The organism is Psychroserpens ponticola, assembly GCF_023556315.2.
In the GTDB taxonomy this organism is placed as follows: domain Bacteria; phylum Bacteroidota; class Bacteroidia; order Flavobacteriales; family Flavobacteriaceae; genus Psychroserpens; species Psychroserpens ponticola.
In genome coordinates this window covers 2910484-2968154 of record NZ_CP116221.1, presented here as the reverse complement: position 1 = coordinate 2968154, position 57671 = coordinate 2910484, and the positions used below count along the sequence as shown (strand labels likewise).

General features: G+C 32.4%; 45 protein-coding genes and 2 tRNA genes (2 of these 47 only partly in view). 25 read left to right on the top strand and 22 right to left on the bottom strand.

Annotated features, from left to right (window positions below; all coding sequences use genetic code 11):
* The 4 genes from MUN68_RS13185 to MUN68_RS13170 all read left to right on the top strand — a co-directional run.
* Positions 1-373, top strand: partial view of an energy transducer TonB gene (locus tag MUN68_RS13185; protein WP_249996024.1) — the 3' portion only. The gene continues 482 nt to the left of window position 1, outside the view; 373 of the gene's 855 nt are visible here — the last part of the coding sequence; its start codon lies beyond the left edge, outside the window; its stop codon occupies positions 371-373.
* Complete coding sequence (locus MUN68_RS13180) at positions 373-1593, top strand: bifunctional folylpolyglutamate synthase/dihydrofolate synthase (protein WP_249996023.1); 1221 nt, start codon at positions 373-375, stop codon at positions 1591-1593. The genes MUN68_RS13185 and MUN68_RS13180 overlap by 1 nt, the downstream gene beginning before the upstream one ends.
* Positions 1594-1655: 62 nt before the next feature.
* Positions 1656-1730, top strand: a tRNA-Val gene (locus MUN68_RS13175).
* Positions 1731-1782: 52 nt separating this feature from the next.
* A tRNA-Val gene (locus MUN68_RS13170) sits at positions 1783-1857 on the top strand.
* Positions 1858-1875: 18 nt separating this feature from the next.
* Here MUN68_RS13170 and MUN68_RS13165 read toward each other — a convergent pair.
* Both MUN68_RS13165 and gldJ read right to left on the bottom strand, forming a co-directional pair.
* Positions 1876-3141, bottom strand: a complete 1266-nt coding sequence (locus MUN68_RS13165; protein WP_249996022.1) for a UDP-N-acetylmuramoyl-tripeptide--D-alanyl-D-alanine ligase — start codon at positions 3139-3141, stop codon at positions 1876-1878.
* Between the two features lie 69 nt (positions 3142-3210).
* The gene (gldJ, locus tag MUN68_RS13160; protein WP_249996021.1) at positions 3211-4896 is read right to left on the bottom strand and encodes a gliding motility lipoprotein GldJ; all 1686 of its coding nucleotides are present in this window, start codon (positions 4894-4896) and stop codon (positions 3211-3213) included.
* 251 nt (positions 4897-5147) lie between these two features.
* Here gldJ and porU point away from each other — a divergent pair, with 251 nt between their 5' ends.
* The 11 genes from porU (at position 5148) to MUN68_RS13105 (ending at position 22767) form a co-directional block, all read left to right on the top strand.
* Entirely contained in the window at positions 5148-9002 is a 3855-nt protein-coding gene (gene porU / locus MUN68_RS13155; RefSeq protein ID WP_249996020.1) for a type IX secretion system sortase PorU, read from the top strand.
* Positions 9003-9067: 65 nt separating this feature from the next.
* Positions 9068-10309, top strand: coding sequence for a type IX secretion system outer membrane channel protein PorV (gene porV / locus MUN68_RS13150; RefSeq protein WP_249996019.1), 1242 nt, complete (start codon positions 9068-9070; stop codon positions 10307-10309).
* Positions 10310-10383: 74 nt separating this feature from the next.
* Positions 10384-10866 carry a cytidine deaminase gene (cdd, locus tag MUN68_RS13145; protein ID WP_249996018.1) on the top strand — a complete coding sequence of 161 codons (483 nt, stop codon included), beginning with the start codon at positions 10384-10386 and terminating at the stop codon, positions 10864-10866.
* Between the two features lie 89 nt (positions 10867-10955).
* Positions 10956-11954: a pyruvate dehydrogenase (acetyl-transferring) E1 component subunit alpha gene (gene pdhA, locus MUN68_RS13140; protein ID WP_249996016.1), complete on the top strand. Its 999-nt coding sequence runs from the start codon at positions 10956-10958 to the stop codon at positions 11952-11954.
* Between the two features lie 3 nt (positions 11955-11957).
* Positions 11958-13592, top strand: a complete 1635-nt coding sequence (locus MUN68_RS13135; RefSeq protein ID WP_249996015.1) for a pyruvate dehydrogenase complex dihydrolipoamide acetyltransferase — start codon at positions 11958-11960, stop codon at positions 13590-13592.
* Between the two features lie 110 nt (positions 13593-13702).
* Positions 13703-14680 (top strand): M28 family peptidase, encoded by a 978-nt coding sequence (locus MUN68_RS13130; protein WP_249996014.1) that lies wholly within the window; start codon positions 13703-13705, stop codon positions 14678-14680.
* Positions 14667-15356: an SDR family NAD(P)-dependent oxidoreductase gene (locus MUN68_RS13125; RefSeq protein ID WP_249996013.1), complete on the top strand. Its 690-nt coding sequence runs from the start codon at positions 14667-14669 to the stop codon at positions 15354-15356. The genes MUN68_RS13130 and MUN68_RS13125 overlap by 14 nt, the downstream gene beginning before the upstream one ends.
* 74 nt (positions 15357-15430) lie before the next feature.
* A complete protein-coding gene (locus MUN68_RS13120; protein ID WP_249996012.1) occupies positions 15431-19462 on the top strand; it encodes an FG-GAP-like repeat-containing protein in 4032 nt (1343 codons plus the stop codon).
* A 66-nt stretch (positions 19463-19528) separates the two neighbouring features.
* Complete coding sequence (locus MUN68_RS13115) at positions 19529-20128, top strand: SprT-like domain-containing protein (RefSeq protein ID WP_249996010.1); 600 nt, start codon at positions 19529-19531, stop codon at positions 20126-20128.
* 81 nt (positions 20129-20209) lie between these two features.
* Positions 20210-21289, top strand: coding sequence for a mannose-1-phosphate guanylyltransferase (locus MUN68_RS13110; RefSeq protein WP_249996009.1), 1080 nt, complete (start codon positions 20210-20212; stop codon positions 21287-21289).
* Positions 21290-21291: 2 nt separating this feature from the next.
* Positions 21292-22767: a DUF389 domain-containing protein gene (locus MUN68_RS13105; protein ID WP_249996008.1), complete on the top strand. Its 1476-nt coding sequence runs from the start codon at positions 21292-21294 to the stop codon at positions 22765-22767.
* 1 nt (position 22768) lies between these two features.
* Here MUN68_RS13105 and MUN68_RS13100 read toward each other — a convergent pair whose 3' ends face one another.
* Together MUN68_RS13100 and MUN68_RS13095 are read right to left on the bottom strand one after the other, a co-directional pair.
* Positions 22769-23536, bottom strand: coding sequence for an ABC transporter ATP-binding protein (locus MUN68_RS13100; protein WP_249996007.1), 768 nt, complete (start codon positions 23534-23536; stop codon positions 22769-22771).
* Positions 23536-24273, bottom strand: coding sequence for an MlaE family ABC transporter permease (locus MUN68_RS13095; RefSeq protein ID WP_249996006.1), 738 nt, complete (start codon positions 24271-24273; stop codon positions 23536-23538). The genes MUN68_RS13100 and MUN68_RS13095 overlap by 1 nt, the downstream gene beginning before the upstream one ends.
* Positions 24274-24378: 105 nt before the next feature.
* Here MUN68_RS13095 and pafA point away from each other — a divergent pair, with 105 nt between their 5' ends.
* Together pafA and MUN68_RS13085 are read left to right on the top strand one after the other, a co-directional pair.
* Positions 24379-26004 (top strand): alkaline phosphatase PafA, encoded by a 1626-nt coding sequence (gene pafA / locus MUN68_RS13090; protein ID WP_249996005.1) that lies wholly within the window; start codon positions 24379-24381, stop codon positions 26002-26004.
* A 2-nt stretch (positions 26005-26006) separates the two neighbouring features.
* Positions 26007-26816: a DNA/RNA non-specific endonuclease gene (locus tag MUN68_RS13085; protein WP_249996004.1), complete on the top strand. Its 810-nt coding sequence runs from the start codon at positions 26007-26009 to the stop codon at positions 26814-26816.
* A 47-nt stretch (positions 26817-26863) separates the two neighbouring features.
* Here the strand turns inward: MUN68_RS13085 and MUN68_RS13080 are convergent, their stop codons facing one another.
* From MUN68_RS13080 to gcvP, 5 genes are all read right to left on the bottom strand, one after another.
* Positions 26864-27712, bottom strand: coding sequence for a glycosyltransferase (locus MUN68_RS13080; protein WP_249996003.1), 849 nt, complete (start codon positions 27710-27712; stop codon positions 26864-26866).
* A gap of 63 nt (positions 27713-27775) precedes the next feature.
* On the bottom strand, positions 27776-28306 hold the full coding sequence (locus MUN68_RS13075) for a class I SAM-dependent methyltransferase (RefSeq protein WP_249996002.1): 531 nt from the start codon (positions 28304-28306) through the stop codon (positions 27776-27778).
* Entirely contained in the window at positions 28306-29094 is a 789-nt protein-coding gene (gene proC / locus MUN68_RS13070) for a pyrroline-5-carboxylate reductase (protein WP_249996001.1), read from the bottom strand. The genes MUN68_RS13075 and proC overlap by 1 nt, the downstream gene beginning before the upstream one ends.
* Before the next feature lies 1 nt (position 29095).
* Positions 29096-30154 carry a 3-oxoacyl-ACP synthase III family protein gene (locus tag MUN68_RS13065; protein ID WP_249996000.1) on the bottom strand — a complete coding sequence of 353 codons (1059 nt, stop codon included), beginning with the start codon at positions 30152-30154 and terminating at the stop codon, positions 29096-29098.
* Positions 30155-30261: 107 nt separating this feature from the next.
* Positions 30262-33111, bottom strand: a complete 2850-nt coding sequence (gene gcvP / locus MUN68_RS13060) for an aminomethyl-transferring glycine dehydrogenase (protein WP_249995999.1) — start codon at positions 33109-33111, stop codon at positions 30262-30264.
* A 122-nt stretch (positions 33112-33233) separates the two neighbouring features.
* Here gcvP and MUN68_RS13055 point away from each other — a divergent pair, with 122 nt between their 5' ends.
* The gene (locus MUN68_RS13055) at positions 33234-34067 is read left to right on the top strand and encodes a UbiA prenyltransferase family protein (RefSeq protein ID WP_249995998.1); all 834 of its coding nucleotides are present in this window, start codon (positions 33234-33236) and stop codon (positions 34065-34067) included.
* Here the strand turns inward: MUN68_RS13055 and MUN68_RS13050 are convergent.
* From MUN68_RS13050 to MUN68_RS13000, 11 genes are all read right to left on the bottom strand, one after another.
* A complete protein-coding gene (locus MUN68_RS13050) occupies positions 34050-34301 on the bottom strand; it encodes a glycine dehydrogenase (protein WP_249995997.1) in 252 nt (83 codons plus the stop codon). The two genes, MUN68_RS13055 and MUN68_RS13050, sit on opposite strands and share 18 nt — an antisense overlap.
* Before the next feature lie 2 nt (positions 34302-34303).
* Positions 34304-34855: a sigma-70 family RNA polymerase sigma factor gene (locus MUN68_RS13045; protein ID WP_249995996.1), complete on the bottom strand. Its 552-nt coding sequence runs from the start codon at positions 34853-34855 to the stop codon at positions 34304-34306.
* Positions 34856-34911: 56 nt separating this feature from the next.
* On the bottom strand, positions 34912-35610 hold the full coding sequence (locus tag MUN68_RS13040; protein ID WP_249995995.1) for a YqjF family protein: 699 nt from the start codon (positions 35608-35610) through the stop codon (positions 34912-34914).
* Between the two features lie 2 nt (positions 35611-35612).
* Positions 35613-36515: a TIGR01777 family oxidoreductase gene (locus tag MUN68_RS13035; RefSeq protein WP_249995994.1), complete on the bottom strand. Its 903-nt coding sequence runs from the start codon at positions 36513-36515 to the stop codon at positions 35613-35615.
* 9 nt (positions 36516-36524) lie between these two features.
* Complete coding sequence (locus MUN68_RS13030; RefSeq protein ID WP_249995993.1) at positions 36525-36938, bottom strand: hypothetical protein; 414 nt, start codon at positions 36936-36938, stop codon at positions 36525-36527.
* 3 nt (positions 36939-36941) lie between these two features.
* The gene (locus MUN68_RS13025) at positions 36942-37295 is read right to left on the bottom strand and encodes a hypothetical protein (RefSeq protein WP_249995992.1); all 354 of its coding nucleotides are present in this window, start codon (positions 37293-37295) and stop codon (positions 36942-36944) included.
* Positions 37292-37630 carry a hypothetical protein gene (locus MUN68_RS13020; RefSeq protein ID WP_249995991.1) on the bottom strand — a complete coding sequence of 113 codons (339 nt, stop codon included), beginning with the start codon at positions 37628-37630 and terminating at the stop codon, positions 37292-37294. The genes MUN68_RS13025 and MUN68_RS13020 overlap by 4 nt, the downstream gene beginning before the upstream one ends.
* A 52-nt stretch (positions 37631-37682) precedes the next feature.
* The gene (locus tag MUN68_RS13015; protein ID WP_249995990.1) at positions 37683-38186 is read right to left on the bottom strand and encodes a GbsR/MarR family transcriptional regulator; all 504 of its coding nucleotides are present in this window, start codon (positions 38184-38186) and stop codon (positions 37683-37685) included.
* A gap of 103 nt (positions 38187-38289) precedes the next feature.
* Positions 38290-40317 (bottom strand): M3 family metallopeptidase, encoded by a 2028-nt coding sequence (locus MUN68_RS13010; protein WP_249995989.1) that lies wholly within the window; start codon positions 40315-40317, stop codon positions 38290-38292.
* 217 nt (positions 40318-40534) lie between these two features.
* Complete coding sequence (purE, locus tag MUN68_RS13005) at positions 40535-41017, bottom strand: 5-(carboxyamino)imidazole ribonucleotide mutase (RefSeq protein WP_249995988.1); 483 nt, start codon at positions 41015-41017, stop codon at positions 40535-40537.
* Between the two features lie 37 nt (positions 41018-41054).
* Positions 41055-42212 carry a 5-(carboxyamino)imidazole ribonucleotide synthase gene (locus MUN68_RS13000; protein ID WP_249995987.1) on the bottom strand — a complete coding sequence of 386 codons (1158 nt, stop codon included), beginning with the start codon at positions 42210-42212 and terminating at the stop codon, positions 41055-41057.
* A 213-nt stretch (positions 42213-42425) separates the two neighbouring features.
* Between MUN68_RS13000 and MUN68_RS12995 the strand changes: the two genes are divergently transcribed.
* From MUN68_RS12995 to MUN68_RS12975, 5 genes are all read left to right on the top strand, one after another.
* The gene (locus MUN68_RS12995) at positions 42426-43535 is read left to right on the top strand and encodes an adenylate kinase (protein ID WP_249995986.1); all 1110 of its coding nucleotides are present in this window, start codon (positions 42426-42428) and stop codon (positions 43533-43535) included.
* Positions 43536-43578: 43 nt separating this feature from the next.
* Positions 43579-44577, top strand: a complete 999-nt coding sequence (obgE, locus tag MUN68_RS12990) for a GTPase ObgE (RefSeq protein WP_249995985.1) — start codon at positions 43579-43581, stop codon at positions 44575-44577.
* Between the two features lie 147 nt (positions 44578-44724).
* A complete protein-coding gene (locus MUN68_RS12985; RefSeq protein WP_249995984.1) occupies positions 44725-46974 on the top strand; it encodes a T9SS type A sorting domain-containing protein in 2250 nt (749 codons plus the stop codon).
* Between the two features lie 66 nt (positions 46975-47040).
* Positions 47041-47751, top strand: coding sequence for an ion transporter (locus tag MUN68_RS12980; protein ID WP_249995983.1), 711 nt, complete (start codon positions 47041-47043; stop codon positions 47749-47751).
* A gap of 26 nt (positions 47752-47777) precedes the next feature.
* Positions 47778-48302 carry a DUF4136 domain-containing protein gene (locus tag MUN68_RS12975; RefSeq protein ID WP_249995982.1) on the top strand — a complete coding sequence of 175 codons (525 nt, stop codon included), beginning with the start codon at positions 47778-47780 and terminating at the stop codon, positions 48300-48302.
* A gap of 57 nt (positions 48303-48359) precedes the next feature.
* Here the strand turns inward: MUN68_RS12975 and MUN68_RS12970 are convergent, their stop codons facing one another.
* Together MUN68_RS12970 and MUN68_RS12965 are read right to left on the bottom strand one after the other, a co-directional pair.
* Positions 48360-49937, bottom strand: a complete 1578-nt coding sequence (locus MUN68_RS12970) for a hypothetical protein (protein WP_249995981.1) — start codon at positions 49935-49937, stop codon at positions 48360-48362.
* Positions 49938-49999: 62 nt separating this feature from the next.
* The gene (locus MUN68_RS12965; protein ID WP_249995980.1) at positions 50000-56116 is read right to left on the bottom strand and encodes an alpha-2-macroglobulin family protein; all 6117 of its coding nucleotides are present in this window, start codon (positions 56114-56116) and stop codon (positions 50000-50002) included.
* A gap of 119 nt (positions 56117-56235) precedes the next feature.
* Between MUN68_RS12965 and MUN68_RS12960 the strand changes: the two genes are divergently transcribed.
* Positions 56236-57261: a tetratricopeptide repeat protein gene (locus tag MUN68_RS12960; protein ID WP_249995979.1), complete on the top strand. Its 1026-nt coding sequence runs from the start codon at positions 56236-56238 to the stop codon at positions 57259-57261.
* Between the two features lie 54 nt (positions 57262-57315).
* Positions 57316-57671, top strand: partial view of a GSCFA domain-containing protein gene (locus MUN68_RS12955; RefSeq protein WP_249995978.1) — the start only. The gene runs 595 nt beyond the window's last position; 356 of the gene's 951 nt are visible here — the first part of the coding sequence; its start codon is at positions 57316-57318; its stop codon lies off the right edge, out of view.

Genomic DNA, 57671 nt, shown 5'->3' with positions numbered 1-57671 from the left:
AGATGGAGAAGGTCCTGGTGACGGACCAGGAGATAAAGGGGATTTAGATGGAAGTCCGTATGCGCCTTACAAAGGAACTCCAGGTTCTGGAAATGGAGGCGTAGGTTATGGATTAAACGGAAGAGGTACACCAGATTATGACATGTTTGATGGTTGTGAAAATGAATATGGATTAATAGTTGTCGATATTGTTGTTAACAGAAACGGTCAAGTTATTGAAGCTACACCTGGAGCAAAAGGGAGTAATAATGCTACAACTTGTTTAAAAACGCAAGCTAAAAAAATAGCGAAGTCTTATAAATGGCCTGCAGATTCTAAGGCACCTGCCCGACAATATGGTAAAGTTAGCGTGAACTTTACACCTACAAATTGATGAACTATCAAACGACTGTCAATTGGATGTTCAAGCAGTTACCTATGTATCAAAATCAAGGGGAATCTGCTTATAAAGTTGATTTATCAAATACACTTCTTTTAGCAAAACACTTAAATCATCCTGAGCAGCATTTTAAAAGTATTCACGTTGCTGGAACTAATGGAAAAGGATCAACTAGTCACATGCTGGCTTCAGTACTTCAAGAAGCAGGATATAAGGTTGGATTATATACGTCTCCACATTTAAAAGATTTTAGAGAACGAATTAAAATCAATGGTAAAGAAGTTAGTAAACAGTTTGTTATTGGATTTATAAAACGAAACCTCTCTTTTTTAAAAGCGAATCACTTGTCATTTTTTGAGATGACAGTAGGAATGGCTTTTGAATATTTCAATAAACAAAATGTTGATGTTGCTATTATTGAAGTAGGATTAGGTGGTCGTTTAGATTCAACCAATATCATTACTCCAGAAATTTCAGTCATTACTAATATTGGTCTTGATCATCTTCAATTCTTAGGAAATACTTATCAAGAAATAGCTATAGAAAAAGCAGGTATAATTAAGCATAAAATTCCTGTTGTTATTGGTGAGACGCAAAAAGAAACTAAAGATGTATTTATTACGGTCGCGAAAACCAATGTTTCCGAAATCTATTTTGCCGATCAACTTATAGAAGAAAATTTTGAAAGTGATTTAAAAGGGAACTATCAAACACACAATATAAAAACAGTTATTCAAACTATTACTGTCTTAAATCGCCAAAAGAAGTTTCTTATCTCTAATAACTCCCTAATTGACGGACTTAAAAATGTTGTAAAGAATACAGGTTTAAAAGGCCGTTGGCAAATATTACAAGAATTACCCAAAATTATTTGTGATACAGCTCACAATAAAGAAGGTTTATCTTTTGTGGTAAAACAATTGGAAGATGAAGCTTTTAAAGCCCTTCATATCGTTTTTGGGGTTGTTAATGATAAAGACTTAGACTTGATTTTGCCATTGTTGCCTAAATATGCGGCATATTATTTTTGTAAGCCGAATATTCCTAGAGGAATGGATGAAAATCTTTTAAAGGATAAGTTTCTCAAAAATGGTTGTGTTGGTGAAAGTTATAGCGCAGTAAATGAAGCACTTAATTCTGCTTTGCTAAAGGCAAAAACAGAAGATTTAATTTATGTAGGTGGTAGTACATTTGTTGTTGCTGAAATAATTTAATTTTTTTTATAAAAAGCTTTTGCTAATTAAAAATCTAGACTATATTTGCAGTCCAATAAATAGGGCGCGTAGCTCAGTTGGTTCAGAGCACTTGGTTTACACCCAAGGGGTCAGGGGTTCGAATCCCTTCGCGCCCACACTATTAAAAAGTTCGCATTTAATGCGAACTTTTTTGTTTTTATAATTATTGGGTCATTAACTCAGTTGGTTCAGAGTGTTACCTTGACAGGGTAGAAGTCACTGGTTCGAATCCAGTATGACCCACTTTTATTTAGATATTAGTTATATATAATCTAAAACTCTTTCTAAAGCCATTCCTCTGGAGCCTTTTATAAGTAAGTATTTGTTTTTTAAAGGCGAGTTGATTAATTCATTTTTTAAGTTTTCAAAAGATTTAAAAGTTGAAACATTTTTAACTATGTTCTTTGTTTTGAAAAAGTTTTCTCCTACCAAATAAATGTGTTCAATATTAAACGTTTTAGAATAGTCTGAAATAGATTGATGCTCAAATTCAGCATCTTCTCCTAATTCAAACATATCACCTAGTATGGCTACTTTTCCCGATTCGTTTAAACTTCCGAAATTATCTAATGCAGCAATCATACTTGTTGGGTTGGCATTATATGCATCAAGAATAATTTTATTAGAATTTTTTTCAATAATCTGAGAACGATTATTAGTAGGTTTATAGTTTTCTATCGCTTTACAGATAGAGCTGTCATCAACTTTAAAATGTAATCCAATTGCAATGGCAACAGCGATATTATTATAATTATAAGCTCCAGTTAAATGTGTTTTAATTTCAATTTTATTAAACAATAAATTAATAAAAGGCTGTGCACTTGCCATTATTGTATTTGAGCCAAACAATATGGTCTTTTTATAATCTCCAATTTGTTCTATTTGCTTTGCGTCACTCTTATTAATAAAAACAACTTTATGATGAGACATAAGGTGATCGTATAATTCAGACTTTCCTTTGATAACACCTTCAATACTGCCAAAACCTTCTAAATGTGCTTTTCCAAAATTGGTAATGAAACCAAAATCAGGTAGCGTTATATTTGATAAAAATTCGATTTCTTTTTGGTGATTGGCTCCCATTTCAACAATGCCAATTTCGGTGTCTTTTGTAAACTTAAGTATGGTTAGTGGTACTCCAATATGATTATTGAGGTTTCCTTTTGTAGCACTTGTTTTATAAGTTGTAGATAAGACAGCATTAATCAATTCTTTTGTAGTTGTTTTGCCATTACTACCCGTTAATGCTATAATTGGAGTGCCAAGTGTCTTTCTGTGATGAGTAGCTAAACTTTGTAATGTTTCTAATACATTCTTAACTAAAATGCACTTATCATGTGTAGCATATTTTGCTTCATCAATAATAGCAAATTGTGCGCCTTTATTAAGAGCTTCTAAAGCAAATTTATTTCCGTTAAAGTTATCTCCTTTTAGGGCAAAAAACATACAGTCAGAATCGATTTTCCGAGTATCTGTAGATATAGTGCTACACTTTAAAAAAGAGTGGTAGAGTTTTTCGATTGTCATGAAATAAATTTAAATAAAAAAGTCCTAACGTTTTTAGTTAGGACTTCTTTATTTTATTGAAAATAATTTTTAGTTTCTTTTCTTACCTCCTTGAGATTTAGAACCTACTCTAGACATAGCACATCTAAATCCGATATAATCTGTAGCCATATCTTGTGGGAAGTATCTACGTTGTGCTGGATCAATCCAATATGCTCTATCTCTCCAAGAACCACCTTTGTAAACTCTTACTTCATCATTAATCATAGAAGTTCTTTGGTTTGAAGTATCATATTCTTTTAAGATTTTACCTGTAGAATCTCTTTGAATATTATGTTTAGGTGAGTTATACATTTTTCTAGTTAAACTAGCTTCAGAGTTTTCACCTTCTTCTTCGTCAAAATCTGTAGCATAACTTCTTGATGACCTATTATCACCATCTCTAAAGTTTCTATTATCACTTCTGTCAAAGTTTGTTCTTAAATAAGTTTCATCTTCATCAACGGCAACTTGTAAAATTTCTCCTGGTAAGTTTCTTGCTACTATTTGACCATTACTTAATGTATCATATACAATGTCGTCTGGAGTTACAACTTTTACAGTTCCATCTTCATTAATTGCATTTTTAGTATATACGTTACCTCTATAGTAGTTAAAATCACTAAACTCATCATCAACAATTGGGCGATAAACATCAGCTACCCATTCGGCAACATTACCAGCCATATCATATAAACCATAATCGTTTGGCTCGTAACTCATAACTTGTGCTGTAATATCAGCACCATCATCAGACCAACCTGCAATTCCACCGTAATCCCCTTTTCCTTGCTTAAAGTTAGCTAACTGATCACCTTTAGTTTTTCTTTTCCCAGAACGTGTATATTGTCCATCCCAAGGATATTTTTTACGACCTCTATAAACATTAAAGCTTCTTAATTCACTCATACCTAAAGCAGCATATTCCCATTCCGCTTCAGTCGGTAGTCTATAATCTGGAGAAATAATACCAGATTCTCTTCTTGCATATTGGTTAATTGTATCTCCTGCAGCCGTTGTTTGTACTCTTTTTCTTGACTTTTCAGGATTTATAATACTATCACTTCCGCCATAAGTTAGTGTTGGAGCATTTATATATGTATCTGTACTAAAATTGCTATCGGCAGAAGACGATAAATGTGAATCTCTTTCTAAGTAACCAGCATTTTGAAGATCCATTTCTGCAACTCTATCTGTTCTCCAGCTTGCAAATTCAACAGCTTGAATCCAACTTACACCTACAACCGGATATTCTCCATAACCAGGATGACGTAAATAGTTTTCAGTCATCATTTCGGCATAACCTAATCGGTTTCTCCATACTAATGTATCTGGTAAAGCACCTTTGTAGATTAATCTGTAGTTTTCTTCTTCTGGTGGATATGTTCTTTTTATCCAATCAAGGTATTCAGTATACATTTTGTTTGTAACTTCACTTTCATCCATATAAAATGACTGTATGTGTTGTTGATTAGGAGTATTATTCCAATCATGCATCACATCATCTTGAACTTTACCCATTGTAAATGTACCACCTTCAACGAAAACTAAACCAGGACTTGTTTCTTGTTCTTGGAATTTGTCATTATATTGAAAACCACCATTTTTGTCGTTAATTTTCCATCCTGTGGCTCTTGAACTATTCTTGTCTGAAGAGTTTCTGCTACAACCAACAATTGTTAAAGATATCATTAGGGCTAATAGTATCCTTAGGTTTAAGACGTTTTTCATATCCATACTTTTAAGTAAGCTAATTAAATTTTAGAGACGCAATATAGCAATTAAAGGTAAAATAACAACATTTTTTGACAAATAGATTGAAAAAAAGTTGCATTTCATCCTGTTTTTTATGCAATATAACGGACTTTTACTCAGTTAATCGATGTATTTTGACTTTAATAACGGTTGGTTAAATCAAATATTGTTGTAATTTTGAATAAAAAAGTGAATGGCTATAATAACATAGCCTTATAGTCGTTATTTGTACTATGAAAAAACTGTTACTCTTATTTTTTATTGTGTACAATGTTTTTGCCTTTGCACAACAAAAACAATTTTCAATCCAATGGGATGGTACTAGAATATTAGAAACACCAACTTTTCAAGTTGAGTTGCCTGCTTTTAACAAAGAAAATTTTAGTTACAGTGATTCCGAAGGATTATTTTATGTGTCGCAATGGGAAATAAATACATTGTTGAATGAAAAATCTCTTACGCTTTCTAATGTATCTTATGTTACAATGTCAAGCAATGATTTAAAAGCGTTATCTAAAGACTTAATACCTAATGCTCCAAAAGTTAAGCTATCAAATTCTGTTGATCGAAATAAAATTTCTGCTTTTCTAAAAATTAGTCCAATTATTAATGATAATGGGGTTTTTAAAAAAATTACATCGTTTACTATTAATTACTCTTCAGGTTCATCTGCTGTAAATAGAAATGCAGCAAATACTCAGGAGATTGTTAATTCTGTTTTGAGTACAGGGAAATGGAGGCGTTTTTATGTTGACAAATCAGGAATATTTAAACTTTCTAAAAGTTTTTTAGAAGATATAGGTGTTAATACAAGTGCAGATCCGAGATCAATAAAGATATTTGGTAATGGTGGAGCAATTGTTCCGATGCCAAATAATGAATTTTATCCTAATGACCTTGCAGAAAATGCTATACAGTTTGTTGGCGAAGAGGATGGTGTGTTTAATGATGGAGATTATATTTTATTTTATGCCGAAGGACCTACTGGTAATGTAGAAGAAAGTGATATCAATACCAATATTAATCCTTACACTAATAAGACCAACTATTACGTTAATTTTGGAGGTGATTTTGGAAAACGTATTGAAACCACAATTCAGCCTAATGAAAACCCTGATTTTACCGTGAATACATTTCAGGATTATAAATTTCATGAAGTTGATGAATATAATGTCGTTAAATTAGGAAGACGCTGGTTTGGTGATCGTTTTGATATTGAAAATGAAAAAACATTTACATTTAATTTCCCGAATTTAGTGACCACAGAACCCGCTAAACTAAAAGTTTATGGAGCAACTGTGTCTGAAGTGCCTACAACAATGTCTGTTAAGGTGAATTCTGCAGATGTTGCAAATTTAAATTTTAATGGAGTTTCAGATGGTGTTCTTGGAACTGGAGCTTCTTATGAAGGTAATTTACTTCTTAATTCTTCAGAAGTTGCTGTCAATTTGCAATATAATAATAATGGAAACCCGTCATCGTTAGGGTATTTAGATTATGTGTCAGTTGAAGCTACTCGAGACTTAAGTTTTACAGGAGGTCAAATGCATTTTAAAAATAATATTGTTCAAAATACGAGTGGAGTTGTTGAGTATTTGATGTCTAATACTTCTAATGTTAAAGAAGTTTGGGACATTACAGATAAATATAATGTAACTAGTATATCTAACCCAGATCAAGTTTCTAACTTTAGTTTTAAAGCTGTTTCTGGAACACTTAGACATTATATAGCATTCAATAATCAAAATTTTTTTGAGCCTTTAAGGGATGCGAATACATTTGTAAGCAATCAAAATATAAAAGGGACTATTTTTCTAAATAACCAAGGGGAATTCCAAGACATTGATTATATCATCGTTACTCCAAATAATATGTTGTCTCAAGCTGAACGACTTGCAGAAATTAATAGGCAACAGTATGATTTAAATGTTAAAGTTGTTACTTTAAAACAGATCTACACTGAATTTAGTTCAGGGAACCAAGACATAGGAGGTATAAGAAATATGATCAAATATGTGTATCATAATGCAAGTGTTCCAGATAAAAGGTTGAAATATTTGTGTCTTTTTGGTGATGCCTCTTTTGATTATAAAAACAGAATAACTAATAATACCAATATAGTACCTTCTTGGTTTTCATATAATAGTTTCAGTCTTACAAGTTCTTTTGTGTCTGATGATTTTTATGTGATGATGGACGATAATGAAGGAACGATGGAAGCTTCAAATAAAGCTGATATTGCTGTAGGTAGAATTTTGGCAAATTCGCCTCAACAAGCAAAACAATTGGTTGATAAAATTCAAGAGTATTATTCTGTTGACTCTTATGGAAGTTGGAGGAATAATGTTTTAGTGATTTCAGATGATGTCGATATTGGTAGTTTTGAAGGCGAACTTCAGCAAACAACCGATGATATAGCAAATATAATTACACAAGAAAAACCGTTTTTAAATGCAATAAAGATTCACTCTGATGCATTTCTTCAAGAGTCTTCTTCTGCTGGTGAACGCTATCCTCAGGTGAATAAAGAAATAAGAGATGCTATTGAAGTTGGAGCGCTTGTGGTTAATTATTTTGGGCATGGAGGTGAAGATGGCTTGGCAGCAGAGCGTATTTTTGATAAAATTGATTCCCAAGAGGTTTCCAATGCTTGTAAGTATAACCTATTTATAACAGTTACTTGTGAGTACACTAAGTTTGATGATCCTTTAAGACATACAGCAGGAGAGTTTACATATTGGAATACAAAAGGAGGAGCTATAGGTTTAGTTACAACGACTAGACAAATTTTTGTAAGTTTAGGTCAGGCTTTTAATGTGATTATGGAACCTTATCTTTTTGCTTTTGGATCAAATGATTACCCATCTGTAGCAGAAGCATTACGCCAATCTAAAAACGATCCTAGTATAAGTAGTAACCCACAAAAACCATTAGTTTGGTATATTGGTGATCCAGCTATGAAATTATCTTTCGCTAAACCAGATGTTAGGCTAACAAAAATTAATGATGTGCCCATTGGTGGAGATACAGATGTACTTCAAGCTTTAGGTAAAGTGAAGTTGTCTGGTGAAGTTGTTAACGAATCGGGCAATTTACTGTCTGATTATAATGGCATATTAACAGCTACTATTTTCGATAAAGAAATTGAAAGACAAACATTAAATAATGACAATCAAACTAATAATGGTCAACCTGTAGTTATGGATTTTAAAACCTTAGGAGAGGTTATCTTTAAAGGTCAGGCTACTGTTGCTAATGGAGAATTTGAATTTGAGTTTGTCGTGCCTAAAGATATAGGTATCCCTGTTGGTCCTGGGAAAGTGAGTTTCTACACAATGAGAACGCTTCCTCTTGAAAATAGAGCAGGATCTAGTTTTGATATTCAAGTTGGAGGAATTAATGAAAATGCAGCTGAAGATAACATTGGTCCAGTTATTAATCTTTATATGAATGATGAAAATTTTGTTTCTGGTGGTATTACCAATGAACAACCTTCACTCGTAGCAAAACTACAAGATGAAAATGGAATTAATACAGCTAGTGGAATAGGTCATGATATTGTAGCAATTCTTGATGGTGATGAAACAAATCCTTTTGTTTTAAATGATTATTATCAAGCTGATATTGATGATTATCAAAATGGAAAAGTGAGTTACCCTTTTAGAGATTTATCACCAGGCTTACATACATTGTCACTTAAAGCTTGGGATGTTTATAATAATTCATCTACTGCTGAAATAGAATTTATTGTATTTGATAAAGATCAAGAATTGATTATTGATAATGTATTGAATTACCCAAATCCGTTTATTGATTATACTGAATTTTGGTTCAATCACAATAGTTCTGATGTTTTAGACGTTTCAGTACAAATATTTACTGTTTCCGGTAAGTTGGTAAGAACATTAAACGGACAAACTAATGGAGGAAGTAAAGTGACAAGTTCTATATCAAAAGACATTGTTTGGGATGGTAGAGATGACTTTGGTGATAAAATAGGTAAAGGAGTCTATATTTATAAACTAAAAGTAAGATCTAATCGTTTAAATAAACAAGTTGAAAAAATTGAAAAACTTGTAATACTATAATAAAGATTTATATTTGCCTAATTGCTAGGCAACTTGAAATTGCCGAAAAAGATAACAAATTACAGATGAAAAAATACATTTTAGCCCTTATTACAGTTTCATTATTTAATATTACTAATGCACAAGAAACTGTTGTCATCCCTAATAGTACAGATTCTAGAGTAATCACTACAGGAGTTCCGTTCTTGTTAATTGCTTCAGATGCTCGTGCAGCAGGAATGGGAGATATTGGTGTTGCTACATCAGCAGATGCAAATTCTCAACAATGGAACCCAGCAAAATACTCATTCTCTTTAGCGAAATCTGGTATTGGAGTTAATTATACACCTTATTTAAGTCGATTAGTTAATGATATTTTTCTAGGAAATTTTACCTATTTTAATAGGCTGAATGAACGTAGCGCATTTGCGGTTAGTTTTAAATATTTTAGTCTTGGAGAAATTGAAATTGTACAAGATGAGTTTTCTGAAGCCTTAATAGAACAACCAAATGAGCTTACATTTGATGCGTCATATTCTTTGCGTTTAGCCGATCAATTTTCAATGGCTGTTGCCTTACGTTATTTACGTTCAGATTTAAGAATTCAAGCTGTAGATGCAAATGCTGCTGCTGCAAGTTCTATTGGTGTAGATATTGCAGGTTACTACCAAAGTGAAGAAGAAGCATATGATAGTTTTAACGGACGATGGAGAGCTGGTTTTGCCATACAAAATTTAGGGCCAAAAATTAAGTATGATGATGGTGGTCGAGAAAACTTCTTGCCAACAACATTACGATTAGGTGGTGGTTTTGATTTTATATTTGATGACTATAACAAACTAGCAGTTACAGCTGAAGTTACAAAACTATTAGTGCCAACGCCTCCAATCTTAGGAAGAGAGTTTGAATATACCGACAATAATGGTAATGGTAAATATGATGCAGATGTAGATGATTTAGGGAATGTTGTTGATGATAGAGTTATTGTAGAAGGTAAAGATAATAATGTAGGTTTTGGCAAAGGAATATTCCAATCTTTTGGTGATGCACCAGGAGGTTTTAGTGAAGAATTAAAAGAGTTTACCTATTCTTTAGGAGCAGAATATACATACCAAGATTCATTTGCGTTTAGATTAGGTTACTTTAATGAAAGTGAAGAAAAAGGTGCACGTAAGTTTTTTGCTTTAGGAGCAGGATTTAAATACACCACAATAAATATAGATTTATCATACTTATTCTCTGCCTCAAAAATACAAAGCCCATTAGAAAATACATTGCGTTTTTCTCTTGTGTTTAACTTTGGAGATAATGAATATGATGAATACTAGTATACAGTATTAATTTCTAATAAAAGGACTATTGTTTTAATGAGCAATAGTTTTTTTGGCTAATACAACATCAAATGAAGGATATAAAAATTGAGTCTACTTTAACCGTTTATGATAACTTTAATGAGTTACCTTCTGATATTGCTTCCCTAATGGAAAAAGCTATAGAAGCACGTAAAAATGCTTATGCACCATATTCAAATTTTAGCGTAGGTGCAGCAATTTTATTAGATAACAATCAAATTGTAACCGGAAATAATCAAGAAAATGCATCGTATCCTTCAGGCTTGTGTGCAGAACGTACAGCAATTTATTATGCAGGTTCTCAATATCCTGATGCAAAGATTGTGAAAATGGCTTTAACTGCAGGTTCAAGAATCAGCCAAACAATTACGCCAATTCCTCCTTGTGGTGCATGTAGGCAGGCAATTGCTGAGTATGAAGTAAAGCAAAAAACGCCAATTGAAATCTATTTTATGGGTGAAACTGGCAAGGTTGTGAAGTCTAATTCTCTTGCAAATTTATTACCTCTAGGATTCGATAGAAGCTTTCTATAACGATTTCGTAATAATTTAACGATTTTCGGTTTTTTCCTTATTAACTAAAGTGTTACTTTTGTTATTCGTATTAATAATTAACGTAACTAATGCAAAAAATCACAAAAGAAGTTTACCTTAAATGGTATGAGGATATGTTATTCTGGAGAAAGTTTGAAGACAAGCTTGCCGCAGTCTATATTCAACAGAAAGTGAGAGGGTTTCTTCACTTATATAATGGTCAAGAAGCTGTCTTAGCTGGAGCATTACACGCAATGGATCTTACTAAAGATAAAATGATTACTGCATATAGAAATCATGTTCAGCCTATTGGTATGGGTGTTGATCCTAAACGCGTCATGGCTGAATTGTACGGAAAAGCAACAGGAACTTCTCAAGGTCTTGGTGGTTCGATGCATATCTTTTCTAAAGAACATCGTTTTTATGGTGGTCATGGTATTGTTGGAGGTCAAATTCCTTTAGGTGCTGGACTTGCATTTGGAGATAAATATCATGGAGTTGATGGTGTTACTTTATGTTGTTTTGGTGATGGAGCTGCTCGTCAAGGGTCACTTCATGAAACCTTTAACTTAGCAATGCTTTGGAAATTGCCTGTAGTATTTGTTTGTGAAAATAATGGTTATGCGATGGGAACATCTGTTGAGCGCACAGCAAACCATACTGAAATATGGAAACTTGGTTTAGGTTATGAAATGCCTTGTGGACCAGTTGATGGTATGAATCCTATTAAAGTCGCTGAAGCTTTTGATGAAGCTATTTCAAGAGCTAGACGTGGTGATGGACCAACATTCTTAGAATTAAAGACATATAGATATAGAGGGCATTCAATGTCTGATGCACAACACTATAGAACTAAAGATGAAGTAGCAGAATACAAGAAAATTGATCCTATTACTCAAGTGAAAGATATTATCTTAGAAAAGAAATATGCTACAGAAGATGATATTAAAACCATTGATAAACGAGTCAAAGCATTAGTTTTAGAATGTGAGAAATTTGCTGAAGAATCACCTTATCCAGAAAAGAGTGTGATGTATGACGCAGTATACGAACAAGAAGATTATCCATTCATACAACACAAAATATAAGCTATGGCTGAAGTAATTAATATGCCGCGTTTGAGCGATACAATGGAAGAAGGAACTGTTGCTGCTTGGTTAAAAAAAGTAGGAGACAAAATTGAAGAAGGGGATATTTTAGCTGAAATCGAAACCGATAAAGCAACGATGGAATTTGAATCTTTCAACGAAGGAACTTTACTTCATATTGGTATTCAAGAAGGAGAAACTGCTAAAGTAGATACCCTTCTAGCAATTATAGGTGAAGAAGGCGAAGATATTTCTGAATATTTAAATGAAAATACAAGTGTCACGTCGAGCACAGTCGAGATGTCTTCTGATTCTGAAAATAAAGAAGATGGTGTCGTTCAGAGTAATAACGAAGAACCTCAAGAACTACCTGAAGGAGTCATAGTAGTGACCATGCCTCGTTTAAGTGATACCATGGAAGAAGGAACAGTTGCTACTTGGTCGAAAAAAGTAGGAGATACTGTTGATGAAGGTGATATTCTTGCTGAAATTGAAACAGATAAAGCTACTATGGAGTTTGAATCATTCCAATCTGGTACTTTATTATATGTTGGTTTACAAGAAGGTGATTCAGCAAAAGTTGATTCATTATTAGCAATTATTGGCCCTAAAGGAACAGATGTTTCTAGTATTGCTAAAAACTTCAAAACAGCAGATACGACTTCAGAAACAAAAAAAGTAGACGCACCAAAAAAGGAAGAAACTTCAAAACCTGAAGCTAAAAAAGCAGCAGCTGTCACTTCGAGCGCAGTCGAGAAGTCTCAATCTTCAACTACAAAGTCTAACGGAAGAGTATTCGTATCTCCATTAGCTAAAAAAATAGCTGAGGAAAAAGGGATTAACTTGTCTCAAGTTAATGGTTCTGGTGAAAACGGAAGAATTGTTAAACGTGATATTGAAAACTTTACACCTGCCGCTCAATCGGCTTCAGTTGGTAAATTTGTGCCTACTGGTCAAGAGGATTTTGATGAGGTGTCAAACTCTAATATGCGAAAAGCAATTGCTAAAAACTTAGCAAAATCTAAATTTACTGCACCTCATTATTATTTGAATGTGGAGTTTGATATGGAAAATGCTATGGCATTCAGAGTACAATATAACTCAATTCCAGATACTAAAATTTCATATAATGATATGATTGTTAAAGCATGCGCTTTAGCTTTAAAAGAACATCCTCAAGTCAACTCTCAATGGTTTGATGACAGAATGCAATTGAATAATCATGTTCATATTGGAGTTGCTGTAGCTGTAACTGACGGATTATTAGTACCTGTGGTTAAATTTGCAAATGAGCAAAGTTTGACACAAATTGGTGCTGCAGTTAAAGAATTTGCTGGAAAAGCTAGAAATAAAAAACTTGGACTTGACGAAATGGAAGGTAGTACCTTTACTATTTCTAATCTAGGAATGTTTGGGATTGATAGTTTTACATCTATTATCAATCAGCCAAATTCTGCTATACTTTCCGTAGGAAATATTGTTGAAAAACCTGTAGTAAAGAATGGGCAGATAGTTGTTGGTAACACAATGAAATTATGTTTGGCTTGTGATCACAGAACTGTAGATGGCGTAACTGGAGCTCAATTCCTTCAAACTTTGAAAGGTTATATCGAAAACCCAGTAACGATGTTAGTATAAGAAAAACTAATTTGTCATTCCGCACTTGATGCGAAATCTATTATAATATAAACCTGATTTGATTTTTTCAAGTCAGGTTTTTTTATCTTTAGTCCCAAATAAAATTTTTTATGAAAAAACTAGCTCCATTGTGCTTTTTACTCCTTATTCTCGGTTGTAAAATCGAAAAAAAATCAGAAACTATTACAATTACTAGTTCTGAAATTAAAGAAATGGTTAGTTTTTTAGCATCAGACGATTTAAAAGGACGTCATGTAGGTAGTGAAGGTGTTGATAAAGCAGCGAGCTATATTGAGTCTCAGTTTAAGTCTTTTGGTACCAAACCATATTTTAAAACCTATAGAGATCATTTTAAAATTGACAGTTTAGATGCGTTTAATGTTGTTGGTTTTATTGAAGGTACAGATGAAAAATTAAAAGATGAAATTATTATCTTAGGAGCACATTACGATCATATTGGTTTTGGAAGTGACGCTAGGAAGAAAAGTAGAAAAGGTAACATTACTGAAACTGATTCTATTGCAAATGGAGCTAACGATAACGCAGCAGGAACAAGTGCAGTTATAGCTATGGCAAAATATTTTGCAGAAAAAAAGACTAATAAACGTAGTATTATGTTTGCTTTATTTTCTGCAGAAGAATTAGGTTTATTAGGCTCGAAGCATCTGGCTAAACGTTTAAAAGATGAAAATTTAAACCTTTATACTATGGTGAATTTTGAAATGATAGGTGTCCCATTTAAAGATCGAGATTATCAAGCGTTTCTGTCTGGTTATGATTTATCTAATATGGCTGATAAAATAAATGAATATGTAGGTAGTAAGCTTATCGGTTCTTCAGAGGTAGCAAAAAAATACAATTTGTTTAAACAGTCTGATAATTATGCATTCTACAAGGAGTTTAACTTACCATGTCAAACCATATCGTCTTGCGATTTATCTAATTATGATTACTACCATCATGCAGATGATGAGAGTAATGAATTGGATTATGAATTTATGGCTAACCTTATAAATAACACAATTATAGCCATTGAACAAATGAGTAATACTGAAACCAAAGAAATTGTAATGTATGAGTCAGAGTAAAAATATAATCATCACAGGAACGAGTCGAGGTATCGGATTTGAATTGGTGCATTTGTTTGCCAATCAAGGTCATAACGTATTAGCATTATCTAGAAATGCTCAACCTGTTAGTAATCTTCACTTTGACAATATCACTTCTTTTTCATTTGATTTGTGTGAAGAAGAGGATTATAAAAAAGTCGAACAGTTTATTCAAAATGAATGGAAACATGTTGATGTTTTAATCAATAATGCAGGACTTCTACTTAATAAACCTTTCTCTGAAACTACATTTAAAGATTTTACTAAAGTGTATGAAACTAACGTCTTTGGAGTTTCTGAAATGACTCGAGTAGTAATTCCATTTATGAAAAATAACAGTCATGTTGTGACTGTCAGCTCAATGGGAGGAATTCAAGGAAGTATGAAATTTCCAGGTTTAGCAGCCTATAGCTCAAGTAAAGGAGCTGTGATTACACTTTCAGAATTATTAGCTGAAGAATACAAAGATACTGGTCCGCAATTTAATGTACTAGCATTAGGAGCTGTGCAAACTGAAATGCTCAAAGAAGCTTTTCCAGACTATCAAGCTCCAACGACTGCAAAAGAAATGGCAGAATATATTCATGAGTTTTCTCTAAAAGGAAACAAATATTATAATGGCAAAGTATTACAAGTTTCTAATTCAACACCTTAATAAAATATTCAAATATCAAATATTATTTATCTTGAAGAGTTATTGATATTTTTACAAAAAATGTATATCAAAAAATGAAACCATATTTTACTTGCCTTTTATATAGTCTAATAACCGTATTTGTTATTTACAATAATCCACTTTCAGGGCAAACTTTTGAGCGTGCAGAAATGATTTCTGGGTTAGGGATTTTAGAAGAAAACAATGGTGTTGCAGTTGCAGACTATGATGGTGATTTTGATTTAGATATTTTTGTGGTAGCCAAAGCTATAGATGAAGATGGTATAGAAAAAAGCCATAGTAGACTTTTTAGAAATAATAATAATGGCACATTTACAGATGTTACTCAAGATTCTGGTTTAGTGAATTTATTAACTTCAGAGGACGAAACTATAGAGACATTTGCGTTGGATGGTTTTAAATATGGAGCTTTTTTTGGGGATTATGATAATGACGGTTATCCTGATCTTTTTTTTACACATATATATAATGTTCAGCTTTTTCACAATGAAGGTGATGGGACTTTTATAGAGGTGACAGAAAATGCAGGAATCCAGAGTTTTAATGACTGTAGAAATACTGGCGCTTCATGGTTTGATTATAATAATGATGGCTTATTAGATATTTTTATAAATGATTGGCGTAGGTGTTCAAGCAATAAATTGTATAAGAATTTAGGAAATGGCACTTTTCAAGATGTTTCTGTTGAGGCTGGTCTAAATGATGATTTTCCAGTTGCAAGTTATACTTCAATTCCTTTTGATTTTAATAGTGATGGATTGATGGATTTGTATGTGACAAATGACTTTGATAAAGCAAACGACTTAAATATTAATCAAGCAGGAACGAGTTTTTATGAAGATGCACAAAATTATGGATTAGATAACATTATCAATGATATGGGAATTGCAATTAGTGATTTTAATAATGATGGTGATTTCGATTTTTTTATTACAGGAATAGATAAAAATGCGTTATTAGAAAACGATGGTAATAATCATTTTACCGAAACGTCTTTAGTGAATAATATACCAGAAACAGGTTGGGCTTGGGGAACACGATTTGCAGATTTTGACCTTGATGGAGATGAAGATTTAATAATTGTAAATGGTTATGATTTTGAAGATCGTTCAACCGAGAACAATGTTTATTATAAAAACTTAGCAAGTGAAGGTCAAATAGGTTTTGATGATTATTCAGATGTTGTAGGATTTAATGATTTAACAGTTAGTGTCGAAGCTATTGATTTTGATTTTGATAATGATGGTGATTTAGATGTTTTTGTGTCTAACTCAGATCAAAACTCGTTTCTTTATGAAAACAAACTACTAAATTTTTATGAGCCAATAACACTAAACTGGTTCAAAGTGTTGCTTCAGGGAACAGTATCTAATCGAAATGCTATTGGGACAACTTTAACAATCACTACAGACCTTGGTCAGTTTAAACGTTATTATACAGGTGTTGGGTTCTTGTCACAGAGTTTACAACCCGTTCATTTTGGTTTGGGTAATGAAAATGTAATTACTGAATTAGAAATTAAATGGCCTAATGGTTTAATTGAAACCTATCAAAACCTAGATGCAAACACTACAGTTAGAGTAGTAGAAGGTCAAGGGATTATGGTTTTAGATATAGAGCCAAGTCAGAAGATATTTGGATGTACAGATCCTGAGTCGTGTACTTATAATCCTGATGCAGTCATAGATAATGGGAGTTGTACCTATTTACAGTCCAATCAAATTTCTGGAAACACATCATCTGGTTTTTTAGTAGCCGAAACGTACACGTATCCTATTGCTTCTGGGTCAACTGCTATTTGGGAAATCACTGGAGGTGAAATTATTGAAGGTCAAGGAACAAATACAGTTATAGTAAAATGGGGCTTAAATGAAACGGGAAGCCTAAGTGTTAGAGAAACAGATGGAACGTGTTTTAGTCTCGAGGATCATATTGAAGTATCTTTAAATATAAATGAAATTCCAGAAGATGTTTCTATCGCTAGAGTATGGAATGAAGTTTTATTAGAAGCCATAAGAAATGATTTTGCAAGACCAACAGTTCATGCTAGAAATTTATTTCATTCTAGTGTTGCGATGTACGATGCTTGGGCCATTTATGATGAAGTAGCGAGACCATATCTCATAGGTAACTCCTTAAATGATTTTAGTAGTACACTCGAAGATTTCATTCCAATAGAGAGTATCGAAACTTCAAGAAAAAAGGCAATTAGTTATGCAATGTACCGATTACTGAGTTATCGTTTTCAAAATTCTCCTAATGCAGACGAATCACAGCGTTTGTTTGATTTGATAATGGATCAATTGGGTTATGAAACAGAAACAGCGTCTTCAACAGTTTACCAATTTGGTAATGCAGCAGCACTTGGGAATTACATTGCAGAAACTATTATGGCATATGGTAACATAGATGGCTCAAGAGAGTTTACGCAATTTGATAATGCATATTATGAGCCAGTAAATTCTGCATTGGCACCAGTTGTTCCTACACAAGTAGAAATGCAAAATCCTAACCGTTGGCAACCTTTAAGTTTAGATACTTATATTGACCAAAGTGGGAACCTAATCACTGGATCTACGATAGATTTTTTAAGTCCAGAATGGGGAAATGTATTGTCTTTTGCAATGACTGAAGATGAAAGTGTAACTTATGAGAGAGATGGAGATACTTACAAAGTATATAATGATCCAAATATGCCACCATATTTAAGTTTAACTGAAAATAATACATCAAGTGATGCTTATAAGTTAGGTTTTTCAATGGTATCAATTTGGGGCTCACATCTTGATTCTAGTGATGGAGTACTTTGGGATATTTCTCCAGGTGCTATTGGGAATACTAATATTGATGATTTTCCAACGGAGTATGAAGACTATCCTAATTTCTATAATATTATTGATGGAGGAGATATTGGTACAGGCCATTCTCAAAACCCTATTACAGGACAGCCTTACGAATCTAATATAGTGCCAAGAGGAGATTATGCAAGAGTACTAGCAGAATTTTGGGCAGATGGTCCAGATTCTGAAACGCCTCCAGGACATTGGTTTACGATTTTAAATTATGTAAATGAACATCCACTATTAGAAAAAAGATTTCAAGGTGAAGGAGCTGTTTTAGATGATTTAGAATGGGACGTTAAATCGTATTTTATTTTGGGAGGAACAATGCATGATGCTGCTATTTCTGCATGGAGTATAAAAGGTTGGTACGATTATGTGAGACCCATTTCTGCGATACGATTTATGGCGCTTTTAGGTCAAAGTACAGATGAAAACTTAGATAATTATAACATTGCTGGAATTCCTTTATTAGATGGTTATGTCGAAGTTGTTGAAATTGGAGATCCGTTAGTAGGAAGTGATAATCAACATTTAAATAAGATAAAACTATATACATGGAAAGGTCCAGATTTTATTGATAATGAACAGACAGATGAAGCAGGTGTAGGATGGGTTTTAGCCGAAAATTGGTGGCCATATCAACGGCCAACTTTTGTGACTCCTCCTTTTGCAGGTTTCGTTTCTGGTCATTCTACGTATTCTCGAGCTGCGGCAGAAGTGCTTACTAAATTTACTGGTAGCGAATTTTTTCCTGGTGGAATTGGAGAATTTGTAGCAAAGCAAAACGAATTTTTAGTCTTTGAAGAAGGACCTTCAGTTGATGTTACTTTGCAATGGGCAACTTATAGAGATGCTTCAGATCAAACAAGTTTGTCTAGAATTTGGGGAGGAATTCATCCTCCAGCCGATGATCTTCCAGGAAGAATCATAGGTAAAAAAGTAGGCCTTGATGCATTTGATTTCGCTGTGCCTTACTTTAAGGGGGAAATCGAAAGTGTTCAGGATGAAAGTCAAATTGTATTTCCAAATCCAGTTTTAAACTTTGAGGTTTTTATTACTAAAACAAATGCATTCGATTCGTTTAGTTTGTTTGATATAAGAGGTCGACAAATTGCTATTATTGATGTGGATTTCAACGAATTCAGTAGAAGAACAAAACTTCAGTTTCCGCAAGATACATCTGAAGGTTTATATATTCTATACATTAATGGAAACTCTACAATGTTGCTTTTAGAAAACTAATATAGTTTCATCTTTTTTAAGAAATCATTCTGTTTTATTTTGAAATAATTCATTTATTTTTATTGCATGCAAGACGCGCTTCAAACTTATATTCCTATTAAAGCTGTTTCTCAAGTTTTAGAATTACTAAAGCATGATAATCTTGTTGTAAAGATTAAAAAAGAACGAAAAACTAGACATGGTGATTATAAACGCTTACCTAACGGAAGACATCAAATAACGGTTAATTCTAATTTGAATATCTATAGGTTTCTAATTACATTAATTCATGAAATTGCACATTTTGAAGCTTATAAAAATTTTGGAAGAACTATAAAACCTCATGGAATTGAATGGAAAAGAACATTTCAACATTTAATGTTACCATTTTTAAATCCAGAAATATTTCCAATAGAAATTTTACCATTATTAGCAAAGCATTTCAAAAATCCAAAAGCATCTAGCGATACAGATGTAAAACTCGCATATGCATTAAAGCAATTTGACGAGCCAAACGATAAAACCTTTATATTTGAATTACCTTTACATAGCAGGTTTAAATTATATAATGGTCGTATATTTAAAAAAGGAGATATACGTCGAACTAGATACGAATGTATAGAGATTAATACAGGTCGATTATATTTATTTAATGCTAATGCTGAGGTAGAATTATTAATTGATTAACAGATGTCACCTTGAGCGCAGTCGAAAGGTCTTTTCTCTGAAGAGATTCTTCACTTTAATCAGGATGCAAGAGATTAAAATATGAACAAAAATTATTACGCCATATTAATGGCAGGAGGAGTAGGATCAAGATTTTGGCCAGTAAGTACACAAGATTTTCCAAAGCAATTTCATGACATGTTAGGAACAGGTGATACGCTTATTCAGAAAACCTTTAATCGTCTTGCTAATATAATTCCAAAAGAAAATATCTTCATTTTAACTAATGAACGTTATAATGATTTAGTGTTTGAACAATTACCAGACGTTACAAAGCGACAAGTGGTTTTAGAACCAGCAATGCGAAATACAGCGCCTTGTATCTTATATGCAGCGTTAAAAATTCAAAAAGAAAATGAAGATGCTGTTATGATTGTTTCACCAAGTGACCATTGGATAGAAGACGAAACAGCGTTTACAAACAATGTACAACAGGCTTTCGATTTCTGTTCTGAGAATGATGCTTTAATGACCTTAGGAATACAACCAACGTTTCCAAATACAGGTTATGGTTATATCGAATACGACTCTTCTACTAATAATGATATCAAGTCTGTAAATCAATTTCGTGAAAAGCCAGATTATGACACTGCAAAACAGTTTATCGCTCAAGGTAATTTTTTATGGAATGCTGGCATTTTTATGTGGAGTGTCTCAAGTGTCGTTAATGCTTACAAGAAAAACCAACCTAATTTATATCAGCTTTTTGAAAAAGGAATAGAGGTTTATAATACAGATTTTGAAGATGATTTTATTAGAGATAACTATGGTAAATCTGAAAATATTTCAGTGGATTATGCCATTATGGAATCGTCTAAAAATGTATATGTACTTCCAGCTACTTTTGATTGGAATGACTTAGGTACTTGGGGAAGTCTGTATGATAAATTAGATAAAGATGAAAATAATAATGCTGTGGTTAATGCTAAAACATTAACTGAAGATGCTTCAGGAAATATGATTCGTACCAAAGGAGATAAAATTGTTGTAGTTGATGGTTTGCAAAATTATATTATTGTAGATAAAGACGAAGTTTTGCTTATCTTTCCAAAGACAAAAGAGCAAGATATTAAAAAAGTACTGCAAAATGTTAAGTCAACATTTGGAGAGCAATATGGATAATTATGAGCGAAGAAAGTAAATTCGATTTCTCAGAAGAAGAAACTAAAAAGGATGCTGCAGTTGAACAAAGTAAGGAAGCTGTAAAACAAGATGCTAAAGGCTTATGGGTCAGTATTAAAACGTTTTTAAATGAGCTTTTAGACTTTAGAGACGATACAGATCGTGATGCGACTATTACAGCAATAAAAGGCGATGTCTCGTTTAAAGGAGCAACAGCTTGGATTTTAGTTTGCTCAATAATGGTAGCATCTGTTGGTTTAAATGCCAATTCTACAGCAGTTGTTATTGGAGCCATGTTAATTTCGCCTTTAATGGGACCAATTCTTGGTATTGGAATGGCAATTGCAATTAATGATATTGACACCTTAAAACGTTCACTTATCAATTTAGCGATAATGATTGTTTTAAGTCTATTGACTGCTTTTTTGTTTTTTAAATTTTTTCCGCTCGGAAACCAAGAAACGTCTGAACTTTTAGGTAGAGTAAAGCCAGATATACGAGATGTTTTAATTGCATTTTTTGGAGGTCTAGCCCTAATTATAGCACGTACAAAAAAGGGAACTATCGCGTCAGTGATTTTTGGTGTAGCAATTGCAACAGCTTTAATGCCTCCTTTGTGTACAGCAGGTTTTAGTTTAGCAGATGGCAATTGGTCCTATTTCTTGGGTGCTATGAATCTGTTTACGATTAATACTATATTTATTGCTTTAGCAACGTTTTTAGTGTTAAAAGTATTAAGGTTTCCAATGCTTAAATATGCTAATTCAGCTAAACGAAGAAGAACAGCCAATTTTGCTGCATTAGTAGCTGTACTCGTTATGGTTTATCCAACAATAACGTTTGTAAAGGTTTTAAAAGATAGTGGTTTAGAGAATGATTTTGATAGTTTTATTACAGACGAAGTGAAGTCTAATCGTGAGCTTTGGTTTCAAAGTGGAACACCTAATTGGGAAGAGAAAACCATTGCATTATATTTTAATGGAGAAGTGCCAGATGCAACCATTGCAGATTTAAATAATGAAATAAAAAAGTATGACAAGATTAAAGACTTTAAATTAGATATTAAAGGAAATAAGAATAGAGGCTTTGATAAAGTTGTTGATGCTTATGATAGAGCAATAAGAGATTTAGATCAAAAAGATTTAATCATTTCTGGGCTTCAAAAACAAGTGGAACAATTAGAATTGAATATTACCAATTTAAATAAGCAAATAGAGTCTAAAGATGCGACTAGTAATTCAGTTTCATTTACTAATTTATCACGCGATGCAAAAGTGAGATTTAATGAATTAGAATTTTTCGGATATTCAAAAATGCTAGAATCAAAAGATTTTATAAATATTGATACTGTTACAATCGCAAATGTAAGGTGGAAAGTTTCTCTTAATGATAGTGTTGTATTAGTAAGAGAGAGGAATTTACAAGAATGGTTACAAGGTGTTTTAAAAGAGGATACTATTGTAATAAGAAGAAACTGATTTATTCATTTTCTTCAAGATACATTTTTCGTACTTTTTTGAATAGTTCAGACGAATAAACAAAATCAGTTACAACTTCGTTGTCTGTTTTAAAAATAGTGTCTTTTGAGCCTTCCCATGCTTTAAATCCATCTTTTAAGAAGACGATTTTTTCTCCAATTTCCATAACCGAATTCATATCATGAGAATTGATTACTGTGGTGATATCGTATTCATCTGTAATCTCTTGAATAAGATTATCAATAACAATTGCGGTTTTTGGATCTAATCCAGAATTAGGTTCATCACAAAACAAATACTTAGGTTTGTTTACAATGGCTCTTGCAATAGCAACGCGTTTTTGCATTCCTCCAGAAGCCTCACTTGGCATTTTGTGGTGTGCATCAGGAAGGTTAACTCTATTTAGAACAAAATTAACACGATCTTCCATTTCACTTTTACTTTGTTTAGTGAACATTCGTAATGGAAACATCACATTTTCAGCAATCGTCATAGAATCAAAAAGCGCACTGCCTTGAAATACCATTCCCATTTTGGCTCTTAAATTTCTTCTTTCATCATGACTAAGCTCAGAATATATTTTTCCATCATAAGAAATGGTTCCAGTTTCTGGTATAAACAAGCCTAACAAGCATTTTAGAAACACTGTTTTTCCAGAGCCACTTTGTCCAATGACTAAACTGGTTTTTCCTTTTTCAAAAGTGGTACTAATGCCCTTTAAGATGTGAGCATCTCCAAATGATTTTTCTACATTTTTGACTTCTATCATTAGCTTAAAAGCATTTGGGTTAATATATAGTTTAATAAAATAATCATGACACTTGTCCAAACAAAAGATGTGGTACTGGCTTTACCAACTTCTAATGCACCACCTTTCATATAAAATCCGTAAAATGAAGGAATTGTAGCCAAAAGAAATGCAAAAGCAATTGTTTTTATAAACGCATAAATAATATGAAATGGAATAAATTCAAATTGTACACCAGTAATATAATCATCAATACTACTAAATCCGCCATAAACACAAGCAGCCATTCCTCCAATAATTCCTAAAAACATAGCAATAGAAATAACAAAAGGATAGAGCATCAAAGCAATAAACTTTGGAAAGACCAAATAATTCAAGGCGTTAATTCCCATAACTTCTAGTGCATCAATTTGTTCCGTAACACGCATTGTGCCAATACTAGATGTAATGAATGAGCCTACTTTTCCAGCCATTATAATTGATATGAATGTTGGTGCAAATTCTAATATTACAGATTGTCGAGTAGCAAAACCAACTAAATATTTTGGAATTAATGGATTACTAATATTTAAAGCCGTTTGAATGGTTACAACACCACCAACAAAAAATGAAATGAAGGCCACAATACCTAAAGAACCAATGATTAAATCATCAATATCTTTTAAAATAAGTGTTCGCATTACAGACCATTTGGTAGGTTTACGAAACATCTCTGCGATCATTAAAAAATAGGCACCAATATTATGAAGGTATTGCATAGTTAAATTTGATTATGCTAAAGTAAAAAAACTAATCTTATTTAACCTTAATTTTAAAGTGCGATGTTTTAAAATCTGTATTTTTGAAATTAGAAACACACATTTATGTTAAAGTATATTGTATTATTTGTTAGTCTTTTTTTTATGACAACGCCATCTCAGTCTCAAAATGATAATCCAAAATTGGTCGTAGGAATTGTGGTAGATCAAATGCGATATGATTATCTCACAAGATTTTATAATAAATATGGTGAAGGCGGATTTAAACGTATGATGAATGAAGGGTTTAATTGTAAAAACAATCATTTCAACTATGTGCCAACTTATACAGGACCAGGACATGCTTCTGTATTTACAGGTACAACACCTAAGTATCATGGTATAATAAGCAATAATTGGTATGATAAAGTGATGAAAAAAGTTGTCTATTGTGCTGATGATGATTCTGTTGAGTCTGTAGGAACCTCAAGTGATGCAGGTAAAATGTCACCACAAAGAATGTTGACAACAACATTTACAGATGAAAATAGATTGTTTTCACAAATGCGAGGTAAGACTATTGGTGTTGCAATGAAAGATCGAGGAGCAATTTTACCAGCTGGTCATACTGCAAATGCTGCTTATTGGTTTCATGGACGTGATGAAGGTGTTTGGATTTCAAGTACTTTTTATATGAATGAATTACCAAAATGGGTGTCGGATTTTAATGCTTCGGAAACAGCAGAATCATATTTGAAAGTTTGGGATACCTATTATGATATTTCAACTTATACAGAAAGTGGTGAAGATGATAATGATTTTGAACGTGGATTTAAAGGAAAAGAAAAACCAACATTTCCCTATGACTTGAAAGCTCTGCAAAAAGATAATCGTGGATTTGATATTTTAAAAGCAACAGCCTATGGAAATAGTTTAACCACAGATTTTGCTATTGCTGCAATTCAAGGAGAGGAGTTAGGTAAAGATAATACAACAGATGTTTTAACGCTTAGTTATTCATGCACAGATTATGTTGGTCACAACTTTGGAGTTAGTTCTAAAGAAGTTCAAGATACTTATATTAGATTAGACAAAGATTTGGAGCGATTGTTTCTCTATTTAGATAAAAATGTAGGAAAAGGAGAGTATACTGTGTTTTTAACTTCAGATCATGGAGCCGTTGAAGTTCCTTCATATCTTAAAAGAGCTAAAATTCCAGCTGGATACATTCATAATGATGATAGAAAAGCACAATTCAATACGTTTTTAGTCGATACTTTTGGAACAAAAGATATCGTAGAAAATATAAGTAATAACCAAGTGTTTTTAAATCGAAATAAAATAAAAGAATTGGGTTTAGACCTTTCAGAAGTACAACAAAAAATAGCGAATGAGCAGATAAACTACAACCAAATTGCTAAAACGTATACTGCAAATGCTATGTCTTCTACTAATTTTACCATTGGCATTGAATCTTTATTGCAAAACGGATTTAATCAAAAGCGCTCAGGAGATGTGCTTTTAGTAAATGATGCTTCTTTTATTTCTTACAGTAAAACAGGGTCAACTCATGGAAGTGGTTTAAATTACGATACTCACGTACCTTTGTTGTTCTTCGGAAAAGGAATTAATCACGGACAAACATACCAAAAAACAGTAATTCCAGACATTGCGCCAACTATGTCTGCGCTTTTAGGAATTAGCTTTCCAAATGCTAGTATTGGTAATCCTTTGGAATATATAATAGATTAATTTTGAAGAAGCGTACCTTATATTCAATACTAGCTGTTTTGCTTATTCTTGGCATTTATAGTTATGAACATTTTTTAGCTGAAGAAGAATCTGCTGAAATAGTAGAAGGAGGCAAAACAATAAAAGACGATACTAACGAATATTTCTTGCCATCAAGTACAACGGGTCAAATCGTACATCATGAAAATTATTCTTTGTCTTACAACGAATCACATGAACAAGCCGAATGGGTTGCCTACGAATTAAAAAAAACGCATTTATCAAGTACCAATTTTAAGCGTCCATATTTTGAAATTGATAAAGCCGTAAAAACTGGAGCTGCACATTGGCAGAATTATAAAAAGTCAGGTTATGATCGAGGACATTTGTGTCCTGCAGGAGATAGACGATTTAGTAAAGATGCTCACGATGAAACGTTTTTAACAAGTAATATTAGTCCGCAAGAACATCAATTTAATGCTGGAATTTGGAATACACTTGAACAGAAAGTAAGGTATTGGGCAGGAAAATATGATGGTGTTTTTGTGATTACTGGAGGTGTTTTAAAAGGACGCATGAAGACGATAGGAGATGAAAAGGTGAGTGTGCCTAATCAATTTTATAAAGTGTTGATTGATACGAATTCTGGTACAACTAAAATGATTGCTTTTTTAATGCCTCATAAAGATTCAAATCAGCCACTTTATAAGTTTGTAGTTTCGGTAGATGAAATTGAAGAATTAACAGGAATTGATTTCTTTTTAGAACTTGACGATGCTATTGAAAACAAGTTGGAAGCTTCAAGTAGTTATAAAGGCTGGAGTTTTAATTGATATAAAAGTGTCATTTTGTACTTGTTTCAGGAATTCTAATTTAGAATCTATTTGAACTTTTCTAAAATTCCATTCCATCTTAACTTTCTAATAAATTTCCCTTCATCTTCAGAAACTAGGAACTCTAAATTTGAACGTTTAGCTTTAAAATAACCGTTCATATAGTTCATAAAAACAGACAAGCTTTGTTTTTTTAATGACATTTTTAATGCAGTAATCCAAGTAATTATGAATCCATAACGCATTTTGTATAAAGCTTCACCTTGTAAATATTTTGATGATTTATTATAGCTAATTCCAGTTGGTTTTAGATGTTTTACATGTAGAGCTTCATCAATTAAAATATTCCAATTATGATATTTCGCTAGTAATTCGTCAACAGTGTCCCAACCTATTGACATTTTGAGCTTTCTAATGTCTTCAAAACAGGTTTTTCTATACGCTTTTAGTGCTCCGCGAATATGGTCTTTGCGAGTAAGATTCTCTAAAACCCAATCATTGTTTTTTTTAATGTAGCACATGCCAGCTGCCATTCCAAGATTTTTATTCTTTGTAAAGTTAATAGCTAATTGCTCAAGATAATTTTCAGGAAAAATCAAATCTGCATCATATTTACAGATTATATCATAATTGTCATCTAAAGTTTCATAGCCTTTATAAAAGGCGTTTACAATTTTTGCGCCTGGTAAATGTTTATCTGAAGAGCTATTATTTACTAAGGAAATGAATGTATGTTTTTCTGTGAATTTTTTAACTAGTTCTTGAGTCTTATCAGTAGAATTATCGTTAACCACAACAATTCGTTTTGGTAAAAGCGTTTGGTTAACTAAAGATTCTAGAGTAAGAGCAATAGAATCTTCTTCGTTGTGTGCAGGAATGATAATGTAGAAATTCATTAATAAATTTCAGTTTAGGATACTTAATTTCAAAACTACGGAAACAGTATTTGATTTTAGAATTTATGGCTTAGAAATTCTTTCAGCATAGACAATATAATATCTTGGTGTAAATAAACGAAGTAGTGGTCTTATCCCTATTTTTTTTGAAGGATTGGTCCATTTTTCTGATGCAATAATCTTCCATCCTGATTTTTCGAGTAACCAATCAAATTGCCAATCTTCAAATTCATGAAAGTGTCGGTCTCTCATATCTGTTTTACTTCTATAAGCTGAAGCAAACCATAATTTAAGAGGAATGCTCACTACAAGTTTATCTGCTTTAATAGATTTTAAAACGGTAAAAGGAGAAAGAAGATGTTCGAAAATTTCAAACGCTGTTACAACATCTGTATTTGAGTTTTTGATTTCAGAAGTATCAATGTCTAAATCTATGCCTGATGTGTTTGTAACAGAATACCCATTTGTTTTTAAAATTGATGACAGCGGGTTTTCAACACCTAAGTCCAAAATTGTTTCTGAAACCTTTATGTGTCGTTTTAAAAATTGAACGGTATGTTTAAAGCGTTTATTTGGAAAGCTGTTTTCGTACATTAATCTGAAATATTATCATAAGACGTTTTGATTCCTCTAATCAATGCAGAGCTAAAGCCTTGATGTTCCATTTCATTTAAACCAGCAATAGTACAACCTTTTGGTGTTGTTACTTTGTCAATTTCTGCTTCTGGATGATTCCCTTTTTGTAACAATAATTCACTTGCACCTTTTACAGTTTGAGTTGCAATTTCGGTTGCTGTTTTAGCATCAAAACCAATCTCAATTCCACCTTGAATCATACCTCTAATAAAACGAAGCACATAGGCAATTCCGCAAGCACCTAAAACTGTAGCTGCATCCATGAGTTGTTCATTAATACTTATGGTTTTACCCAGTGCATTAAAAATAGTAGTGACTGTTTTCGTGTCTTCTTCTGTAGCATTATGTGATGCAATACAAGTCATCGATTCATTAACAGAAGCAGCTGTATTTGGCATAGCTCTAAATACAATAGGAGTCGTTTTTAGAGTTTCATTAATTGCATCGATTGTGTAATCACTGACTACAGAAATTATTAAATGCTCATTTGAAATATAAGATGAAACCTCTTTTAAAACAGATTCAATTTTATAAGGTTTAACAGCAATGATTACAATTTGAGATGTTTTTACAGCATCAATATTATTTGAAGTGATAGTAACACCTTGATCTTTAAAAGTAGATAGTAAATCGGTTTTATGTCGCGTGATTGTTAACTCAGAAGCTTTGAAATCATCAGATAATAAACCAGAAGCAATGGCTTGACCTAGGTTTCCTCCACCAATTATTGCAATTTTTTTATTCATATTAATGCTTATAAACAATGGCATTAATATTCATACCAGCACCAACACTAGCAAACATAATCACATCACCTTTGTTAATTTTTTGATTTTCAAGTTGACCTTTTAAAATCATATCATACAACGTTGGTACAGTTGCTACACTAGAATTTCCAAGTGTGTTTATCGTCATTGGCATAATACCTGCTGGCATTTCCATGTTATGAAGTTTATAAAAACGCTTAACAATCGCTTCATCCATCTTTTCATTGGCTTGATGAATTAGAATTTTTTTCACATCATTAATAGAATATCCACTTTTTTCTAGACAAGTCTTTAAGGCTAAAGGCACATTAGTTAGTGCGAACTCATAAATCTTGCGACCAAACATTTTTATATATCTACGTTGGTCTGTGATTTCAGGATGATTGGTTTCGCCAAAGTAAATAAAATGTGCTTCATCATATGTGAATGTAGCGGATTCATGAGCTATAATTCCACCATCTTCATTACTTTCTTCAACAATGACAGCTCCTGCACCATCGCTATAAATCATCGAATCACGATCGTGTTTGTCAACGACACGAGATAGTGTTTCGGTACCAATCACGAGACAGCGTTTTGCTATGCCTGATGAAATAAATGCTTTTGCTTGAATCACACCTTCAATCCAACCTGGACACCCAAATAGCAGGTCGTAACCTACACATTTCGGATTTTTAATTTTTAACAAGTGCTTTACTCTGGAAGCAATACTTGGTACAGTGTCACTTTGTTCTGCATTGTGTTTGACATCACCATAATTGTGAGCAACAATGATGTAGTCTATAGTTTCTTTGTCGATTTTTGCATCAATGATTGCTTTTTCTGCAGCAAAAAAACCAATATCAGAATTTAATAATTCAGATTTTACATATCGCCTTTCTTGAATTCCAGTAATCGCTTTAAATTTATCAACGATAATCTCATTTGGACTATTTATTGTAGAGCCATCTGCATTTAAAAACTCATGATTATAAAAATCTTCATTTTTTTCTATTCGACTAGGAATAAAACTTCCTGTTCCTGTTATCTTAATACTCATAAATTATTATATCTGATTTAGAATCCTAAATGATAAAGGCAATATACTAACATTTAATGAAATGTTAATATATTGCCTTTAGTTTTTACGACGTTCAAGTGCTTGATTTATGCTTCCATATATGCTTCAATTGGAGCACAGGTACAAATTAAATTTCTGTCACCATATGCATCATCTACCCGACGAACACTAGGCCAAAACTTGTTATCCCTTACATAGTCTAATGGGAATGCGGCTTGCTGACGTGTATAAGGTAATAGCCATTCGTCATTAGTAATCATACTCATGGTATGAGGTGCATTCTTCAAAATATTGTTATCATCTTCTTTTGATGCGCTATCAATTTCATGTCTAATAGAAATCATAGCATCGCAAAAACGATCCATTTCTTGTTTGCTTTCACTTTCTGTAGGTTCAATCATCATGGTTCCTGCAACAGGAAAAGAAACAGTTGGAGCATGAAAACCATAATCCATTAAACGTTTTGCAATATCAACAACTTCAATACCATTTACTTTAAAAGGTCTGCAATCGATAATCATTTCGTGAGCTGCACGTCCTAACTCTCCCGAATATAAGGTTTCATAAGCACCTTTTAAGCGCCTTTTGATGTAGTTTGCATTAAGAATTGCAACTTCGGTTGAGCGTTTTAATCCGGAAGCTCCTAACATTTTAATGTAACCATAAGAAATTATGCAAGCCAAAGAAGACCCAAATGGAGCAGCGGAAATTGCTGAAATAGCATTTTCACCTCCTATTTTAATTAATGGGTTTCCTGGTAAAAATGGAACCAATTGTTTCGCAACACATATTGGTCCTACACCTGGACCACCACCTCCATGAGGAATAGCAAATGTTTTATGTAAATTAAGATGGCAAACGTCTGCACCAATATTTCCAGGATTAGTTAACCCAACTTGAGCATTCATATTTGCACCATCCATATAAACTTGACCTCCATTATCATGAATGATTTTGGTGATGTCTTTTATTGACGCTTCATAAACACCGTGTGTTGAAGGATAAGTAACCATAAGAGCTGAAAGATTATCTTTGTGCAACTCTGCTTTTTCTTTTAAATCATCAACATCAATATTGCCTTCTTCTGTAGATTTTGTAACAATGACTTTCATTCCTGCCATTACTGCACTTGCCGGATTTGTTCCGTGTGCTGATGATGGAATAATACAAATATTCCTGTGATGATCACCTCTAGATTCGTGGTAGGCTCGTATCACCATTAATCCAGCAAATTCACCTTGAGCACCAGAATTAGGTTGTAATGAAGTACCAGCAAAACCTGTGATTTCTGTAAGTTGGTCTTCTAATTCTTTTAAAACAATTTGATAGCCCTTAGTTTGTTCAATAGGCGCAAATGGATGAATTTTTCCCCATTTAAACCAGCTTAAAGGTAGCATTTCAGATGCAGCATTTAGTTTCATTGTGCATGAACCTAATGAAATCATAGAATGATTTAAAGCTAAATCTTTACGCTCTAAATATTTGATGTAACGCATTAATTCTGTTTCAGAATGGTGCGAATTAAAGATAGGTTCTTGTAAAAATGCTGATTGACGTCTAAGTTGGTTTTCTATTGAATTTTCTTCAGAAATAGCAACGATTTTATTAGATGCTTTGTTTACACTTTTTGCGAAAATACCAACAATTTTATTTAGTTCTGCAAGCGTTGTAGGTTCATTAATAGATATGACAACTTCGTTATCATTTGGATAATAGAAGTTCATTTTTTTGTTTTCTGCTTCAGCTTTTATGGTTTTAGCATCTGCTTTTATATGAAGCGTGTCAAAAAATGAAGTGTTCGTTTGTTCAAACCCTAATTTTTGAATTTCGTTAGATAATATAACTGCTTTATTGTGAATGTTATTAGCAATAAACTCTAAGCCTTTTGGTCCATGATAAACAGTATACATTCCAGCCATTACAGCTAATAGAACTTGAGCAGTACAAATGTTTGAGGTTGCTTTATCACGTTTTATATGTTGTTCGCGAGTTTGTAAAGCCATACGCAAAGCTCTGTTCCCGTTTGCGTCTTTTGTAACTCCAATAATGCGACCAGGAATATCTCTTTTATAGGCTTCTTTAGTTGCAAAATATGCAGCATGTGGACCTCCATAACCCATAGGGATTCCAAAACGTTGTGTCGTTCCAACTACGACATCTGCACCAAATTCTCCAGGAGCTTCAAGTTTTATTAAACTCATGATATCAGCTGCAACGGCAACTTTAATTCGAGAAGCGTTTGCCTTTTCTATAAAAGATTTAATGTCTGTAACTTGACCATGTTTCCCTGGATATTGTAAAATAGCGCCAAAGAAATTTTCATTAAAATCAAAGTTTTCTTCTTTTCCAATAACGAGTTCAATACCAATTGGTGTAGCTCTAGTTTGTAATAAAGAAAGTGTTTGTGGAAGTATGTTTTCAGAAATAAAAAATTTATGTATTCCTGCTTTTTTTTGATCTCTTTCTCTAACTGAATACAATAAACTCATAGCCTCTGCAGCAGCTGTACTTTCATCTAAAAGTGACGCATTTGCAATTTCCATTCCAGTAAGATCTGTGATCATAGTTTGAAAATTCAATAAGGCTTCTAGACGACCTTGTGCAATTTCTGCTTGGTATGGTGTGTATGCCGTGTACCAGCCTGGGTTTTCTAAAATATTACGTTGAATAACTGCAGGCATTATGGTTGGGTGATATCCTAAACCAATATATGTTTTAAATACTTTATTTTTCTTTGAGAGATTATAGATGTGTAGTAAATATTCTTGCTCACTCATAGGTTCATCAAGATCTAAATCTGACTTTAAACGAATGCCGTCCGGAATTGTTTCATGGATTAATTGCTCCATAGAATCTACTCCAACCGTTTGCAACATTTGTTTTTGATCCGCTTCTCTCGGACCAATATGACGAAGTGAAAAATCTGCTGTATTCATTAATTATTTGAGTTGAATTTTATTTTCGCAAAATTAAGCAATTATTGACCTTAAAATGTTAATGAAAATGAAACTTTTCAACCATTTGAATCTGTTATTAACAGTTTGACTATTTTTGTGTTATGCGTGTTTTAAAATCGTTGTTTGATTTTTATATCAATAGTAGTATTCATGTAGCTTTGGCTATTGTTGCGATGTCTTGGATTACTTTCCTAGAATTTAATGTTTCTATGGATGTGAATCTGCTTGTTTTTATAGGATTTGCTTCTATAACTGGATACAATTTTGTTAAGTATTTTGGTTTGGCAAAATTTCATCATCGAAGCTTATCAAATAAATTGAAAACCATTCAAGTCTTTTCTCTAATTTGCTTTTTGCTCATGTGCTTTTTTGCATTGAAATTAAATGAAGCTTCATTAATTGCGATACTAATTTTTGGCCTTGTGACATTTTTGTATGCAATACCGTTATTGCCTAACCGATTGTTTGTTGATAAAAAGAAACAGTTGAGAAGTATAAGTGGACTTAAAATTTACATCATAGCATTGGTGTGGTCTGGAGTTACTGTTTTTTTACCTTTAATTATTGACGAATTTGAAATATATGATGATATAGTATTAACTGCTGTTCAACGTTTTATTTTTGTAGTGGTATTGATGCTACCTTTTGAAATAAGAGATTTAAACTATGATAGTTTAAAATTGGCTACAATTCCACAGAGAATAGGAGTGAAGCAAACCAAAGTAATTGGAGCTCTATTGTTATTTTTAATACTAAGTTTAGAATATTTTAAAGATGATATTACTTGGAGCCACATAGTAGCTTTAACTTTAATTTGTCTAGTATTGTTTTTGTTTTTAATGTTTTCTACAAAACAACAAGGAAGATATTATAGTGCGTTTTGGGTGGAGAGTTTACCAATCTGGTGGTTAATAGTCTTATTGATGTTTTGCTAATTCTTGTTCAAAAGCAGACTTTAAGTTTGCTTTAGCCGAAGCATCCATCGGAATAGGGTCTTTAGTAACTAGCTTGGTTAATTGTGAATTCTTCTTTGTGTATTTTCTACACGCTCTGCAATAAATTAAATGGATATTTAATTTGATTTTTTCCCAAAGAGAAGCTTCCTTGTATTGTGTTTTATCACAAACATGATTAGCGTCTTTACAAGGTATGAAGATTTTATTACTCATAATTAAAACCAATTTTTTTCAAGGCAACTTGCCATTGAAACTCTAGCTCGATGTATGATTACCCATAGGTTAGACGCAGTAATGTCTAATTCATTACAGATGGCTTCAGTTTCATAATTTAAAATTGTTTTCATTTCAAAAACTTGAGCTTGTTTCTCAGGTAATTTTCCTAGGCAATTATCAATAGCAATGCCTAATTCTGTATTTTCAATGGTGTCTTCTGCAGTTTTATCAAATGGATCGGCAACACGTTCCTCTAGCCAATCACCTTCACTTTCATCAGTATTGTAAGTCATTCTAACTTCAGCTTTGCCTTTTTTAGAATTAATCTTGCGATAATGATCAATAATTTTTCGTTTTAAAATTGAAATTAACCACGTACGTTCGCTAGCTTCACCTTTGAAATTTTTCATAGATTTTAAACCAGCAACAAAAGTGTCTTGTACTAAATCTTGAGCAATTTCTCTATCATTTACACGTGTTATGGTGTAATTGAAAAGATAATCGGAATATAGATTTATCCACTGATTAGGATCTATGACATGTTTAGGCATTCTTTCTCTGAAATTTATTTCAAAAATAAAGTAAAAAAACGATTTTATCTAAAGTTTTAAATGTGGATGGTTTTTTTGTTTTTTACACTTACGTCTGAGCCTTCAGCAAGAAGTACTGATGTTGGATTTACATGGTTAAGAAAAGTAAAGGATTCTCCATAATTCATCCTGAAATCGATATTGAGTTTAAAGTCTTTAACTTTTAATTGTCTCCAGCTTGGATGAGCAACTTCATATTCAAAAGTTTTGTTTTTATGTTTTGTGTATCCATAATAATGTTCGGTTATGAAATGTGCTTCAGAATCTTCTATTATTTCTGAAAATATTTTTTCCGTTTTTACTGAAATAGATTGCCATATATTATTAATTTTCCATAGATATTCAAATTGCTTATAATTACCATGTTTTGTCCAAATGTGCTTCATTTTTGCAGTTTGATAATGCTCATGATAGATTGAATTTGCAACAAAAGTAATCAGTGGTTTTGGTACAATTTCTTTAATAAACACAACACCTCTTTTGTCTTTATGTTTAACATAAAACCTAAGATTAACCTCTTCAAAGTTGACGTGATATGGTAGTTTCATTCCTAAAACTTTTGTATTCATAAACATGAATCCAACAATGCTGATATAGCATTTTCCATTGAATAGATCAAGTTCAGTTCCTTTAGGTACAAACGGTTGTAAAAATTTGTGGTCTATCTCATAATTTATAAGTATAAGGTTTTTCCAATATGCATTTAAGAATGTCATGGTCACAAATTTATAAGATCATCAAGAGCTATTTCAATATTTGAATGTATGAATTTAAATTTGTTATCTAACAAACGCTTCGGAATTATATTTCTACTTTTTAAGACCAATTCTGGTTCAGTACCAATTAATTTTGCGCCAAGTTTAATGAACCATTCTGGATGTGAGATTCCAAAAGGTATTTTCATCACCTTTCTGAAGCTTTTCATGAGGGTTTTATTATCTGTTGGTTTTGGTACAGCTAGATTAAAATTGCCATTTAAATTTTCGTTTTCTATTAAAAATTCAATAGCTCTGGCAAAATCCAATTCATGAATCCAACTTACTTTTTGAAGTCCAGAAGCTTGCTTTCCGCCTAAGCCAAACTTAACTAATTTTTTTAAAGGTTCCGTTGCTCCACCATATTTTCCCATGACTATTGATGTTCTTGTAGCAATTTTTCTAGTTTTGGGATTTGTTATTGCGTAGAAGGCTTTTTCCCATGACTTTGCTATATTCATTGAGAAATCATCACCTATTTCACCTTTGTCTTCAGTCATTTCTTTATCTATAGAGTGACTGTATATTGTTGCTGTAGATGAATTAATCCAAGTTTTTGGTGGATTATCACATAAATTGATGGCTAAGCCTAAAAGATGTGTAGAATCTATGCGAGAATCATAAATGAGTTTTTTATTTTCTTCATTATATCTGCAATCGACTGATTTGCCTGTGAGATTAATTAATATATCAGTTTGTTCTAAAGTTTTTGACCATCTGTCTAAATCTTTTCCATTCCAATAGATTTCATTATCACGTTGAGGTGTTCTTGTTAAGATGAAAATTTTATATCCTTTTTTTGAAAAGTAGGCTTCTAATACTTGTCCTAAAAAACCACTTCCACCAGCTATTGTTATTGTTTTCATTTTCGAGTTTTATTGATCATTTTGAACATTATAAGTTGGTGTTTTTGTAATGACACTATTACTTTGTCTAGATTTGCGTCGTCCTCTAAAGAAGAAAAATAGATTGATAAACAACATAATGCCTAAATAGATAGAAAAACCTCCAATTTTCATACTTAAAGTTTCTATTAGAGTTTGAGTACTCATACCAGTTTTACTGTGATAAGTAATTTTAAGGATCAGTAAAGCCCAACCAATATTGATGAGATAAAAGCCAATCTCGAAAAGTTTGTTAGTTGCAAGAGCAATATCTTCTTTGCCCTTAAAAATATCTAGCATAAAGTATTTTCCATTTTTGAAAAGCATTTTAGAAACGTAAATGGTTAAGATTATTACAATGGGTAAATAGATTAGGTAACCGATAATGATTTTTGAATTTTTCATGATTTATAGTTTTAAAGTTTTTGATTTTACGAGGTAGTTGAGTAATAGCACATTATTGTAATGTAGTAATGATAAACCTATAATGATTACACCTAAATGTTCACCTAATGTATTAAGCATTTGTATTACAGATTCAATTGTTTCCCAATAAGCTAAACTAATAATAGCATAACCTAAATTGACGAGATAGTATCCAATAAGTAAGATGTTGTTTATGCTTTTAACCAGTGATGTATTTTGTTGAAATAGATATAGTAAAAATATTTCTCCATGTGTATAAAAAAGCCAACCAACTTTTACCATTATCACAGCAATAATTGGAAGGTAAATGCTATATGTTATAATGTTATAATTCATATCATATAATTTTTAATTGATTTAAGAATGTAAACAAAGTATGTTGCTATTGACATTGGAACAATCATAATTCCAAATACTATTGTGAAGTATTCATTATAACCTTTCCAATCCATTAGCCAGCACAAACCATAAATAGTTACAATTGTCCAGTAGATATATAGTTTCTCTTTGGAATTTTTAGATAATTGTTTCCAAAAAAAGAATAGAATTAATGCAGAGATTATTTGTAAAGCACCTAATACCATTTGTGCATACATGCCTAAAAAGATAGTTAGATAAAGTACGAATGTTATTATTAGTGAGACTTTGTTAATAAGATATAATTTCTTCATTTCTATATATTTTAAACTTTCAGAAAAAATTGAAAGTTTGATTTAAATTTTTTTATTTGATGAGTTTGATTAATGATTTAGTAATCCAGTTTTGTTTCTGACTCACTAATTTATTAATCATAGTATCTGCATTTAGCGTTAAGTCATGCAATGCTTTAGTTTGTTTTATGAGTTCTTTAGTTTTTTCTGTACCATCATCTTTAATAGACGAGACATCGTTCAATACTTTTATAACCGGTTGAATTTCTCTTCGACTACGTTCTTTAGCAATAATTCTAGTCAATTCTTGAACCTCTTTTTCAGTAGTGAAATATTCTTTGCGTTCTCCTGGTATTAGTTCTTTAGTCACAATTCCCCAATCCATCAACTGACGTAAATTCATGCTCGTATTGCCACGAGAAATCTGAAGTTCTGCCATAATATCTTCCATAGATAATGGTTTTGTAGAGATAAAAAGTAAGGCTTGAATTTGAGCCATAGCTTTATTAATTCCCCAAAGTGAACCAAGGCTTCCCCAAGTACTTACAAATTTTATTTTAGCGTCTTCGTAATTCATAGTACAAATGTATATAAAATATTTTAAACTTTCAATAATTATTGAAAGTTTGTTTTTTAAAAGAACCAAAGTTGTAGCTTCAGTTCTTTTCTAGTAATTATTATTATATCAATCCAGCGCGTTTCAACAAAGCTTCTGGTTGAGGTTCTTTGCCTCTAAATCGTTTGTATAAAGTCATAGGTTCTTCAATTCCTCCTTGAGACAACACATTATCCTTGAATTTTTTTGCAACCTCTTTATTGAATATACCTTCTTCTAAAAAGTATTCAAAAGCATCAGCATCTAAAACTTCAGCCCATTTGTAGCTGTAATATCCAGAACTGTAACCACCTTGAAAAATATGAGAAAACGCAGTACTCATACAATTTTCAGCTACATCTGGATATAATTTTGTGTTTTTAAACGCTTCATTTTCATGTGCTTTTACAGAGGAAATTGCACTTGGATCTTGACCATGCCAAGACATATCGAGTAACCCAAAACTAATTTGTCGTAGTGTTTGCATACCTTCATGGAACGTTGCAGACGCTTTTATTTTTTCAATTAGCTCCATAGGAATCATCTCACCTGTTTCATAATGCGTTGCAAACAATTCTAAGGCTTCTTTTTCGTAACACCAATTTTCTAAAACCTGACTTGGTAATTCTACAAAATCCCATGATACACTAGTTCCCGATAAGCTCGGATAGGTTGTGTTAGCTAAGATGCCATGAAGCGCATGTCCAAATTCATGAAACAATGTCGTCACTTCATTAAAGGTTAGGAGTGACGGCTTGCTTTTTGTTGGCTTGGTGAAATTGCAAACATTTGAAATATGTGGTCTACTGTTTTTACCATTCTTTATGTATTGCGATTTGTAAACGGTCATCCAAGCACCATTTCGTTTTCCTGGTCTTGGAAAAAAATCCGCATAAAAAATAGAGATTAAATTTCCTTTTAAATCGGTTACCTTATAAGTTAATACATCTTCGTGATACTTGTCGATTGTGTTAATTTCTTCAAATTTTAAATCGTATAAGCGTTCGGCAATTGTAAAAACACCATTGATAACATTTTCTAATTTGAAATACGGTTTTAATTGTTCATCATCTAAACTGAATAATTTCTGCTTTAATTTTTCAGAGTAATACGATCCATCCCATTTTTGAAGACTTTCTATGCCATCTAATTCTTTTGCAAAGGCTTCTAGGTTTTTAAATTCGCGTTCAGCAGCTGGTTTGGCTTTTTCTAAAAGTTCATTTAAAAAGTGTTGAACTGTTTCAGGAGTTTTTGCCATTCGTTCTTCTAAAACAAAATGAGCATGTGTTTTGTAGCCTAACAGATTTGCGCGTTCGTGTCTTAATTTTGCGATTTGTAAAACATGATCTTGATTATCATACTCATTACCTTTAAACGCTTTTGCACCAGCAGCAATGGCCAGTTTTTTTCTTAGCTCGCGATTACTAGCATAGGTCATAAACGGAATGTAACTAGGGTAATCTAAGGTAATTAACCAGCCATCTTTTTGTTTCGATTCTGCTAATTGCTGAGCAGCTTCTTTTGCACCTTCTGGCAATCCAGCCAAATCTTTTTCGTTAGTTAGATGCATTTCAAAAGCATTAGTTTCAGCTAAAACATGCTCTCCAAACTTTAGTTTTAACTGACTTAAAGCTTTGTCAATTTCACGTAAGCGTGTTTTTTTATCTTCAGACAAATTAGCTCCATTTCTAGAAAACCCTTTATATTTTTTGTCTAGAAGTGTACTTTGTTCAGTGTTTAAATCTAATGTGTTTTTACTATCATAAACCGCTTTAACGCGTTTGAAAAGTGATTCATTTAAAGTGATATCATTACTGAATTCTGACAATAGAGGAGAAACTTTCTGAGCAATTTTTTGAATGGTGTCATTGGTTTCAGCGCTATTCAGATTAAAGAAAATACTTGAAATACGATCTAATTGTTCTCCCGAAAAGTCTAAGGCTTCAATGGTGTTTTCAAAAGTTGGTGCTTCAGAATTAGTTGTGATGGCATCAATTTCAGCTTTGGCTCCTTTTATAGCTTTTAAAAAAGCAGGCAAATAATCCTCATTTTTAATTTTTGAAAAAGGTGCTGTTTGATATGGTGTGTTGAATTTAGAATTTAATACGTTCATTTAGTTTTATGAATTTTTAAATATAGGCTTAATTAGTAGTAATTGTCTTACGAAAATTCAAATTGTGAATTACTTTGTTCATTAAATCTCATAACTTTCTGAAAAAATGATGAAATATATTTTAGTTTTGTCATAATTATTTTAAAAGGAGTTAACCAACTCTATACAAATAATTGATTAATAGCTCTAAAAACCTCGTTTATACACGAGGTTTTTTTTATTTCAACTCTTTAGAAGATTCAATGACTTTGGCTTTTAAACTTTCTTTGTAAGCGATTATTGTATTTTGAATTGTTTTATCTGTTGCTCCAATAATTTGAGCAGCTAGAATCCCAGCATTTTTTGCACCATTTAAGGCAACTGTAGCAACAGGAACTCCTCCAGGCATTTGTAAAATAGATAACACAGAATCCCAACCATCAATAGAATTACTACTTTTTACAGGAACTCCAATGACAGGTAAAGGTGACAATGATGCGACCATTCCTGGTAAATGTGCAGCACCTCCTGCACCAGCAATGATGACATTAATGCCACTAGTATGTGCGTTTTTACTAAAATCAAATAGTTTTTCTGGTGTTCTGTGGGCTGAAACAATATCAACTTCAACGTCTATTTTGAATTCTTTTAAAATATCTATAGCGTCTTGCATAACTGGAAGATCACTTTTACTTCCCATAATAACAGCAACTTTTTGCATAATTTAAATTTTTGTCAGGTCGAGCGTAGTCGAGACCTTATTTACTTATCACTTTTATTGTGTTCTTAACAACTTCAGCAATTTCTCTTGCCTTGTTTAAATCTTCATTTACAATGGTCACATGTCCCATTTTACGAAAAGGTCTCGTTTGTTTTTTTCCATAAATATGTGGTGTCACACCATTCATTTTCAAAATGTCTTCGATGTGTTCATAAACAACATCGCCAGTATAACCTTCAGCACCAACAAGATTAACCATAATACCACCAACTTTACTTTCAGTTTGACCTAAAGGTAAATTTAAAATGGCACGAATGTGTTGTTCAAATTGTGAGGTGTAACTAGCTTCAATCGTTTGATGACCTGAATTATGTGGTCTTGGTGCAACTTCATTAACTAAAATGTCATCATTTTCAGTTTGAAACATTTCAACAGCCAACAATCCAACATGATTAAAAGCCTTTGAAACTTTTAAGGAAATATCTGTCGCTTTCTTTGCAACTGTTTCTTCAATTCTTGCAGGACAAATGACATATTCTACTTGGTTAGCTTCTGGATGAAATTCCATTTCAACAACTGGATAGGTTTTGGTCTCTCCGGTTTCATTTCTCGCTACAATAACAGCTAATTCGTTTTTAAACGGAATTAAATCTTCAGTAATACATTCACCTTTAGGTAAATTGTTCAAATCTGAAAGTTGTCTAACAACCTTTACGCCATTACCATCATAACCAAATTGAGCAGCTTTCCAGACAAATGGAAATTCTAATCCACCATTATCAATTGCGTCTTCAATTTCAGATACATACGCAAATCTTGTAAAGTCTGAAGTTGGAATTTGATGATCTCTATAAAACAGTTTTTGCGTTGCTTTATTTTGAATGGTTCGTAAGGTTTTTGACGATGGAAAAACTTTTTTGCCTTCTTTTTCTAAAGCCTCTAAAGCATCAACGTTTACATTTTCAATTTCAAAAGTCAAGACATCGACTTGTTTCCCGAAGTTGTAAACATCATCATAATTCATTAAATTTCCTTTAACAAATTTGTTGCATGCAATTTTACAAGGTGCTTCATCACTTGAATCCATTACATAAGTAGTAATGTCAAATTTTCGGGTCGAATACAACATCATTTTGCCCAATTGACCACCACCAAGAATACCGAGTTTAAAATTTGAAGAAAAATAATTTGTCATCTGCCTTTATAACTAGTTCTCACATTGAGCGCAGTCGAAATGTCTTGAATAGAAGATGCATTTTTCACGACTCCGTTCTAAATGTCAGTAATATTTTAGTATTAAATATTACAAAAATACATTATAAAATAGAAAGCTATCGTAAAAATGGAATTCAAAAATCGCTAATCGCCAATCTATTGATTATCTTTGCCTCTTTAAATTAAAAAACAAGTGATTAAGCTCAACGATTTATACTTTAAACCTTTTATTTCTGAAGCAGAAATAGATGCTGCTGTACAGAAAATGGTTGATGATGTCGCAAAAGATCTTCAAGACGAAGTGCCTGTATTTATTGGAATTTTAAATGGTTCTTTCATGTTTGTGAGTGATTTCGTGAAAAAATATCCAAAACCTTGTGAAGTTACTTTTATTAAGTTAGCATCTTATGAAGGGATTAAATCTTCGGAAGATATCCAGAGACTTATTGGGTTAACACAAGATTTATCAGGTAGAAAAGTAGTCATCCTTGAAGATATTATAGATTCTGGAAATACGCTCGAAGAAGTGCATCGTATTTTTAAAAATGAAAATGTTGGTGAACTTAAAATCGCGACATTATTTTACAAACCTGAAGCTTATAAAAAAGATTTTAGATTACATTATGTAGGTCTTGAAATTCCAAACAAATTTATAGTCGGTTACGGATTAGATTATAACGGATTAGGTAGAGACTTACCAGAAATATATCAATTAAAAACAACACAACACATGACTAATTTAGTGCTATTTGGACCTCCAGGTGCAGGTAAAGGAACTCAAGCAGAATTTTTAAAAGAGAAATATGATCTCGTCCATATCTCTACTGGAGATGTGTTTCGTTTTAATATGAAAAATAATACTGCCTTAGGTGCATTAGCAAAATCTTATATAGATAAAGGAGCATTAGTTCCAGATCAAGTAACCATAGATATGTTAAGTGTAGAGGTAGATAAAAATGCAGATGCTAATGGGTTTATTTTTGACGGTTTCCCTAGAAATGAAGTCCAAGCAGTGGCTCTTGATCAAATAATGGATGCAAAAGATTCTAAAGTTGATGCAATGATTGCTTTAGAAGTGGAAGATGAAGTTTTAGTGAAACGTTTATTAGAGCGTGGAAAAACTAGTGGTAGAAAAGATGACTCTGATGAGGCAATTATTAGAAATAGAATTAAAGTATATTATAACGAAACAGCAATCTTGAAGGATTTTTATTCTAAGCAAGATAAATACTTTGGCGTTGATGGCTTTGGTAGTATTAGCGATATAACAGATCGACTCAATTTGGTAATCGATAAATTGTAATAAGACTTAATCGGGTAAACGATTTTAGAAAACATAAGAGAATATGACTGAGGGAAATTTCGTTGATTACGTAAAAGTGCATGTGTCTTCCGGAAAAGGCGGACAAGGTTCTTCGCATTTACATCGCGAAAAATATATAGAAAAAGGTGGTCCTGATGGAGGTGATGGTGGACGTGGAGGTCATATCATCATTCGTGGTAGTGAAAACCTATGGACCTTATTACATCTTAAATTTAAACGTCATGCAAGAGCAGGTCATGGATCGCATGGAAGCAAAAGTAGAAGTACTGGAGCAGATGGCGAAGATGTCTATTTAGATGTGCCTTTGGGAACAGTAATAAAAGATACTGAAACTGACGAAGTGCTTTTTGAAATTACAGAAGCTGGCGAAGAAAGTATTGTTGCTCAAGGTGGTCGTGGTGGTTTAGGAAATTGGCATTTTAAAAGTTCTACCAATCAAACACCTCGTTATGCACAACCTGGAGAAGATTTACAAGAAAGACATATAACTTTAGAACTTAAAATCTTAGCTGATGTTGGTTTAGTCGGATTTCCAAATGCTGGAAAATCGACCTTACTATCTGTCGTTAGTGCTGCAAAACCAAAAATTGCTGATTACGAGTTTACAACCCTTAAACCTAATTTAGGAATCGTTGAATATCGCGATTACCAAACCTTTGTAATGGCAGATATTCCTGGAATTATTGAAGGTGCTGCTGAAGGAAAAGGTCTTGGTCATTATTTTTTACGTCATATTGAACGTAATTCTATTTTATTATTTATGATTCCCGCTGATGCTAAAGATATTCGTAAACAATACGATATTTTGCTTGATGAATTGAAGCGTTATAATCCAGAAATGTTAGATAAGGAACGTATGATTGCGATTTCAAAAAGTGACATGCTTGATGATGAACTTCAGGCTGAATTTAAACAAGAATTAGATGAATCATTACCTATCGATTACATGTTTATTTCTTCTGTTGCACAAAAAGGAATTACCCAATTAAAGGATAAGCTCTGGAAAATGCTTAATGATTAGTTTTTGGGCGTTACCCTAAAAAGGGTCAGGCTTTTCGTTGCAATCTTTTTTTGCAAAAAAGGATTTCCACTACAATCCTTAACGCTAAATCGATAAAACTTTTATAATTTAGGTCTGATTTTAAATAACTTGCAACAAATGGACGTCATGAAAAAAGTATTCCTCATATTATTTTTAATGTTTTCTGTAACCGCTTTTTCTCAGATAGAGACTGAAGCTTCAAATATTACAATAGACTGTGGTGAAGATAACGCCATGCAAAATTGGCTAGATTCTAATGGTGGAGCAACAGCTTTAGCAAATTGTGGAACAGTAACTTGGTCAAATGATTTTTTAGGTATTACAGATTTGTGTGATGCGGAAATTACTGTTACGTTTACTGCTAGTAATTCTTGTGGTGATTTTCAAACTCTGGCTACATTAACCATACAAGATACACAAGCTCCAACGATTATAAGTTTTCCTTCAGACATAACCCTAGAGTGTGGAAGTGACGACACACTTCCAGAACTGGTAGCTGAAGATAATTGCTCTAGTAATATTACTATAAGTTTTTTTGAGGATATTAGTGATGGTTCATGTCTTGGAGAAGAAATCATCATGAGAACTTGGACTGTTTCAGATGATTGTGGTAATATTACTACACATCTTCAAACGATTTCTTTTGCTGATTATACGCCTCCTAGTATTATAACATCTGCCTTAGATGAATCTGTTTCTTGTGATGGTTCTGGAAATGTTTCAGAGTTAAATAATTGGCTGTCTTCAAATGGAGGAGCTATAGCTTCTGATACTTGTAGTACTATCTCTTGGTCAAACGATTTTACTGTTCTAGATTCTGATTGCAGTGAGACTGTAAGTGCAACGGTAACATTTTTAGCAACAGATGATTGTGGAAATACATCTTCAACAACAGCAACATTTACCATTGAAGTCGATTTAAATGACTGTCCTCCTAATGGAACATTTACTTCTCAAGCAGAAATAGATGCTTTCCCAATTAATTATCCTAATTGTACCGTGTTTGATGAATCTATAGGTTGGTTAGATATTAGTGGTAGTGATATTGTAGATCTAACACCTTTAGCAGGCTTGACACAAGTGTTTCAGATATTTATCCATGATACTTTTTTGTTAACGGATTTGGATGGATTACAAAATATTGCAAGTACATCAGAAGATTATGGACCTTTTGTAATCATACAAGATAATCAATCTTTATCTGATATCAGTGCGCTAGGTAATTTAGTTGTAACTGGTACTGATGGAAATGGCGGTATTGGAATACGACGAAACCCTGTACTTTCAAGTTTAAATGGCTTACAAGGATTTGCTACTAATGTTGGTTTCGTGGATATTCAAGATAATGATTCTTTAATTAACCTCAATGGTCTTAATAATGTTTTAGGTGCAGATGATTTAGAAATTAAGGATAACGATTTGTTACAAAATTTAACAGGTCTATTTGCATTCTCTGGTTCTGGGAGTTTTGAAATTGGAGATAATGACCAACTAGAAAGTTTAGAAGGTGTAGAGGCCTTAAGTTATGCAAACAGCATAAGAATTACCAATAACTCGATACTGTCAAATATTTCAGCAATGGAAAGTGCTCAAATATATTCGATTTTAACTATTGAAAATAACCCAAATTTAAATATTTGTAATTATTCAAATATATGTGCTGCTATAGCAGATTCTCAAATAGTTACTACTATAAATAACAACGCTCCAGGCTGCAACAGCACAGCAGAAGTCGCTTTTGAGTGCAATATTTTACCAATCAATGACGAATGTGATGATGCCATTAATTTGGAATTAGGAGAAATAGTTCAAGCTTACAACGAATTAGCCACACAATCTTCTCAAATACCAAGTTGTAATGATTCTGCTAATAGAGTAGATGTTTGGTTTTCATTTAGCACAACAGATTCAGGTTTATACGATATAGTCGTTGAAGGTGGTACTTATAATCTACAATTATGGGAAGGTGATTGTAATAGTTTAACACAAGTAGCTGATGCTTGCGGTATAAATCAGTTACTTGATGCTAATTTAGAATATAATACAGATTATTATATTCAAGTCTGGTCTGATGGTACAAATAGAGCTACTGGATTATTTGATATCGCAGTTTATAATACAACGTTATCTGTTGAAGATAATGAGTTTAGTGATTTTGAACTATATCCAAATCCAGTAAATTCTATAGTAAACTTTAAAGCAAATAACAGTGTTGAAAATATTACAGTATATAATGCTTTAGGTCAAAATGTGATGACTGTTACTCCAAAAGTGTCTCAAGGTGTGTTGGATGTGAGTCAGTTAAGTGACGGACTTTATTTTATGAAAGTGCGTATTAATAATAAAGTTAGTACGTTTAAAGTACTTAAAAACTAGTGATTTTTATGCTGTTGGTTTTTTTAATCCTAAGATGTAAATTTGATTCCATTACCAACCATCATAATGAAAGAAAAAATTAAAAGTATTGTTGAAATTAATGACAACAAACCAAGTCGTTATTTTGCCTTTTTTATTCAGGCTTTAATTTTAGTATCTATCATTACGTTTTCGGTAGAGACGATTCCAAATCTTAAACCACAAACCAAAACCATATTATATATTATTGAGATTTTTAGTGTGAGCGTATTCACATTAGAATACTTACTACGAATTTATGTAGCAGATAGTAAGCCTAAATTTGTATTTAGTTTTTTTGGTATTATTGATTTTTTAGCCATTCTGCCATTTTACTTGTCCTTCGGAATTGATTTGCGTTCATTAAGAGCATTACGCTTTTTAAGGTTATTCAGAATTTTAAAATTAGTCCGCTATAATAGAGCAATGAACCATTTTACACGTGCTATAAAATCGGCTAAAGAAGAAATTCTACTTTTTGTTTTTATAACGCTCATCCTTATTTACTTTGCTGCAGTTGGCATTTATTATTTTGAAAATGAAGCACAACCAGAACATTTTACCTCAATTTTTGATAGCCTTTGGTGGGCAATTATTACATTAACCACTGTTGGTTATGGTGATGTGTATCCCATTACTGTAGGCGGAAAAGTCTTCACATTTTTGATCTTAATGATAGGATTAGGTATCGTTGCTATTCCAACTGGAATTATTTCCTCGGCTTTAACTAAGTCTATCGACAAAAAGGAAACGGAATAATTTTTGCTACCTTTAAAATAAAAAGCATGAAATATTTTTCAATCCTCTTAGTGTTGCTAATTGCAACATCTTGTGCACCTGTTCGTGTGAATTACGATTACGAGAAAACGACAGACTTTAAGGCATACAAAACCTATAATTATTATGCTAATTTAGATACAGGACTTAGCGAATTAGATACCAAACGATTATTAGATGCTTTAGATAATGCCTTGCAAACCAATGGTTATACATTATCTGAAACTCCAGATTTTTTTATAGATATAAAAAGTAACGAATATCAAGAGGCTGCTCGTAATAATGTAGGAGTGGGACTTGGAGGAACAGGAGGAAGAGTAGGTGGTGGAGTTTCTATCGGAATTCCTGTAGGTCAAAATAAACTTAATAGGCAAATTATTTTTGAGTTTGTAGATGAAAATAAAAACGGATTGTTTTGGCAGGCTGTTTCAGAATCTAGCTACAGTCCAAAAGCATCTCCAGAAAAACGTGAAGCCATATTTAAGTCTATAGTTGCTAAAGTTCTTGAAGGCTTTCCTCCTAAAGTGAAATGAAAAAACCTATAAAATCATTGCGTTTTACAGGTTTTTATAATTGTTTAAGTGAAGTTGTTAATTGATTTGTAATTTTAAAATACGACCGTTTCTCTTTCGTTCTCCTAGTAAAAAGACAGATTGATTGTTAATATTTGTAACTCCTCCATTCACTTTATAATACACTTTTGATTCTTTATCATCAATAAGTTTTTTGTAATCAAAGTTTCCGTCTTTATCAATAGAAATAACATAAAGGTTAGATTTTTTTGATGAGGTTTGTTTAAATGCAATTCTATCAGCACTTATCTTTTTCACATTATCAGAGCAGTTGATAAAGAAATATGTAGATTCTTCCACAGGCAAACTAGTATAAGAACTATTAACAGTGCCAACTTGAGCTTTATTAATGTTTCTTGCCCATTTTAAATTACCTTCTCCATCAAGTCGCATTGCCATAATATCATTAAAATGGTAAACAGTTCTTGTCTTCCAGTTTCCGTTAGAGTCCATATATGAAGTTGTTGTGATAAAGAATTCTTCAGCATTTACAACGATATCATTGTTTGCCATAAGATACACACCTTTAAAATCAATATTATTGATGCCTTTTTCTTTTTTTCGTTTCTTTTTGCCTTCTCTATTTCCATATTTGTCATTAAGAAATTCATCAGAGAACTCATTAAATTTACTAAAATTAGTTTCTAAAGTTTCAGGATTTAAATCGTAAACACAAACACCATTTAATTTATATTCTTGTTTGTTTCCAAAGAAACCAACACAAACTAATCGTTCTTCATTTTTTAACAGATGCAAAGATTCAATGTAGTGTTCCTCACTTTTAAAACTTGTAATTTGTTCGCCTTCTGAATTAATTTTACTCAGTTCAAAATGGTAATTTATTTTACCACCTTTTTTAGATGTTTTTTTGCCATTTTCATAAGCTTTGCCTAGGAAGTAGATGGTTCCGTCTTTGCCATCAACTTCAAAACTGTTGTATTCAAATAATTTGTCTTTAATATCTTTTACGATCAATTTTTCGTATACTTTTTCAAAATTATCATTGAATACAAAGACTTTGTGTGTTTCTTGATCTTTGTTTTTAAAGTCGAAATTAATTGCAAAAAACTTTTCGTTTGCTGAAAAAATAACTTCACCTAAATGATTCCCATCGGCTTGATTTAAGCCACCATTAAAAAAGAATGGAAAAATAGCTATGCCAAAGTATTTTTTCACATTGTCTTCTGAAAAATTTAGTATCGATTTAGACGTGAAATTAAGGCTGCTCAATTCTGAAGAAGCTACAGAAAACCCAATCTTATCTTCTTTTTTTAAAGCTTCTTGTTCAATAAGATGAAGTGTGTTCCCTTTTAAAAAGGCATTTTTTATGACCTTATTTTTGACTTCATAATCTAATTCTTTTATGAGTTTTAAATTAGAATCAAAATATTGAATGTAATAGCCTTTAAGCCTGAATCCTAAACCAGCACGATAAGATCTAATAGTTACAATGCCACCATCTTCAGCTTCCAAGCTAAATGTTAGAAATGAATTTTTCTTTTTGTCTTTAAAAATATCACTTTTAGTAATTGAAAAATCTTGTGCAAAAGACAGGCTTACCGAAATTAGTAAGCAGATTGTAAGGAGTTTTTTCATTTTTATATGTTTTTGAAAAAGCAAATTAATAATTTATATGGTTTTTATAAAGATTTTAATGCCTATTGTATCATAATCCTTACACCTTCACTATGACTACTAAATTCTGGAGCATACATGCTTTGAATCGTCGTAATGCCATTACTCATATTTCCAGCATTATTCACTCTTAAATCGTATTCAAACACGTAAACACCTTTTGGTAAATAATCAAAAAAGAAATTAGTTGAAGCATCTTTAGTGCTTTCATAATAGCCTAATCCGTCTTGCCATTTGTATTGAGACATGACATTTATAGGTTCTAATCCTGAAGCTCTCATGTCTTTCATATGAATGAATTCCATATTGCGATCACTCCTTAATTCTATTCGTACTCTAACTAAATCACCAACGTTTAATTTAGTATCTGATGTGATTTCGGTAATTTGCTCTCCTGTATTTGTATGGGTCTTTTTAAAGAGTTTCTTTTTCAGTTTTAAAGGTGTTTCAGCTGAAGTGATCTTGTCTAGATCTTCAAAATATTGCCAATATAAACTTCCCCAAGCAATGCCTTCTCCTTTTTTGTTAAGTTCTACAGTTGCCATTGAAGGATTGATGTCATGTTTAGTCCATGATGTTTTGTAATACCCAGTTCCTGCTTCAATTTCTACATCTTTGAGTTTTGAAGGAGCAATCACTTTTCCGCCTATAACCACATCTACCATATCTGTAACACTTAGCCAATCGCTTCCTTGTAATAATAATGCATATACTGCTTCAGTTGTTGCTTTTGTTGTTTTCCATTGATTGGTTTGCTTGTTTTTCAATAACCAAATTTTTAGATTATCTATAGTTTCGAGATGCTTCGTTTCACTCTGAATGATAGGTCCTACTTCTGAAAACGCTTCAATAAGTAAGGCTTGCGTTTCAATTGGTGCTTGATACCAATTCCAAGAACTTGTATTTGCTTTCCAATACATGCCTAATTCATCTGAAGTAATGCTGTTTTCTTCTAAAGATTTTAAAATTTTACCAGCAGTTTTACTATCGTTTTGTCGATGCATAATCAAAGCCATCAATCCTTTTGAGTATAATGATTTATCTAGCCAATAGGTTTTAATCTGACCAAAATAATAGTCCATGATGTCTGAAATTTCTTTCGATTTTTTTGTGTTAGGCAGAAAGCTTCTTAAATAGAGATATTGTAATTGTGTATTGGTTAAATGATCTCTTGATAAATCGGCTTTGGGATTGTACTTTCTGATGTCTTTATATTCTTTTAAAAATTCAGTATCTAAGTAAGATATGGCTTTGTTTATCATTTGCGTCTCGTCTGTACTCGAGGTAACATTTAACTTCTCTAAATGCGTAAAACCAGTAATAATATGTTGCGTGATGTAACGGTTTGCTCGTCCTCCTTTAAACCAAGGCCAAGCTCCATTAGGCATTTGATTATTTTTAAGCTTACGTTTTGCTGCATCTAATTCGTAATTCATTTTGTTTAAATCGAATAATAAAGCAATGCGTTTTTTCTGTTCAGTTTCGCTTTGTGCATCTCGTAACCATGGCGTTTCTTGTATTAAAATGGACTTTAATTCTTCGTTTTTCTCTAGGTTTGAAATTAAGACATCAGCATTTTTCCATTGGTTAAAAACGGCTTGAATTTTCGGATTGCTATTCGCTATATGACTTGCTAAAGCATTTGCGTAATAACGACTAAACGTTTGCTCATTACATTCATAAGGATACTCCATCAAATATGGTAAGGCTTGTACAGCGTACCAAGCAGGATTTGATGTCATCTCTAAAGTTAATTTATGGTGCTTAAGTGTTGTTGAGGTATTGTTACGTAATTTATCTAATGTAAATGTTCGAGATTCATTACCCTTAATCCACATTGGTAAAGTTTCAGTCACCAACATTCTATTGGTTAAAACGGGTAATGTACTTTGTTCGCCATCACTATAATCGCCAGCTTTAGCTAAAATTTTGTATTGAACTGCGTCAATGTTATTTGGAATTTTTAAAGTCCAAGAGACTTGTGTATTTCCTTTAGCGTTGACTGAAAACGCTTCATTAGCACTATAGTGTTGTCCCATGACTTGAAACTCCAAAGGTTGAACAATTAAATCATAAGAAATATCTTGTCCTGTAGTAGCATCTGTTAAAATCAATCTAGCTTGACCTATCAATTCTTTTTCAGTTAAGTTTGAAATTTTTGTGCTGATCACAACGTCGTCACCTTGTCGTAAAAAGCGTGGCGCATTAGGAATGACCATCAATTCTTTTTGAGTCACAGATTCTAAAGTTGAAGTCGCACTTTCCATCGTTTTGGTATGTGCTAATAATTGTAGTTTCCATTTGGTTAAGGCTTCTGGAGTTGTAAAACTGAAACTTACTTGACCTTCATTATCGGTTTGTAATTGTGGGAAAAAGAAAGCGGTTTCTTGAAGGTTTTTACGGATTATCACATCACCAAAATCTTGTTCATTTACAGACTTTTGTTGAGAATCTGCATCACTTCCTTTTATACTTTTTTTCTTGTCAATAGATTCAGCGCTTACATTAGCTACAGCACTTGTCATTTCATCTTTACTTACAGACGAATAGCCCATAACCATGACTTCTTCCATTTCAGAATCATCTTCAACGATTTGAATTCCAGCGGCATCACCTTCCAGCATTCTATAGAGATGCCTGTTTCCAAAATAAAACCCAAACCAATTCAATTGGTCATATTGCTGTTGCTGATAATATGGGTAATTATTTTGTTGGTTATGCACTCTAAATCCTCCAATACCAAAACTTTGCCTAGCATTCATGGCATATTGTGGATAGTAAGTCGGTTTTTGTATCGGATTAAAACTCCATGCATGTGGTTTAAATTGATCCAATGACATGTCGTACATGCTTGCTAAAATTTCGGCAGTGACTTTTTCCCCTTTCGAACCTTTGATTTTAAAACTCCAGGTTTCATCTGTTCCAGGTTGCAATTTGTCTCTAAATGTTGTGGTTTCAATTTGTAAATCGCTTTTAGGATAAGGCACATTAATTCGAATTACATTACCCGAAAAACTATTAAAAGCGGCATAACTGTAATGAATTGCGAAGCCACCAATATCGTCTTTTGTTACTGGAATGGCAATGGTTTTTTTGTTATTGCTTAACGGAATGATGTAGGTGTTGACTATTTTAGAATCCTTTTCAATACTTAGTGTTACTGTAATGTCTTTGGCTGAAGACCCTAAAGTTAATGCTACATTTTGACCTTGATTATAACTGTCTTGATTTGTTGTAATTGAAAATAGTTGCTGATCTGAAACCGTTTTGTCACTATCACTAAATAAAGTCGTTCTCGTTTCATCAGTCACCTTCTGACCAAACTTATCTGTACTTTCTAAAAGGATTACATATTGACCTGAACTCCATTTTTTGATGTTTCCGAGCAACATTTCGTTTGAAGATTCGGTGTCAAATGTATTTTCAAAAACAAGTGTGCCTTTTTTCCAATGGATTGGATTTTGCTCATTGGTATATGCTTCATGTGGAAACTTGGTTTTAAATTCTTCTGAAGGAATCACCTGAAAATCTGGAGCATTCCAAGGTCGAGGTCTCAAAACACGATTTGGTGCTATGAGTTTATAAATTTTGATATGACCTTCCGCTGGAACAAATTCACCATTTAAATTTTTAGTCGAAATAGAAAGCTTATGATCTTTTTTTGATGTATCTAATTGTTCATCTATTGACACCTTTGCTTCCATTGCATGATATCCAACATTGATAATGGTTGTTGCACTTCGTGTTTCACCATTAAGGTCAGTGACATCTGCTGTGATTTCATAATTAAAAACAGGTAATGAATGTTTGTCTGCACTTTCATCAGGTAGTGCTTTAAATGCTATTTCAAATTCACCTTTGTCATTGGTTGTCGTTTCGCCATGAGAAATTTCTTGAGGTTCACTATTAAACCAAGGTCTATACCAGTAATACCAACGTGGATATTTTACTTTTCTAACCACACGAAACACAACTTTTGCATCTGTAATATTACTTCCTGCATAAGCTATAGCTGTACCTTTTGCAATTACTGAATCATTGATTTTATAGGTTTCAGTGACTGGATTAAATTTGGTTTCAAACTTTGGTCGTTTATAGTCTTCTACAGAAAAATAATAATGTTGTCTAATAGAACGTTTCGTTGAATTGATTTGAATATAATGCTGACCATTTAAACCTGAATTTGGTAAAATGAATTCACCAGCAATCGAACCATAATCATTAGATTTAAGTTCTAATTCAGATAATTTCTCTCCATTGACATTATATAAATTTGCATTTATAATTTCGTCTGAAAGCGGTTTTGATTTGCCAATTTCACTCTCGAGAACAATAGCTTTAAAATAAACAGTTTGTCCTGGCCTGTAAATGCTTCGGTCTGTAAATAAAAATGAATTGTAGTTTGCTTTTTTATCATTTTGGCTATGCTCTTTTGATGTATAAAAGCCATTAAAAAAAGCCGTGTTATTATTCTTAGATAAAGTGATACTCAAATTGTAATAACGCTCAGATGTTTTCTTTAAGCGAATCTCACCATTGGTGTCTGAAGTGAGATTATTAGTGTAAAATGCATTGTTGTAGTTTTTTTGAAACTTAAGTGAAGCTGCAACATTAGCTATTGGATTTCCATTTTTTCTGTCAATAATTTGATATACGATTTCGCTGCCTGTAGATTTGTCAATAACTGCAAAATCAGTAACTTGAAGTGTTTGAGTTGCAAAACTATGGTCTTTATTTGGTGTTTCAGCTAAAATAATATAATGACCGTTTTCTAATTTTGGAACAACAACTTCTGTAGTGTGATTTTGATAATCACCTTCATTTTTTAGGGTCGATTTCCATTCAGTTATACTCGTTTTGTTTTTAAGAAAAGCCAATCGTTCATTAGGTCTATAAAGTTTGTCAAAGGCTTCTTTCTGAGAGAAGTTAACGTTGTATATTTTAAAATTTAAAGCTTCTATATTAGTGTATTTTACTAGAAATCTTGAGTGAGAATTTATAGGGATTACAGTTTCTGCTGAAAGATTTAATCGACTAGAATGTATTTGAGATTTCAGTGCTTCACATTGTTCAGAAGCGCTACTTTTAGGGAATTTAGTAATGACCAAGTCACATAATTCAATAGCGTCTTTTAATTTCCAACGCACTTCTGGATTTGTGTTTACGTTATATTGATTTCCTTGTCTATGCCAAATTGTTGCGATTTCAAAATCGTATAAACCAGAAACTGGGTTTGAAGACCATTGATCACTAGATTTCTGTAATGTTTGTAATAGAAGTGTTTCTTTGTTATCAAATATGGCATGTTGAGCAACATATTTCAACCGCTTAAGATCTACATCAGCAAGCGCATCTAGATTGCTTCCTTTTGAATGAAATTGAATTAATTCTTGATAAATCTTAAGGGCTTGTAATTGAAGTGACGTTGTAACATTAGATCTTAAATCTACAGCAGTAAAAACTTTAGTTGTTCCTAATAAATTTGCGTTATCAATTTCGAATTTATAAGCTGGTTTACTAATGCTATTTTCATTAGTCGTATAGAATTGAAGTGCATTATGACTTAGTAAATCAAATAGTGTTGGACGAAATACTTTCGATCCATTTTCTTCTTGAATAATATCTTTATACTCTGAAAGTTGCGTTTGCTGTAAGATGAGTCCGTTTTGCAACGAACTTTGGTAATAGGTTTGTATTTCTGTAAATAGCGTTTGTAAATCCCAAGTTCTGAAATCAGCATCTACTTTTTCAGAAGTATTGGTACGATTATAAAATTGATAACGATGTTGCTGAAAATAGTGCCAGTACATTGTGGCTAGCATATTTTCAAGGATGTTTTTAGTAGGAGATTTACTTTTAGAAATTTCAGTTTTAAAATCTTCAACAATTTTAAGTTGCGCATCTTCTTCAAGCGTTAAAAGATATTTGCTTTTATGGAGTAAGGCTTTAATTTGTTGAGGTGTATTATTCTTGGTCTTTGCAAGTTCAGTAATAGTTTCAACAACTTTAAGGGCCGATTTTGGTAAACCATCAGATTCGTGTTTTAGGACATCTTTCCATAGTTTGTCAAATCCATCAGATTGAGCTGCAGCGAAGTTTGCAAAGCATAAAATCATTATTATATTGGTCATTAATTTCATGAAAATAATTTTTAGTATCGTGCAATTTATACTCAAAAGGTCTTCTAATAAATAACAAATGAGTCAATGAATCGTTTGATTTAGTGAAGTTATAAAATTTAAGCGTAAACACGTTATCTTTGCAATATCAAAATCAAAAACAATACCAAGAAACTGAAGGCATGAAATTTGTGAAATTATATGATGTGAGGTATCTATTTATGTTCCTTTTTGTAGCGCCTTTAATTAGCTTTAGCCAGTCATCTGTTTTAAGTAATGCAAAGCAATCGTTTGAAGAGAAGAAGTATGAAATAGTAGAACAAACTTTGGAAGCATATCTAAAAATTTCGCCTAATGACTTAGAAGGAATCGAATTACTTGGTGATGCTTATGGTCAGCAAGAAAAATGGGATCATGCCATTGACGCCTACGAAAAATTAGTAGCGTTGAAACCAAATGTAGCAAACTATCACTACAAATTTGGAGGAGCTTTAGGAATGAAAGCGCTAAGCGTTAGTAAGCTTAGAGCCGTTGCCTTTATTGGAGATATAAAGTCTGCATTTTTAAAAGCCGCAGAATTAGATCCTAAACATATTAATACACGTTGGGCTTTAGTAGAATTGTATATGCAATTGCCAGGCATAATTGGAGGAAGTAAAAGTAAATCTCTTAAATACGCTGATGAATTACAAGCACTTTCAGAAGTAGATGGTTACCTCGCCAAAGGATATGTCTATGAATATGATGATGAACCAGAATTAGCAGAAGAATTTTATAAAAAGGCGATAAAAATTGGAGGTTCGCTAACCTGTTTTGATAAACTTACTAAATTGTATGAATCGCAAAAGCAACCCGAAAAGGCCATTGCAAATATTGAAGATGCTCAGAAAAAACATAAAAGAAACGCATTACATTATCAAATAGGTAAGGTTGCAGCTGAATATAATATAGAACTTAATAAAGGGCAGCGTTGTTTGCAAATCTATATTAAAAATCATTCTGCTGCAGATGGTGTGCCCACTGCTTGGGCAAATTATAGATTAGCGCAAATACATAGGCATAAAGGAAATCAGTCTGAAGCTTTGAAATATATCAATTTAGCAATTACAGCGTTACCAAAAATTAAAGCCTTTCAAAAGGAGAAAACAGATATTCTAAAACTTTAATGATAGTTATCTAAGAGTTATTTATCTTTAAATCTTAATACGACCTCATTTTTTATGGAGCTTCAAACCAAACTTCTACTTTCATCACAACAGCATCATCAAATTGATTATAACTCTAAAATAGGATTGTTTGGCTCCTGTTTTTCTGAACACATTGCAGAAAAATTTAATTATTATAAATTTCAGAAATTTGATAATCCTTTCGGAATTTTATTTCATCCATTTGCCATTGAAAAATTAATAGTAAACGCTATTAATGAAAAACAATATACTGAAAATGACGTCTTTTTTTATAATGAGCAGTGGCATTGTTTTGATGCGCATTCAAAATTGAGTAGAACTTCTAAAGAAGATTTGTTGCAGGTTTTAAATGCTCAAATACATACAACAAGTGAATTTTTAAAAAATGC

What these genes read in the sequence shown, in the direction of transcription:
- MUN68_RS13180 (WP_249996023.1), top strand. Translation starts at nt 373, where the DNA reads ATGAACTATCAAACGACTGTCAATTGGATGTTCAAGCAGTTACCTATG.
- MUN68_RS13165 (WP_249996022.1), bottom strand. Translation starts at nt 3,141, where the DNA reads ATGACAATCGAAAAACTCTACCACTCTTTTTTAAAGTGTAGCACTATA.
- gldJ (WP_249996021.1), bottom strand. Translation starts at nt 4,896, where the DNA reads ATGGATATGAAAAACGTCTTAAACCTAAGGATACTATTAGCCCTAATG.
- porU (WP_249996020.1), top strand. Translation starts at nt 5,148, where the DNA reads ATGAAAAAACTGTTACTCTTATTTTTTATTGTGTACAATGTTTTTGCC.
- porV (WP_249996019.1), top strand. Translation starts at nt 9,068, where the DNA reads ATGAAAAAATACATTTTAGCCCTTATTACAGTTTCATTATTTAATATT.
- cdd (WP_249996018.1), top strand. Translation starts at nt 10,384, where the DNA reads ATGAAGGATATAAAAATTGAGTCTACTTTAACCGTTTATGATAACTTT.
- pdhA (WP_249996016.1), top strand. Translation starts at nt 10,956, where the DNA reads ATGCAAAAAATCACAAAAGAAGTTTACCTTAAATGGTATGAGGATATG.
- MUN68_RS13135 (WP_249996015.1), top strand. Translation starts at nt 11,958, where the DNA reads ATGGCTGAAGTAATTAATATGCCGCGTTTGAGCGATACAATGGAAGAA.
- MUN68_RS13130 (WP_249996014.1), top strand. Translation starts at nt 13,703, where the DNA reads ATGAAAAAACTAGCTCCATTGTGCTTTTTACTCCTTATTCTCGGTTGT.
- MUN68_RS13125 (WP_249996013.1), top strand. Translation starts at nt 14,667, where the DNA reads ATGAGTCAGAGTAAAAATATAATCATCACAGGAACGAGTCGAGGTATC.
- MUN68_RS13120 (WP_249996012.1), top strand. Translation starts at nt 15,431, where the DNA reads ATGAAACCATATTTTACTTGCCTTTTATATAGTCTAATAACCGTATTT.
- MUN68_RS13115 (WP_249996010.1), top strand. Translation starts at nt 19,529, where the DNA reads ATGCAAGACGCGCTTCAAACTTATATTCCTATTAAAGCTGTTTCTCAA.
- MUN68_RS13110 (WP_249996009.1), top strand. Translation starts at nt 20,210, where the DNA reads ATGAACAAAAATTATTACGCCATATTAATGGCAGGAGGAGTAGGATCA.
- MUN68_RS13105 (WP_249996008.1), top strand. Translation starts at nt 21,292, where the DNA reads ATGAGCGAAGAAAGTAAATTCGATTTCTCAGAAGAAGAAACTAAAAAG.
- MUN68_RS13100 (WP_249996007.1), bottom strand. Translation starts at nt 23,536, where the DNA reads ATGATAGAAGTCAAAAATGTAGAAAAATCATTTGGAGATGCTCACATC.
- MUN68_RS13095 (WP_249996006.1), bottom strand. Translation starts at nt 24,273, where the DNA reads ATGCAATACCTTCATAATATTGGTGCCTATTTTTTAATGATCGCAGAG.
- pafA (WP_249996005.1), top strand. Translation starts at nt 24,379, where the DNA reads ATGTTAAAGTATATTGTATTATTTGTTAGTCTTTTTTTTATGACAACG.
- MUN68_RS13080 (WP_249996003.1), bottom strand. Translation starts at nt 27,712, where the DNA reads ATGAATTTCTACATTATCATTCCTGCACACAACGAAGAAGATTCTATT.
- MUN68_RS13075 (WP_249996002.1), bottom strand. Translation starts at nt 28,306, where the DNA reads ATGTACGAAAACAGCTTTCCAAATAAACGCTTTAAACATACCGTTCAA.
- proC (WP_249996001.1), bottom strand. Translation starts at nt 29,094, where the DNA reads ATGAATAAAAAAATTGCAATAATTGGTGGAGGAAACCTAGGTCAAGCC.
- MUN68_RS13065 (WP_249996000.1), bottom strand. Translation starts at nt 30,154, where the DNA reads ATGAGTATTAAGATAACAGGAACAGGAAGTTTTATTCCTAGTCGAATA.
- gcvP (WP_249995999.1), bottom strand. Translation starts at nt 33,111, where the DNA reads ATGAATACAGCAGATTTTTCACTTCGTCATATTGGTCCGAGAGAAGCG.
- MUN68_RS13055 (WP_249995998.1), top strand. Translation starts at nt 33,234, where the DNA reads ATGCGTGTTTTAAAATCGTTGTTTGATTTTTATATCAATAGTAGTATT.
- MUN68_RS13050 (WP_249995997.1), bottom strand. Translation starts at nt 34,301, where the DNA reads ATGAGTAATAAAATCTTCATACCTTGTAAAGACGCTAATCATGTTTGT.
- MUN68_RS13045 (WP_249995996.1), bottom strand. Translation starts at nt 34,855, where the DNA reads ATGCCTAAACATGTCATAGATCCTAATCAGTGGATAAATCTATATTCC.
- MUN68_RS13040 (WP_249995995.1), bottom strand. Translation starts at nt 35,610, where the DNA reads ATGACATTCTTAAATGCATATTGGAAAAACCTTATACTTATAAATTAT.
- MUN68_RS13035 (WP_249995994.1), bottom strand. Translation starts at nt 36,515, where the DNA reads ATGAAAACAATAACAATAGCTGGTGGAAGTGGTTTTTTAGGACAAGTA.
- MUN68_RS13030 (WP_249995993.1), bottom strand. Translation starts at nt 36,938, where the DNA reads ATGAAAAATTCAAAAATCATTATCGGTTACCTAATCTATTTACCCATT.
- MUN68_RS13025 (WP_249995992.1), bottom strand. Translation starts at nt 37,295, where the DNA reads ATGAATTATAACATTATAACATATAGCATTTACCTTCCAATTATTGCT.
- MUN68_RS13020 (WP_249995991.1), bottom strand. Translation starts at nt 37,630, where the DNA reads ATGAAGAAATTATATCTTATTAACAAAGTCTCACTAATAATAACATTC.
- MUN68_RS13015 (WP_249995990.1), bottom strand. Translation starts at nt 38,186, where the DNA reads ATGAATTACGAAGACGCTAAAATAAAATTTGTAAGTACTTGGGGAAGC.
- MUN68_RS13010 (WP_249995989.1), bottom strand. Translation starts at nt 40,317, where the DNA reads ATGAACGTATTAAATTCTAAATTCAACACACCATATCAAACAGCACCT.
- purE (WP_249995988.1), bottom strand. Translation starts at nt 41,017, where the DNA reads ATGCAAAAAGTTGCTGTTATTATGGGAAGTAAAAGTGATCTTCCAGTT.
- MUN68_RS13000 (WP_249995987.1), bottom strand. Translation starts at nt 42,212, where the DNA reads ATGACAAATTATTTTTCTTCAAATTTTAAACTCGGTATTCTTGGTGGT.
- obgE (WP_249995985.1), top strand. Translation starts at nt 43,579, where the DNA reads ATGACTGAGGGAAATTTCGTTGATTACGTAAAAGTGCATGTGTCTTCC.
- MUN68_RS12985 (WP_249995984.1), top strand. Translation starts at nt 44,725, where the DNA reads ATGAAAAAAGTATTCCTCATATTATTTTTAATGTTTTCTGTAACCGCT.
- MUN68_RS12980 (WP_249995983.1), top strand. Translation starts at nt 47,041, where the DNA reads ATGAAAGAAAAAATTAAAAGTATTGTTGAAATTAATGACAACAAACCA.
- MUN68_RS12975 (WP_249995982.1), top strand. Translation starts at nt 47,778, where the DNA reads ATGAAATATTTTTCAATCCTCTTAGTGTTGCTAATTGCAACATCTTGT.
- MUN68_RS12970 (WP_249995981.1), bottom strand. Translation starts at nt 49,937, where the DNA reads ATGAAAAAACTCCTTACAATCTGCTTACTAATTTCGGTAAGCCTGTCT.
- MUN68_RS12965 (WP_249995980.1), bottom strand. Translation starts at nt 56,116, where the DNA reads ATGAAATTAATGACCAATATAATAATGATTTTATGCTTTGCAAACTTC.